Source organism: Albidovulum sediminicola (genome assembly GCF_025751575.1).
GTDB classification, from domain to species: domain Bacteria; phylum Pseudomonadota; class Alphaproteobacteria; order Rhodobacterales; family Rhodobacteraceae; genus Albidovulum; species Albidovulum sediminicola.
Genome location: NZ_JAOWLA010000016.1, coordinates 56588 through 98986, shown reverse-complemented (window position 1 = coordinate 98986; position 42399 = coordinate 56588). Strand labels below are relative to the sequence as shown.

Here is a 42399-nt window from a genome sequence, read left to right as displayed (position 1 = left end):
TGCCCATACGGCAGCAGATGCTCCGTCGGAATCCCAAGCTTGTCGCCAATCTCCTGGATCGGCCTCTTCTTCGCTTCACGCGCAATCTCAATGTCGGTCTTGAACGCCATAATCCTCGTCTCTCCCTGCGGTAAGCGGCCGGTTCCGCCTCTCTTAGCCCACTGAATGCCGTGGTATTCGGAGATTTCCGACACTTAAGTTGTCGGAATCGCCAGTCCTGCCGAACTTCGCGCTCCCTCATTTGTTTGCGTGTACCGGATCGGAAAGCCGGTTTCCGATCCGGAACGCGGATCGACGGCGCGCGGGGCTCAGCGCCGGAGCACGAAAAACACCCTGCGGAAGGGGAACAGGACCGATCCGTCGACCTCGACCGGATAGGCGGAGGCCAGTGCGGCCTCGTAGCGCGCGAGGAAAGCGGCGCATTCGGCGTCGGATAGTTTCTCCGCAAAGGGCCGCACCGCGGTCGATTCCATGAAGCGCCGCACAGGATGCCCTGCCTCCGCCGGGACCAGACGTTGCACGTAGTCGGTCTCCCAGACATCGACCTCGCCGAGCGGAGACAGCAGCCTGAGATATTCGACCGGCGTGGCCACCGGGGCCTTCCAGCCCGCGAAGTCAAATCGGTCCGGGAACATCTCGGCTGCGAATTCCCGAAGGAAACGATGGGATGGCGCACCATACTGGCGCGGCATCTGCACCGCCAGAACACCACCCGGCGCGACAAGTCCCGCCAGGCGGGGCATCAGCGCCTCATGGTCGCCAAGCCACTGCAACGCCGCGTTCGAAAAGACCAGCGCCGGGGCGCGGGCGGGTTTCCAGGCGGCGATGTCGCCGGCCACAAGTTTGCCGTAGGCGCCGGTGCGTTCGGCCTGCGCGAGCATGGCGGGCGAGGCATCGACACCCAGGATCTGCCGACCCGGGAAGCGGTGGCCGAGCGCGTGACCGACCGAACCGGAGCCGCAGCCCAGATCGACGATGTCGCCCGACGGCGGCAGGACACCCACCCGCTGCAGCAAGTCAAGCGCCGGGCGAAGCCTGAGGTCGGCAAAGCGCGCATAGGCTTCGGGGTTCCAGTCGGGCGATCCGGTCATGCTGCGCCTTCCTTCAAACGGGCCCCGCCCCGAGGGCGGCGCTGGCACAGTAGGGGCTTCGCAGGCGCCCTTTCAAGTCATCGCCAGGCCGGGCGCCCGGAAACGGCGCCAGAGCGCCTGCGCGAAGCAAAAAAGGACCCCCGGGCGGGGGTCCTTGAAACGGTGTTCCCGAGGGGCCTCAGGCCGAGGGTTCGGGCTCCATGCCGCCCTTGGGCGACTTCGGCTTGGTCTTGGGAATGGCGGTAACGCTCGGCGCGTTGCCTTCATCGGGCTTGTCGCCCTCATCGTCGCCCGCGACAGGCGGCTCGCCCCGCATGACGCGCTTGATTTCATCGCCCGTCAGGGTCTCGTATTCCAGAAGGCCCTGCGCCAGGCGCTCGAACTCCTCGGCATTCTCCTCGATGATCCGCGACGCGGTGGCATAGCCCTCGTCGATGAAGTTCTTGACCTCTTCCTCGATCAATTCCTTCGTATGGGCGGAAACCGAGAAGCCGCCCGTGTTGCCGCGATAGCCCTCATGCGCCTCGGAATAGTCGATGTTGCCGACCTTGTCGGACATGCCCCAGCGCATGACCATCGCCCGCGCCAGGCCCGAGGCCTGCTGGATGTCGCCCTGCGGACCCGAGGACACGCTGTCGGCACCGTACTTGAAGATCTCGGCCGCCTTGCCCGCCATGGTCATGGCGATCTTCTCGCGCGCCTCGTCCTTGAACATCTGGAGCTTGTCCATCTCCGGCAGGCTGACGACCATGCCCAGCGCGGCGCCGCGCGGGATGATCGTGGCCTTGTAGACCGGATCGGTCTTGGTCAGCTTCAGGCCGACGATGGCGTGACCGGCCTCGTGATAGGCGGTCTTTTCCTTCTGCTCCTGCGTCATGACCATCGACCGGCGCTCGGCCCCCATCATGACCTTGTCCTTGGCGCTCTCGAAATCCTCCATGGTCACGAAGCGGCGCCCGACACGCGCGGCCATAAGCGCCGCCTCGTTCACGAGGTTGGCGAGGTCGGCGCCCGAGAAACCGGGCGTGCCGCGCGCGATGATGCGCAGATCGACGTTCGGCCCCAGCGGCACCTTGCGGGCATGGACGCCCAGGATCTTCTCCCGCCCCTTGATGTCGGGGTTAGGCACGGTGATCTGGCGGTCGAAGCGGCCCGGACGCAGAAGCGCCGGGTCCAGAACGTCGCGGCGGTTGGTGGCAGCGACGATGATCACGCCCTCGTTGGCGTCGAAGCCATCCATTTCCACCAGCAGCTGGTTCAGCGTCTGCTCGCGCTCGTCGTTGCCGCCGCCGATGCCCACGCCGCGGGCCCGGCCCACCGCGTCAATCTCGTCGATGAAGACGATGCAGGGCGCATTCTTCTTGGCCTGTTCGAACATGTCGCGCACACGGCTGGCGCCGACGCCCACGAACATCTCGACGAAGTCCGAGCCCGAGATGGTGAAGAACGGCACCCCGGCCTCGCCCGCGATCGCGCGCGCAAGGAGCGTCTTACCCGTGCCCGGAGGACCGACGAGCAGCGCGCCCTTCGGGATCTTGCCCCCCAGGCGGGAGAACTTCTGCGGGTTACGCAGGAACTCGACGATCTCCTCAAGCTCTTCCTTGGCCTCGTCGATGCCCGCGACATCGTCGAAGGTCACCCGGCCCTGACGTTCGGTGAGCAGCTTGGCCCGGCTCTTGCCGAAGCCCATGGCACCGCCCTTTCCGCCGCCCTGCATCCGGTTCATGAAGAAGATCCAGACACCGATCAACACAAGGAAGGGCATCCAGAACCCGAAAAGCGACAGGAAGCCCGATTGTTCCTGCCGCTTGGCGGTGACGTTCACGTTCTTGTTGATGAGCTGTTCGGTGATCGCTTCGCCAAGCGGCCGGACGGTCGTCAGCTGCTTGCCGTCGACGGTGCGGATCTGCACCGTCTCCCCGTCGAGCGTGACGCTCTCGACCTCGCCCTTGTCGACCCGCTGAATGAACTCCGAATAGGAGATGGGACTGCCAGCCGAGCCTGTGGGATCGCCCTTGAACAAGGTGAACAGCGCCAGGACGAGCAAAAAGAGCACGACCCAGAAAGCCAGGTTTCTCGCGTTACCCAAGGGGGACCTCCAAAAATCCGTCGAACCGCACGAGGGCGGCCTGCACTTAAAATAGAGATATGCCGGGCAGGTTCAATGCGCGAAAATAGAAGAGATGAAGCTCTCTTCGTCAAAGAGCGGCTCTGCGCGCCAATCGCCGCCGCCCAAGGCGAGCGGTGCGGCGACAAGCCGCGCACCCCGCCAGACCGCGGGCGAGGCCAGAAGCGTCGCATGCGGCAGGCCGGAATCGCGCGGGTTGCCAAGTGCGCGAAGCCCTTCGGGGCCGAGGGCGCGGACCTCTGCCCCATCGCCGCCGGGGCCTGAAACCGACCAGCGCCCGTCCCAGACCATGCCAACGGGGGCCGACAGCCCGGCGACCGCCTTGTATTCCCGCGTGACGCGGATGGTTCGTTTCGCCGACGACAGGAACGCGCCGGCAAGGGTCCGCCGCCCGCCCCCCGCCAGCGCGGCTGCGGCCTCAGAGAGCGGCTCGAACCGGGGGCGATAGGGCGCCGAGGTCACGAAACGGATCGCGTGGGCCAGAAGTCTGAGCCGAATCTCCTCCGGTGCCGGATCGAAGCGGTCGCGCGAGATGATCACGTCCCCCGCCGCGATGCGGCAGGCCGCGCGCGCCAGATCGGCCACGCCCTCATCGAGCGCGGCGCGTGCACGGGCCATGTGGGTCGCAGTCTCCGCCAGCCGGGCCACGGTCAGGCCAAGGGGCGCCAGTGTGTCGAGCGCCTTGCGTGCCTTGACACGGTCGTAGCTGTCGTCCGCGTTGCTGGGGTCTTCCGCCCAAGGGACCCCACGCGCGACAAGATCGTCGCGCAGTGCCTGCCGCGTGACCCCCAGAAGCGGACGCACCCATTCGACCCCCAGGAAGCGGCGCCGCGGACTGATGCCCGACAGGCCATCGACGCCGGACCCGCGCGCGAGCCTCAGGAGCACGGTCTCCGCCTGGTCCTCAAGCGTGTGGGCGAGCGCGACCGTCGTAACGCCCTGCCGGCGCGCCCAGTCGGCGATCAGGGACTGGCGCGCGCGCCGCGCCCTGTCGGACAGGTTGCCCCGACCGTCCCAACCCTCCCATCGCAAGATCGCATGATCGACCCCAAGCCGCGCGCAAAGCGTGGCGACCGCCGCGGCCTCGTCGACGGCCTCGGGGCGCAGGCCGTGATCGACCGTCACTGCCGCGATCTCTGGCCCGCCCTCGGCGCGCCAGTCTGCCAGCAGACACAGCAGCGCGGTGGAATCGCCACCCCCCGAAACGGCAACGCCCAGACGGTCGGGCCGCCCGGGCGCAAGGAATTCCCGCAAGATGGCGCCGGGACTTGTCCCGCCTTTCACTGGCACCCGAGGCTTTGCATCGTGCTCGCCGCCTCGCCCGCTTCCGGCGCCGAGGGGAAGCGCCGCGGCACCTCGCCCAGTGTGACGCAGGCCTCCTGAACCTGGCCCAGCATGCCCAGCGCGGCGCCCAGACGCAGCAACGCCGCCGGCGCCTTCGGCCCGTCGGGCGCGCCCGAAAACGCGTCGAGATAGGCGCGTGCCGCACCCGAAGTGTCGCCGAGCCCCGCCAAAGCCTCGCCCCGCGCGAAATGCGCGTCCCCCATCAGCGGACTGCCGGGGTAGGTCTGGGCAAAGGCCGCGAAACGGTCCGCGGCAGCCTGGTATTCACCACCGTCGAGCGCCGCCTGCGCGCGCTCGAAATCGGCCTTTTCGCTGATCGCGAGCTCCGGGGTCCCGCCGTTCGCGGCGGGCTGAGGGGCTGGCGCGGGCGCGGGCAGAACGCCGCCCCCGCCGCCCGCAGCCCCGCCCAGAAGCCCCGTGATCGGCATGTTCGCGACATCGCAGCCAGCCTCAAGCTCGCAGATCCGGAATTCGAGGTCGCCAATGCGGTTGGTGGCATCCGAGACGACGCGGTCGATCCGGTTCTGCAACTCTTCCGTCCGCGCGGTCAGGCGGACGATCTCCGCCTCCATCGCGTTCATGCGGTCCAGCGCGCCGGTTCCGCCGGCCGACTGCATCGCCGACTGCCCGCCGGAGACGAGCTCAGACCTGAGCGACTGGAGCTCCTTCGCAAGGCTCGTCAACTCCGACCGCAGATCGGCCAGCGTTTCGGCACTCTGGGCGGCAGCCGGAAGGGCCGCCGCCGCGAGCAGGGTGGAAAGAACCAGCGCCCGGATCATGCGCAAGCCCGGATCAGACGCCGCCGCCCACGGTGATCACCGTCACCGCGCGCCGGTTCTGCGCATAGCAGGCTTCGTCCGAGCAGATCGCCAGCGGCCGTTCCTTGCCGTAGGAAACCGTGCGCAGGCGCGCGGGCGACACGCCTTGGGCGATCAGGAATTCCTGGACCGCGGCGGCGCGGCGCGCACCCAACGCGATGTTGTATTCGCGGGTGCCCTGTTCGTCGGCATGGCCTTCGACGACGGCATTGTATTGCGGATGCTGGTTCATCCACTGCGCCTGACCGGCCAGCACGTTTTGCGATTCCGGCGTCAGCACCGACTGATCGACCGCGAAGCGGACCGTATCGCCGATCGTCTGGTTGAAATAGGCAGGCGAGTTCGGGTCGTTGGGGTCGCCGAGCGCGGCGCTCATGATGCCGCCGCCGGCCCCACCGGCGCCGTCCGCGCCCCCCGCACCGAAACGGTCGGGATTGTTACAGGCCGACACGCCCAGCGCGCCCGCCAGAAGAAGGATCATCGAGAGTTTGTTCATTGCACTGCCGCCTCTAGTTTATGGCTCGATGGCCGTTACCTTATCATTCCGCCCGGCGCTTGGGAACGCCGCGCGGGGCTTTCCATGTCAGGGCAGAAGCGGCGACCACGCAGGGTCGGACGCCGCCCCCTCGGTCGGGACCGCACGCAGGTTCCGACCCGAGATATCGACAGAATAAAGCTGCGCCGACCCGCCCGCACCCGCGCTTTCGCGGGTGAACATGATCACGCGGCCATTGGGGGCCCAGGTCGGCCCCTCGTCCAGGAAGGAGGCGGTCAGCAGGCGCTCCTCGCTGCCATCGGCGCGCATGACGCCGATGTGGAAGCGACCCGCGTTCTGCTTGGTGAACGCGATCAGGTCGCCGCGCGGGCTCCAGACCGGGGTGCCGTAGCGGCCCTCGCCGAAGCTGATGCGGGTGGGTTCCCCCCCGCCCACGGGCATGACGTAAAGCTGCTGCGTGCCCGAGCGGTCGCTTTCGAAGACGACCCGGCTGCCATCGGGCGAAAACGACGGCGCGGTTTCGATCGAGGGCGCGTTGGTCAGCCGCACCGGCTGGTTCGAGCCCAGCGCCAGCGCGTAGAGGTCGGTGTTGCCGCCCTGCTCGACCGAGTAGATCACGGTGCCGCCATCGGGTGAGAACCGCGGCGCGAAGGTCATGTTGCCCGAGAGGTCCGCCAAGGGTTGCGAGGTGACGGAGGCGATGTCGAGCATCTTGATGCGCGGAAACCCGGTCTCATAGGACGTGAACAGCACCCGGTTTCCGTCGGGCGAAAAGCGCGGGGCCAGCACGATGGCGGAACTGTCCGTCAGGTACTGCACATTGGCGCCGTCGTAATCCATGATCGCCAGCCGCTTCAGCCGCTGGTCCTTCGGCCCGCTTTCCGAGACGAAGACCACCCGGCTGTCGAAATAGCCGCCCTCGCCCGTGATCCGCGAATAGACCTGGTCGGCGACCTTGTGGGCGATCCGCCGCCAGTTGCCCGAGCCGCCGCCGAATTGCAGCCCATCGCCCATGGGCTGACCGGAGAACACGTCGAAAAGGCGGAACTTGACGTTGAGCCGCCCGTCGGAACCCAGCGCGACCGACCCCGTCACCAGCGCCTGCGCGTTGATCGCCTTCCAGTCCGCATAGGACACTGGCGCATCGAAGTTCGAGATGCGGGCGATATGGGCGGATTGCGGGATCTCGCGGAAAAGCCCGGTGCCGGCAAGATCTGCCGCCACGACGCGCGTGATCTGGTCCGCGAACTCTGCCGCAGAAGGGTTTTCGGCCAGGAACCCGGGGGCGGCGAAGGGCAGAGGCTCGATCACGCCCTCTTCGATGACGATGCGCAGGGGGCCGTTCTGCGCCAGTGTCGGCATCGCGGAAAGACCAAGCGCGGCCAGGGCCAGGCAGAGTGTGCGGAGCATCGGGGTCATTCTTCCTCCGGCAGAGGGGTGGTTGAGGGGGCGCGATGTCCTTCCGGTCATCGCAATCGGGGCCGCATCGCGCAAGCCCGCTTTGGGCTGATGGGCGGGCGACCGCCGGAAAATCGCGGGCAGAAGGGTCATCTCAGCCTCATCTTCTCGGGGTTGAAGACGATCTCGATGTCCTTCCACTGCTCGTATTTGTCGCGCGGCAGCGGATAGCCGTCGCCCGCGCAGCGCAGGATCGCGCGGCGTCCGGCCTCGAAGGCCTGCATCGCGGCGGCCTCGGTGCCACCCTCGTAGCCGACCATCCGGATGGAGCCGCCATCGGGCTTGCCCTCGGGCGACATCGAGACCGAGACCGTCACGATCGTGCGCAACGCGTCGGTCGAAAGCGCGCCGACGTTCCAGCATTGCTTGACCGCGACGACCAGCGCATCCTTCTCCCCGCCCGTCATCGGCGGGCCGGAGGGCGCGGTGCCTGTCCCCGGTGCCGGTTCTTCCGACGCGGCCCCCGCCAGCGCTTCGGCCAGCGCATCGGCGACGGCGTCGGATTGGGTCGGCTCGTCCGCCTCGGCGGCCGGGGCGGCGGGTTTCGCGGCGGCCGGGGCTTCGGGCTTGGCCTCGGGCTTCTTCGGCTTTTCGGGCCGCGCCTTCGGGCGGGCCGAGGTCAAGGGCGCGGCGGAGGCCACCTGTTCCGGGTCCTTGTTTTCCTCGGTCTCCAGAACCTCGCCCGCCTCTTCCGGGGCGGCGGCTTCCTGGGTTTCCTCGGGCGGGGTTTCCTCGGCGGGCGCCTCGACCGCCTCTTGCGCGACCTCGGGCGCGGGGGCGGCGTCGGGCTCCGGCGCCTCGGTCGGGACCGGGGCGACGCGGGGCGCGGGGCGCGGGGTGGGCTTCTTCGCGATCTCGGTCACGATCGTGGCCGAGGGTTCCTCGACGGGCGGCATGATCGGGGTGGGCGGCGTGTCGGTCACCTCTGCCACGGGGGGCGTCAGTTCGGTCACGTCGGGCGACACGTCGGGCTCCGCCTCGGCGGCGGGCGGCTCGGGCGTCTGGGTTTCGGGCTGCGCCTCCGCCACCGGGGCGGGCGCGGGCTCCTCGGCCGCGGGGGGCGCGGGCAAGGAAGGCTGGGCCGGCGTTTCCTCCGGCGCCTTGGGCGCCGCGGCGATCATCGCGTCGTATTCGGCAGATGAGATCAGCGACACTTCCGTCGCGACCGAGGTTGGCGGCATGTCATGCGAAAAGAAGATCCCGCCCAGGAGCAGCCACAGGATCACGCCAAGGTGAAACCCTGCCGAGACCATGAAGCCAATGCGTTCGGCTCTTGCGCGGGGCATCTGCCCTAGTTCCCACCTTGGCCGCCGAAGCGGGGGCCGCCTGCGTCCGTCACCAGCACGATGTTGGCGAAGCCGGCCGAATTCAGCGCGCCCATGACCTGCACCACCCGCTCATACGGGATCGTGCCGTCCGCGCGCAGGAACAGCTTGTCGCTGCTGCGCTCGGCCGAAATCGCCTTGAGCTTGCCGATCAACTCGCCCTCGGCGATCGGCTCGTTCTGGATCGAGATCGCCCCATCGGCCTGCACGGAAATGGTCAGCGGCTCTTCCTGCTCTGTCGGCACCGCCTGCGCGGCGGTCTTGGGCAGGTCAAGCGGCACGCCCACCACCTGAAGCGGCGAGGCGACCATGAAGATCACCAGAAGCACCAGCATCACGTCAACGAAGGGCGTGACGTTGATCTCGCTCATCATCTGCTGCCGGCCGCGGCGGCCGCGGCGGCGGTGCCGTCCGCCCCCGCCGCCACCTTTCATGACACCCGCCCCCATCGCTCAGGCGTCCAGCTGGCGCGAAAGGATGGTGGAGAACTCGTCGGCGAAGGCCTCATAGCCCGCGACGATGCGGTCGCCGTCAGTCGAAAGCTTGTTGTAGAAGATAACCGCCGGGATCGCGGCAAGAAGGCCGAGCGCGGTGGCCAGCAGCGCCTCGGCGATGCTGGGGGCCACGACCGAGAACGAGGTGCTTTGCGAGATCGCGATCTGCTCGAAGGCGACCTTGATGCCCCAGACCGTGCCGAAAAGCCCGATGAAGGGCGCGGTCGATCCCACCGTCGCCAGGACTGGAAGCCCGCGCATGACATCCTCGGTCGCCTTCTGGATCGCGACATCCATAGAGCGGTCGATGCGCGCCTGCGCGCCCGCGATCAGTTCCCCGTCCTGACGGTGCGAGCGGCGCCATTCGACCATGCCGCTTGCAAAGATCCGTTCCGACGCGCCGTCGGGCTGCGACCCGATCCGCTCGAAGAGCTCGTCCAGCGGCTCGCCCGACCAGAAGGCCCGGTCGAACACCGAGGCCTCGTGCCGGGCGGTCCGGTAGGCGATGAACTTCTGCACGATGATCGCCCAGGACCAGACCGAGGCCACGGTCAGAAGGATCATCACAAGCTGCACGGTTACGGAGGCGCGCATGAAGAGCGCAAGCAAGGAGAAGTCGATCTCCTGCGCCATCGCAAGGGTTTCGGTTTCCATCAGGATCTGCTCGCCGGTTAGGCCGCGTTTCAGGCGGCTCTGATTTGACGCGATTGTATCGTGCTTTCTTGGCCGATGCCAACAGATTGCCGTGATGGCATGTTACAGGACCGGCCCGCCAAGCGGCTTCAATGAAGCGAAGGCTCCATCTTTCGGCGAAGTTCCGCCGGAAGGCGCGCGGGCTGGCCGGTGTCGGTCAGGCAGACCAGCGTCACGACGGAGGCAAAGAGCCGCTCCGCCCCGCGCATCACGTCCTGTTCCAGCACGATGCGCGCGCCGCTGGTCGCCTGCGGGCGGGTCACGACGGTCAGTTCGTCGTCGAATTTCGCCGACCGCAGGTAATCCGCCTCGACCCGGCGCACGGCGAAGACGATGCCTGCCTCGGCCTTCAGCTGCCCTTGGTCGATGCCGAGCGCACGCACCCATTCGCTGCGCGCGCGCTCGATGAACTTCAGGTAGTTGGCGTAATAGACGATGCCGGCAAGGTCGGTGTCCTCGTAATAGACGCGCAGGCCGAATTCGTGGGTCATCGCCGATCGCGAGGTCAGAGACCGCGCCCCTCCTCGATGCCCAGCATGATGTTCAGGTTCTGCACCGCCGCGCCGGAGGCGCCCTTGCCCAGGTTGTCGAGGACCGCGACCAATGTGGCCGCGCCGGTTTCCGGGTTGCCGTGGACCGACAGCTCCAGCCGGTTGGTGCCGTTCAGCCGCTGCGGCATGACGCGGGGCTGGTCCGCCGCGGCGGGAACGACCGCCACGAAGGCCTCGCCCGCATAGGCCTCGGCCAGCGCTGCCTCGGCCGCCGCGATCCCGTCGCGGCCCAGTTCAAGCTCGGCCGCCACGGCCATGCCCTGGGCATAGTGCCCGACGGAGGGAACGAACACCGGCACGCGATCCAGAAGCCCGTGCGTCCGGATCTCCGGCAGGTGCTTGTGGGCCTGTCCGGTGCCGTAAAGGAACGATCCCGCGACCTTGCCGCTTTCGAATTCCTCGATCATCGCCTTGCCGCCGCCGGTATAGCCCGACACGCCCGAGATCGCCGGCGGATGGGCCGGGTCGATGATCCCGGCCGCCACCAGCGGCCGGATCAAGGCGATGGCGCAGGTCGACCAGCAGCCGGGGTTGGACACCCGCTGCGCGCCCGCGATCGCCGCGCGCTGGCCCTTGGCCATCTCGGGGAAGCCGAAGACCCAGTCCGGATCCACCCTATGCGCGGTCGAGGCGTCGATGACACGCGCGCCCATCGCCTTGAGGTCCGGCGCGACCTCATGCACCGCCGGGTCGGGCAGGCAGAGGATCGAGACATCGGCCTCGGCAAAGGCGTCGAGCCGGGCGGCACGGTCCTTGCGCACCGCTTCCGGCAGGGAGATCAGGCGAATGTCATCGCGGCCCTGAAGACGCTCGCGGATCTGAAGACCCGTGGTGCCGACCTCGCCATCGATGAATACTGCCTTCGTCATCTTCAAACTCCCATTCGCGCGGCAAGCCGCAAGGCGTGGGAGGCGTCGCGCGCCGCCGCCGGAAGGACCGGATCATAGGCCGCGCGGATCACCCCCGCAACGTCGGGGCGCAATATCACATTATGCCCCGCCTGCGCGAGGGGGGAACGATCCCGAAACGCACGATCCGACCACAGCAGGATGATCTGCGCCGCAAGGCCTAGCGCCAGGACCTCCGCCGAAAGCTCGGCCAGCTCCGCGTCCATCCGCACGAAGGCCACGCAGGCTCGGATCGCGCCCGTCTGCTCGAACCGGAAATAGCGGTACTGGTTCGCGCCCTCGGTCTCAAGCTGCGCGACCAGCGGCCCGAGGCCGGACACCAGCCGGTCGAGATCCGGCACCTCCAGCAGCTCCGGCCACTCCCTGAAAAAGAAGATCATGAGGTTCGCGCCCTGTTCGGGGTCGGTTTCCGCCATGCTGTGCCCGGCGAGCGCCACGACCGCCTCGATCGCGCCCTTGACGGTCTTGAGCGTCGCGTCATCGACACCGAAGACCACGGGCGCGATGGGGCGCGACCAGCGGGCAAAGACGTAGCCGTCCGCGCTGCGGGTAAACAGGGCCTCGATCGCGTCTGGGGTCATGGCGGGGGTCATGGCGGGGGTCACAGCAGGCGTCATGGCGGCTCCTTTCGCTTGGCGCCTGCTTGCGACAAAGCGGGAACCGATGCAACCCGGCGGGCCGCCGGGCGCCGCCCGTCACTTTCCGAACAGGTCGCCCTGCCCCGGCACCTTCGGCTGCGGCAGGCCCAGATGCGCCCAGGCCTTCTGCGCCAACATCCGCCCGCGCGGGGTGCGCTGGATCAGCCCCTGTTGCAGCAGATAGGGTTCGATCACTTCTTCGATCGCATCGCGGCTTTCCGAGAGCGCGGCAGAGATCGTCTCCACCCCCACCGGCCCGCCGGCGTAGTTCTCCGCGATCAGGGTCAGATACCGCCGGTCCGCGCCGTCAAGGCCCAGGTGATCCACCCCGAGCCGCGTCAGTGCGCTGTCCGCGATCTCGCGCGAGAGCGTGCCGTCGCCTTCGACGAGGGCGAAATCGACCACCCGGCGCAAAAGCCGCCCGGCGATGCGCGGTGTGCCGCGCGCGCGCTTCGCGATCTCTCGCGTGCCCTCGGGATCGGAGGGCACCCCCATCAACCGCGCGCCGCGGGTGACGATCAGGTCCAGTTCGTCAATCGTGTAGAACTGAAGCCGGGTCGGGATGCCGAAACGGTCGCGCAGCGGCGTCGTGAGCAAACCGAGCCGCGTGGTCGCGCCGACAAGCGTGAAGGGCTGCAACTCGATCCGGACCGTGCGCGCCGCCGGCCCCTCGCCGATCACGAGGTCCAGTTCGAAATCCTCCATCGCGGGATAGAGGACCTCTTCCACGGCCGGGTTCAGGCGGTGGATCTCATCAATGAAAAGGACGTCGCGCGCTTCAAGGTTCGTAAGAATCGCCGCAAGGTCCCCCGCGCGCGCCAGGACCGGGCCGGAGGTCATACGGAAGTTGACACCCAGTTCCTTCGACATGATCTGCGCCAGCGTCGTCTTGCCAAGTCCGGGGGGGCCGTGAAACAGCGTGTGATCCATCGCCTCGCCCCGCAGGCGCGCGCTTTCGATGAAGACCCGCAGGTTGGCGCGCGCCTCCTCCTGGCCCACGAACTCCGACAGAGCCTGCGGCCGCATCGGGCGGTCGGCATCCTCGGGCTGGGGCGCGGCTCGGAGCGTGGGGTTGGGGTCCATCGCTTACCCCTTCGGCGCCAGAAGCTTCAACGCCGCGCGGATCAGGGCGGGAGTTGCGGCACCCTCGTTTTCGCCGGACGCCTGCGCGACGGCCGCCGCCGCCTCGCCTTGCCCATAGCCGAGGTTCACCAGCGCCGAGAGCGCGTCGGCCGTCGCGGCCGCCGCCGGGGCGGGCTGCGGCGCGGGTCGTGCCTTGCGGGGAGCGGGCGCCTCGACCACCTCATCGGAGGGCGCGACATCGACGCTGAGCGCGCCGCCAAGCGCCATCACGGTGGGCGCCTTGTCCTTCAGTTCCATCACCACGCGCTGCGCCAGCTTCGGCCCCACGCCCGGCGCGGCCTTGACGGAGGACGCATCGCCAAGCGCGATCGCCCGCGCCAGCCCCTCGGCCCCCAGCGTGCCCAGGATCGCCATCGAGGCCTTGGCGCCAACGCCCTGAACGGTTGTCAGCAACCGGTGCCATTCCTTTTCCAGGAGCGTCGGAAAGCCGAAAAGCTGCAGCAGGTCCTCGCGCACCAGAAGATCGGTATAGAGCGCCACCGCCTCGCCCACCGGCGGCAGGGCCGCCGCCGTGCGCTGGGAGACGTGGACGACATAGCCCACGCCCCGCACGTCGATCAGGACATGGTCCATCGCGCGGTGCAGGATGACCCCCGCGATCCGGCCGATCATGCGACCCCCTTCAGCGCGGCGGCCATGCGGCCTGCGCTTTGCAAATGGTGGGCGTGACAGATGGCGACAGCCAGCGCATCCGCCGCGTCGGGCCCGGCAAGCTCGACGCCCGGCAACTGGAAGCGCACCATGTGTTCGACCTGCCCCTTGCCCGCGTGACCCACGCCGACCACGGCCTTTTTCACGGCGTTGGGCGCGTACTCCCCGACTGCAAGCCCCGCCTGCGCCGGCACCAGCAGTGCGATCCCCCGGGCCTGGCCCAGCTTCAGCGTCGCCACCGCGTCCTTGTTCACGAAGGTCTGCTCCACCGCTGCCGCATCGGGGATGTAGCGCAGGATGACCTCGGTCAGCGCCGCGTGCAGGGATTTCAACCGCCCAGCGAGATCAGCGCCCTCGGAATGGATGATCCCGTTCGCAATATGGCTGAGTCGCGAGCCCTTGGCCTCGATCACCCCCCATCCGAGGTTTCGAAGCCCCGGATCGATCCCGAGAACGCGCATCTTTCATCCTGCTCGTGTTGCTTTTCGGACACGACTAGCACGAAACGCGAACATCGCAAAGGGAGAATGGCGGGGCCCGCCCCGAGGGCAAGCGGCCTGCCGCAGCACGTTTTCGCCTTGGCGCGAGACGAAAACGACAATTTCGCACTTGCAGAAACCCTTTTATTGCAAGAATGTAACCGGAGTTTGACCCATGCAAATGCTGCATGGCAGCACTGCATGGCTGCGCCTTGTGGTTCGTTTTCGCCGGATCTAAATCCGTCTCAGCAGCAGGGACACAGTCCTGCAACACAGCTTTCTGAGGAACACGAAAATGGCGTCCTACACCAACACCCGCACCGCTACCGGCCTGCACATCGGCTTCTTCTCCAGCCTCGTTTCCATCGTTGCCGCGTGGAACGATGCCCGCGTGACGCGCAATGCGCTGTCGCGTCTGACCGATCGCGAACTGGAAGACATCGGCCTGTGCCGTGGCGATATCGAAGAGATCTCGCACCGCTGAGACCCGCGCGACGGGACAGAGAAAAAGGCCGTGTCCGGGATGCCGGACACGGCCTTTTCTGCTCGAAGGGTGCGGCGGATCAGGGAATTGCGCCGCGGATGACTTCGGAGACCCAGACGGTTGCCTCGCCCGCCTCAAGGACGTAGGCGCCCGCCTGATCGATCGTACTACCTTGCTTCAACATGGCGATGCGGTCGTCGTAGAAGTCGCGCCCGATCGTCGCCAGAACGGCGGCCTTGATCAGCAGGACGGTCAGGCAGACCAGAAGAACCGGCATGATCCAGGTCGCGCGCCGCCGCTTCCTGCGCAAGGAATTGTAGTGGAACATGCCGAGGGTGCCCTGGGCTTCGAAACCACCACCGGCGGCATGAACCCGCTGGATCCGGTCGAGACGACCGTAGAAGTCCTTCATGTTGGGATCGACCACTGCCAATCTCCTGCACTTTCCGGCGCACCCCCGCCAAAGGTGATGCTGCGTTGAAAATGCGGCGAAAATTGGGCGCGTGTAACCCCGACTGAGGGATTCACCCCTTCCGAAGAACCAATGTCGTCCACTCGCCGTGTTCGTTTCGCGCTTCCGCAAACAATCCTGTCAATTTGTAGGCCTCGACCACCGCATCCGCCTGCGTATTGAGGATGCCGGACAGAATCGCCCTTCCGCCGGGGGCCAGTGCGGCGGCCATGTCCGGCGCAAGCTCGATCAGCGGGCCCTTGAGGATATTGGCGAAGATCAGGTCGTAGGGGGCGCCCGCGCGAAGGTCCGGGTGGCCGAAGCCTGCGGCTTCGACGCAGCGGACGCGGCCGGTCAGCCCGTTGGCCGCGACATTGGCCTCTGCCACCTCGACCGCCACCGGGTCGATGTCCGAGGCGATGACCGGTTCGGGCCAGATCGCCGCGGCCGCCATGGCGAGTACCGCCGTCCCGCAGCCGATATCGGCGACATTTCGGGCGCGGACGCCCTCGCGTTCCAGCCGGTCAAGCGCGAGCAGGCAGCCCTTGGTCGTGGCGTGGTGGCCGGTACCAAAGGCCATCGCGGCCTCGATGAGCAAGGGCACTGAGCCGTCGGGAACCTTGTCCGCGTCGTGGCTGCCATAGACGAAGAAGCGCCCCGCCTCGACCGGCTGCAATTCGCGCTTCACATGGGCCACCCAGTCGGTTTCGGGAACCTCGGACACCGCGAAGGGCCGCGCCCCGTGGGCCATGGCAATCAGCGCGAGCGCGATATCGTTCGGCGCATCCTCGAAATAGGCGCCAACCTCGTACTGGCCTGAGCCGTCCTCAATCTCGAACACGCCGACTCCCGCCGGTTCCGGGTCCAGATTCTCGAGCGCCTCGGCCAGGGCTTCGGCCGGTTCGCGGGCATCCAGTGTGGTGAGGGCGGAATAGACGGGCATTGGGGCCTCCGGCGCCGGTTGCATCCTTCGGCCTTAGGCCGCGCCCTGCGGGAGGTCAAGCCGGACCCCGGGCAAGACCATCCCCCGCCTGTCGATCACGGAGTCGTGAATTGATTTCTTACAGTGTAAGTTTTAACAATTTCATACCGCCTTACGCCGTAAGGCAATCACCGAATCCAGAAAGGAAGGCCGAAGATGACCCGCTTCACCACCGCCGCTTTCGTTTTCTCCACGCTGCTTGCCGTACAGCCCGCGATCGCGGACGACGCCGAGGTCAAGGCGACCCTCGACGACGTTCAGGCCACGTTCGGGGGCGTGCCGACCTTCATGGCCTCGGTCTCCCAGGCAGCACTTCCGGGCCTGTGGAAGCAATACAAGGAACTGGAACTCTCGCCAGATACGGCCCTTGATCCGAAGACAAAGGCCCTGATCTCACTCGCCGTCGCGGCGCAGATTCCTTGCGACTACTGCATCTGGGCCGACACCGAGTCCGCCCATGCGGCCGGCGCGACGGACCAGGAAATTGCCGAGGCCGTCGCCATGGCCGGCATGACCCGCAACTGGAGCACGATCTTCCACGGGATGCAGGTTGACTTCGAAACCTTCCGCAAGGAGCTTGGCGGCAGCTGAGCGCTGGCCCGACACATGCCCCCGGCGCGCCCGCCCGCGCCGGGATTTCAGCGTCAGAGCGAGACAGGGGACCGATGCCGGAGACCAGCCAAAACCCGGGAAGGAAGAGGCGCGAACCGCTCAACGCCGAGCGGATCGCGCAAGAGGCCATGGCCCTTGTGGACGAGGCCGGGCTGGATGGATTCAGCTTCCGCAATCTCGCCGCCCGTCTGAACTGCCAGGCGATGAGCCTTTATCACTACTACCCCTCCAAGGCGCATCTCTTCGAGGCGCTGGTCGGGATCTGCATCAGCGAGACCCCGATCCCGCCCGAAGGCGCCCCCTGGCGGGCGCGTATTTTCGATTTTTGCGCAAGCTACCGGCAGACGGCGCTTCGACACCCCGGCTTCATTCTCTACTTCGCGACGTTCCGGCTGAACAACGCGGCCGGCATGGCCTTCCTTGAGGACATCGTAGGGATGATGGCGGCCTCGGGCCTTGGCGGACAGGCGCTGGCGCTACATTTCCGCGCGATCAGCTACTATGTCACCGGCGCGGCGATCGACGAAGCGATGGGCTATGCCAAGGGACCTTCCGCCGTGGACCCGGTGGCGGGCGAAAGGGCACGGGCCGACTTCCCCGCGATCACCGCGATCGGCGCCTATTTCGGCAAGGATCACCATCGCGCCATGTTCGAACATGGCCTGAACATCCTGCTTGACCGGATGGAGGCGGACGCGGCCAGCACGCGATCCAGCACCAGCCGATAGATCTTATGCCCGCGCCTCAGGCAGGCCGATCGGGCAGGAAACGCCCGTGCCGCCGATGCCGCAATAGCCATCAGGGTTCTTAGCGAGGTACTGCTGGTGGTAGTCCTCGGCGAAATAGAAGGTCGGAGCAGGCAGGATCTCGGTCGTGATCGGTCCGTATCCAGCCGCCGCCAGCTTTTCGCCGTAAAGCGCGCGGCTGGCCTTGGCCGCCTCGGCCTGGGCGGGGGTGAAGGTATAGATGCCCGACCGGTACTGGGTCCCCACATCATTGCCCTGCCGGTTGCCCTGCGTCGGGTCGTGCCCTTCCCAGAAGACCTTGAGCAGCGCCTCGTAGCTCACCACCTCGGGGTCGTAGATGACGCGCACGACCTCGTTATGGCCGGTCAACCCGGTGCAGGTTTCCTTGTAGGTCGGGTTCGGCGTGATCCCGGCGGCATAGCCGACCATGGTCAGCCAAACGCCTTCGGTCCGCCAGAACTTCCGCTCCACGCCCCAGAAGCACCCCATGCCGAAGATCGCCTCCTCCATCCCCGGCGGCACGGGGGCATCGAGCGGCAGGCCAGATATGAAATGAAACTCGGCCGTCGGAATCGGGTCCTTTCGGCCAGGCAGCGCCTCCTCGCTGGTGGGCATCCTGCTGGGCCGCGCGAACATATCCCTGAGCATCTGGGCTCCTCCTGCGCGTCAATCGCGGCGATTATAGGGTGCCCGCGCGCCGCGATCTATCCGCGCGCGTTCACATTAACGGCAGATGATGTGTCAGCTCACGCGGCGGGGACTGGCAAAGGGCGCGTCAGAAGGGTTTCCCGCCCGGGCTCGGGATGGCGCGGGATCAGGAACGCCAGCCCCAGCGACGCGGCCGCAATGCCCGCGGCGATCAGGAACACGGCGGCGGGCTGCGCGACCCAGACAAGGCCAAGGATCACCGGCAGCACAACGGCCGAGATATGGTTGATCGTGAAGGCCACGGCCGCCGTGGGCGCGATATCCTCGGGCGCGGCGATCTTCTGGAAATAGGTCTTGAGCGCGATGGCCAGCGCAAAGAAGAAATGGTCGATCACGTAAAGTGCCGCAGCCAGCACCACGCCCCAGCCGAACAGGTAGATCCCGCCATAGGCCAGGAACACCCCGACGAGCCCCGCATATTCGAAGATCAGCGCCCGCCGCTCACCCCAGGCTGCCACGACCCGGCCCATCAGCGGGGCGAAGATCATGTTGGCGACGAGGTTGATCAGGAACAGCCCCGTCACCTCATCCACCCGGAAGCCGAAGCGTTCGACCATCATGAAGCCCGCGAAGACCACGAAGATCTGCCGCCGGGCGCCCGCGAAGAACTGCAAGAGGTAGTAAAGCCAGTAGCGCCGCCGCAGGATCAGGCGCTTGATCTGGGGGTGCGGGGCCTCGAACCGGGGGTAGAGCACCAGGCAAGCGAGGCCGATCGCGGCCGTGAACCCGCCCGAGGCGAGATAGACGAAGTTGTAGGACAGCTCGAACCGGCGCCAGGTCAGCACGATCAGCACATAGGCGACCAAGGTGGCCGCCGATCCGGCCGCCGCGATCCAGCCCAGCGTCTGCGGCGCCCGCTTGCGGTCGATCCACTGGAGTTGCAGCGACTGGTTGACGGTCTCGTAGTAGTGAAACCCGATCGAGGACAGCAGCGTGATGGCCAGGATCCCGCCAAGCGAGGGGAACCAGGCCGTCACCGCCGTCGCCGCCCCCAGAAGCGTCAGGGACGCCAGGGCCAGGACCTGCTCGCGCATGAAAAGCAGGACCGCGATCACCCCGATGGCAAGGAAGCCGGGGATCTCCCGCACGGTGTGCAGCAGTCCGATATCGGCCCCGTCGAATCCCGCGACCGTGATGACGAAATTGTTCAGAAGCGCCGACCAGGTGGAAAAGGCCACCGGCATCGCCGCCGCCATCACGAAGAGAAGCGCCTGCGGCCGGCGCCAGAGCGGCAGGCCGGCGGTTTCGCGAAGGGGGAGGACGGGATGGGCCATGCGCCGGGCATATCCCGCCGGGGGCGCCTTGGCGAGGGCGAATTGCGGATCGCTACCAGAAGCTCTGCGGGTCGATGTCGATGGCCAGCCGCAGGTTGTTCGGCGGCCTCAGCTGCCCCACCCATTCGGCAAGGGCGGCCTGCAACGGCGCGCCCTTCGCGGCCTTGACCAGAAGCCGAACGCGGTGCCGCCCCCGAACCCGCGCGATAGGCGCGGGCGCGGGGCCGAAGACCTGCGCCCCGATCCGTCTGAGCGGCGCATCCCGACGCGCCAGTTCATTGCCGAAGTCGAAGACCGCCTGGACATCGGGCGAGGACAACACGATCCCGGCCAGCCGTCCGAAGGGCGGCATGCCCGCCGCCTGCCGCTCTGCCGCCTCGGCGCGCCAGAACGCCTCCTCCTCGCCCGAGAGGATGGCGCGGATCACGGGGTGTTCGGGCTGGTAGGTCTGCAAGAGCGCCAGCCCCGGCCGTTCACCCCGCCCCGCGCGGCCCGAGACCTGGCGCATCAATTGGAACGTGCGTTCGGCCGCGCGCAGGTCCGATCCCTGAAGCCCGAGGTCCGCGTCGATCACCCCCACGAGCGTGAGCAGCGGAAAGTTGTGCCCCTTGGCGACAAGCTGGGTGCCGATGATGATATCGGCCCCGCCGCCCGCGATCTCGCCAATCTTGTCCTTGAGCGCACGGGCCGAGGCGAAAAGATCCGAGGACAGGACGGCGACCCGCGCCTCGGGGAAGCGTTCGGCGACCTCTTCGGCCAGCCGCTCCACCCCCGGGCCGACCGGCGCCAGCCGCCCCGCCACCCCGCAAGAGGGGCAGGTTTCCGGCATCGGGGTCGTCTCTCCGCACTGATGACAGACAAGGCGCTTGAGGAAGCGATGCTCAACCATCCGGGCGTCGCAATGCGCGCAGCCGATCTGATGACCGCAGGCCCGGCAGATCGTGACCGGCGCATAGCCCCGGCGGTTGAGGAACAGAAGCGCCTGTTCCCCAGCCTTGATGCGCGCGCGGACCCCGGCCGCAAGCGTCGGACCGATCCAGCGGCTGGGTTCCAGCGTCTCGGCGCGCATGTCGATGGCGCGCATCTCGGGCAGTTCCGCCACCCCGAAGCGCGAGGTCAGATCGATGCGGGCGTATTTCCCCGCCTCGGCATTCACCCAGGTTTCCAGGCAAGGCGTGGCGGAGGCCAGAACCACCTGCGCATCACACAAGGACGCGCGCAGCACCGCCATGTCGCGGGCGTTGTAAAGCGCGCCGTCCTCCTGTTTGTAGGAACTGTCGTGCTCCTCGTCGACGACGATCAGGCCAAGATCCCGGAACGGCAGGAAAAGGGCCGAGCGCGCGCCCACGACCAGACCCACGCCGCCCTCGCCCGCCATGCGCCAGAGCCGCCGGCGCTCTGTCTGGGTCACGCCCGAATGCCATTCGCCGGGGCGCGCCCCGAATCGATCCTCCACCCGGTTCAGGAATTCGGCCGTCAGCGCGATTTCCGGCAAGAGGACCAGGGCCTGACGCCCCTGGCGCAGGCATTCCGCCACGGCCTCAAGATAGACCTCGGTCTTTCCGGACCCGGTGACACCCTTCAAGAGCGTCGTGCCATAACGCCCACCCGCCACCGCGGCGCGGAGCGTCCCGGCGGCCCCCGCCTGATCGTCGGCCAGCGCCTTGCCCGGCTGGTCCGGATCAAGGCGCGGATAGGGGACATCGCGGGGCGCGTCCTCCTCCGCCACTGCCCCCTGTTTCACGAGGCCCTTGACCACGCCGGAGGATACCCCCGCCAGCCCCGCAAGCTCACCAAGGGTAAAGGCCGCGCCGCCGTAATCCTCCAGCACCTCCAAGACGCGCGTGCGCGCGTCCGTCAGGCGATCGGGCGCCGACCAGCCCTTGCGATAGACCTTGCGCGGCCCCGGCGGATCGGCAAGCCCCGGCGCGCGGGTGGCCAGGCGCAGCATGGCGGGCATGGGCGTCAGCGTGTAGTCCGCGGCGCGTTCCAGGAAAGCGCGCATGGCGGCCCCCATCGGCGCCGCGTCCAGGACCCGCGTCACGGGCCGGATACGCGCCGGGTCGAAGCCCCCCTCGCCCGCGCCCCAGACCACGCCCATCACCCGGCGCGGGCCCAGCGGCACCTCGACGAAGGCGCCCGCGAAGCAGCCCCCCGCCGGCGCGCGGTAGTCAAGCGCCCGGCCCAGCGGCTCGGTCGTCAGCACCGCGACCAGTTCGCCGTCGTGGAAAAAGTCCCGATCCGTCAACACCCCCCTCCAAAGAAGGGTTCCGGCAGAGGCGGGCTTGCGCTAGAAGGGCCGCAAACAGCAGCTGCCATCCGGGGAACCGCCATGAAATTCTTCGTCGATACCGCCGACACCGCCGCCATCAAGGAACTCAACGACCTGGGCATGGTCGATGGCGTGACCACCAACCCCTCGCTGATCCTGAAGTCGGGCCGCGACATCATCGAGGTGACGAAAGAGATCTGCGACATGGTCTCGGGCCCTGTTTCCGCCGAAGTCGTGGCCCTCGAGGCCAAGGCGATGATCGCCGAAGGGCTGAAGCTTTCCAAGATCGCACCGAACATCGCGATCAAGGTGCCGCTGACCTGGGACGGGCTCACCGCCTGCAAGGCTTTCGCATCCGAGGGGCTGAAGGTCAACGTCACGCTCTGCTTCTCCGCCGCGCAGGCGATCCTCGCGGCCAAGGCCGGGGCCGCCTTCATCTCGCCCTTCATCGGCCGGATCGACGACATCCACTACGACGGGACCGACCTGATCGAGGATATCCGGATCATCTACGACAACTACGCCTTCGAGACCGAGATCCTCGCGGCCTCGGTCCGTTCGGTCAACCACGTCATCGACTGCGCCAAGATCGGCGCGGATGTCGTGACCGCGCCGCCCTCGGTGATCAAGTCGATGGCGAGCCACGTCCTGACCGACAAGGGCCTCGACCAGTTTATGAAGGACTGGGCAAAAACGGGGCAGAAAATCATCTGAGAAGGTGTATAGTAGGCGAAAAGTCAGTCTGATCAGGCAGATAAAGGGGCGGACATGACGGAAAGCGCGGCGATCGCAGCAGAACTGCGTGCCAAGATCATGGCCAGGCCGGAAGCGATCCTTGAGGATCGCGACGTGATGCGCGCCCTTATCGCCGCCAATGAGCGCGCGATGGGGGCGAATGTCGTGGATCTGCGCGGGGTCGCGATGGAGCGGCTCGAGGCGCGCCTGGACCGGCTCGAAGACACCCATCGCAGCGTGATCGCGGCGGCCTACGAAAACCTTGCCGGGACGAACCAGATCCACCGCGCCGTCCTGGCGCTTCTGGAACCGCCGAGCTTCGAGGCCTTTCTGTCCTGTCTCGCAACCGAACTCACCCAGATCCTGCGCGTCGAATCCATTCGCCTTGTGCTGGAAAGCGCCCAGGCGGACGAAGGGGCCGCCCTTGAACGCTTCCGCGACGTCCTCGTGGTGGCGGAGCCCGGTTTCGTGGAGGATTACATGCGCGGCGGCCGCCCGGCGGGCGGGCGTTCAGTCGTCCTCAGGCCAGTCCAGCCGAACCTCGCGGCGCTTTACGGCGACAAGGCCGAGTGGATCGGGTCCGAGGCGCTGATGCGGCTCGACCTTGGTGCGGGGCGGATGGCCGGGATGCTGGCGCTGGGCTCCGAGGACGGCGAGCAGTTCCGCCCGAGCCATGGCACCGACCTTCTGACCTTCTTCGCGGGTGTCTTCGAACGCGCCATGCGCCGCTGGCTGGGCTGAGCGCGGGGGCGCGCGCATGAGCCTCGCGATCTCTCCGGCGCTGCGCGAGGCTCTGGCGGGATGGCTGTCGCATCTCAAGGCGCTGGACGGGGCGGCGGCCAACACCCTTCGGGCCTATGAGGCGGATGTTTCGGGCTTCCTCGCCTTCCTCGCGGTGCATCACGGTGAGGCCCTGGGCCTCGGTCGCCTGAAGGACACATCGCAATCCGACATGCGGGCGTTTCTCGCCCAGATCCGCGGGGCGGGAAGCTCCGCCCGCTCCGCCGCGCGGACGCTCTCGGCGGTCAAGGGCTTCTACCGCTGGCTGTCCGAGCGCGAGGGCTTCGACGCGACGGCGGTCCTGGCCGCGCGCAGCCCGCGCTACCAGCGCAAGCTGCCGCGCCCGCTGGCCGAGGACGCCGCCCGCGCCGTGATTGGCACCGTGGCCGAAATGGCGCGCGAAGACTGGGTCGCGGCGCGCGACGCGGCGGTCGTGACGCTGCTTTACGGCTGTGGGCTGCGCATATCCGAGGCGATGTCGCTGACGGGGGCGGAGGCAAGGCTTCCGGCGGTCCTGCGTATCCGGGGCAAGGGCGGCAAGGAACGCATCGTGCCGGTCCTGCCGGCGGCGCAGGCGGCGGTGGCTGACTATGTCCGGCTTTGCCCCTTCCCGGTGGTGGACGAACCCGCCGCTGCGCTCTTTCGCGGGGCCCGGGGCGGGGCGCTCAACCCCCGCCTGATCGCGCGGGCGATGGAGCTTGCCCGCGGCGCGCTGGGCCTGCCCGCCAGCGCCACGCCCCATGCCCTGCGCCACAGTTTCGCGACCCATCTGCTGGCGGCCGGCGGCGATCTGCGCGCGATCCAGGAACTTCTGGGCCACGCCTCGCTCTCGACGACCCAGGCCTATACGGCCGTGGATGCAGCGAGGCTGATGGAAGTCTACGAAAAGGCCCATCCCCGTGCCTGAGCGGTTGCGCCACGCCGGCTTTTGCGCCAAGAGGGTCCCATGACGCCTCCTATCAAAGCCCTTCTCGTTCACCTTTTTACGGCGACCGGCGCGGTCCTTTCGATGCTCGCGATGCTGGCGGCGGCAGAGGGCAAATGGAGCATGATGTTCCTCTGGCTCGTGGTCGCGCTGGTGGTCGACGGGATCGACGGCCCGATGGCCCGGCGCTATCACGTCAAGACCCAGTGGCCCACCTATGACGGGGTGCTGCTGGACCTGATCATCGACTACCTGACCTATGTCTTCATCCCGGCCTTCGCGCTTTTTCAGTCGGGGCTGCTTCCGGGCTGGACGGGATGGCTCGCCATCATCGTCATCACCTATGCAAGCGCCATCTACTTCGTCGATACCCGCATGAAGACCAAGGATAATTCCTTCGCGGGCTTCCCGGCCTGCTGGAACATGGTGGTGCTGGTGCTGTTCGCGCTGGAGCCCAATTTCTACCTGATCACGGCCATCATCGTGGTGCTGGCCGCGACGATGTTCACCAACCTGAAGTTCATCCACCCCGTCCGGACCGAGCGCTGGCGGAGTGTCTCGCTGCCCATGGCGCTTGCCTGGACGGGCTTTGCCGGCTGGTCGGCCTGGCTTGACTTCGCATCGGGCAGCCTGGCGCACTGGGGCCTTGCCGTGACCTCGATTTACCTGCTGGTCGCGGGCGTCGCGCAGCAGGTCCTGCCCGAACGGGAATAGGCCGCCGCCCCCTCAGATCAGCAGCGACGCCGCGCCTTCGTGCTTCAGAAGCGCGACCTTTGTTTCCACGCCGCCGGGTGCCGAGAACCCGCCAAGGCCGCTGGCCCCCAGGATGCGGTGGCAGGGCACGATGACCGGAACCGGATTTGCGCCGCAGGCCTGGCCGATGGCCTGCGCCGGCGCGCCAAGCTCCTTCGCCAGATCGCCATAGGTGCGGGTTTCGCCGAAGGGGATGGCACACATCGCCCGCATCACGGCGCCGACCAGCCCCGAGGGGAAGAGAATGGGAAGGTCGAAAGCCTGCCGCGTCCCGGCGAAGTAATCGCCAAGCTGTCGGCAGGCTTCCTCAAGCAGGGACGAGCCGCCCTCAGGGACGGCCACCGCCCATTCCAGCCGGGTGATGGCCCCGTCCGCTTCGGTCAGGACCAGCCGGCCAAGCGGCCCGTCGAAGGCCGCCTGGTGCATCACCCCAGGACGTCGTTGCAGCGGTGGCAGGTGCCCGCATGGGCATGGCTGCCGACATCGGGCAGGATTTTCCAGCACCGCTGGCACTTCTCCCCGTCCGCCTTCTCGAAGACGACGCCGACGCCCGGGACCTCGGGCAGGCGGAAGGATTCCTCCGGCGCCGGGTCGGCGGTCAGCTGGATGTCCGAGGTGATGCAGATATCGGCGAAATCGACCGACTTCAGCGCCGCCAGAACCTCCGCGTCCTCGACATGCACGACCGGCGCGGCCTCAAGTGAGGCGCCGATGACCTTGGCGGTCCGCTGGATCTCCAGCGCGGCGGTGACGACGCGGCGCACGCGGCGCAGCGCGTCCCACTTGCGGGCCAGCGGTTCGTCCAGCCAGTCGGCGGGCGTTTCCGGCATGTCGATCAGGTGGACCGAGGACGCCTCGCCAGGGAAGCGGCAAAGCCAGACCTCCTCCATCGTGAAGACGAGGATAGGGGCGAGCCAGGTCGTCAGCCGGTGGAAGAGGATATCGAGCACGGTGCGGGCCGCGCGGCGGCGCAGCGCGGTCGGCGCGTCGCAGTAAAGCGCGTCCTTGCGGATGTCGAAATAGACCGCCGACAGGTCCACCGTGCAGAAGGTGAAGAGCGTCTGGAACACGCCCTGGAAGTCGTATTTCGCGTAGCCCTTGCGCACGACGTGGTCGAGTTCCGCCAGCCGGTGCAGGACCCAGCGTTCCAGTTCCGGCATGTCGGCGGGCGCGACCCGCTCCTCCTCGGCGAACCCGGCGAGGTTGCCCAGCAGGAAGCGCATGGTGTTGCGCAGGCGGCGGTAGCTGTCGGCGGTGCCCTTCAGGATCTCTTTCCCGATCCGAAGGTCCACCGTGTAGTCCGACTGCGCCACCCAAAGACGCAGGATGTCCGCGCCGTATTCGCCGATCACCTCTTGCGGGGCCACCGTGTTGCCCAGCGACTTCGACATCTTCATGCCCTTTTCGTCGAGCGTGAAGCCATGGGTCAGCACGCCCCGGTAGGGCGCGCGGCCCTTGGTGCCGCAGGACTGAAGCATCGAGGAATGGAACCAGCCGCGGTGCTGGTCGGTGCCTTCCAGATAAAGGTCGGCCAGCCCGTCCTCGGTCCCGTCGGGCCGGTCGCGCAGCACGAAGGCGTGGGTGGAGCCGCTATCGAACCACACGTCGAGGATGTCGAAGACCTGTTCATATTCGGACGGATCGACAATGCCGGAAAGCGCCTTCTCCTTGAATCCTTGCACATACCAGACATCCGCGCCCTCGGCCTCGAAGGCGGCCTTGATGCGGGCGTTGACCTCCGGATTGCGGAGCAGGAAGTCCGCGTCGGTCGGCTGCGCGCCCTTTTTGACGAAGCAGGTCAGCGGCACGCCCCAGGCACGCTGGCGCGACAGCACCCAGTCGGGCCGCGCCTCGATCATCGAATGCAAGCGGTTGCGGCCCGTGGCCGGGGTCCACTCGACCAGTTGATTGATGGAGTTCAGCGCCCGCTTACGGATCGTGTCCCCATAGGTGCCCATGCCGTCGTCCAGGCTCTTGTCGATCGCGACGAACCACTGCGGCGTGTTGCGGTAGATCAGCGGCGCCTTGGACCGCCAGGAATGCGGGTAGGAATGCTTGACCTTCCCCTTGGCAAAGAGCGCGCCCGCGTAGGCCAGCTGCTTGATGACCGAGACGTTGGCCGGGCCTTCCTTGCCGTCGGGCTGGATGATCGCCTGCCCGCCGAACAGCGGCAGGCTGATACGGTAGGTCCCGTCCGGCTCGACGTTATAGGTCATCTGGAGGTCCGGATAGTTCGGCCCCTGGAACCTGAGGAAAAGCTGATAGTCGTCGTCCCCGTGCGAAGGCGCGGTGTGGACAAAGCCCGTACCCGCGTCATCGGTGACATGATCGCCCGGCAGCATGGGCACGTCGTAGTCCCACTCACCGTTCGCGCCATCGACGCCCCGGAAGGGGTGCGACAGCGTCAGGGCGCGGAGTTCTTCGGCGCTCACATCGCGCAGGCGCGTGTGGCTTTCGACCTTGGCCGCGGTGAAGATGCTTTCGGCCAGCTTGTCGGCCACGATCAGCTTTTCGCCGGTCTTGGCCGAGGCGTTCTCGGCCACCGCGCCGACCTCGTAGAGACCGTAGGCGATCTCGGGGTTGAAGGCGACGGCGCGGTTCTGCGGGATCGTCCAGGGGGTCGTGGTCCAGATTAGAACGGAAAGGACGTTAGGGTCGCCCATCCTCGCCATCACATCTTCCCCTTCTGGCGCGAGGTTCTCGGGCGCCACCACCGGGAACCGCACCCAGATCGTGTGGCTGGTGTGATCGTGGTATTCGACCTCGGCCTCGGCCAGCGCGGTCTTTTCGACCGGCGACCACATGACGGGCTTGGAGCCCTGGTAGAGCGAGCCGTTCATCACGAACTTCATGAACTCTTCGGCGATCACGGCCTCGGCGTGGTAGGCCATGGTCAGGTAAGGGTCGGCCCAGTTGCCGGTGACGCCCAGGCGCTTGAACTCCTCGCGCTGGATGTCGATCCAGCCCTCGGCGAACTTGCGGCATTCCTGGCGGAAGGCGACGGTCTCGACCTCGTCCTTGTTCAGGCCCTTGGCGCGGTACTGCTCCTCGATCTTCCACTCGATCGGCAGGCCGTGGCAGTCCCAGCCGGGGACGTAGCGCGCGTCCTTGCCCATCATCTGCTGGGACCGCACGACCATATCCTTCAGCACCTTGTTGAGCGCGTGGCCAATGTGCAGGTGACCGTTTGCGTAAGGAGGGCCGTCGTGGAGCGTGAAGGGCGCGCGCCCTTCCTTTTCGCGCAGGCGGTCGTAGACGCCGATCCGTTCCCAGCGGGCGAGCCAATCGGGCTCGCGCTGGGGAAGGCCCGCGCGCATGGGAAAGTCGGTTTCGGGCAGGAAGACAGTATCGCGGTAATCGGGTGCGGTCTTTTCAGGCGTGTCGGCGCACATCTTTTGCGTCCTTGGCAAGGGGATCGGATCAGGGGCGGCGCGAGGGCTCATACGCCTTGTCCCGGCGACTGAAGGCTCAGTGCGCCGGGCAGGTAATTCGAATGATGATCGCGGATATGCGCCTCATGGCCGGGGCTTATACGAAGGCCGCCCGCGTTGGTAAAGGGGCGCGGCAAAGCGTCCCTTGCCCCTGCGGCGCTTTCGGCGCAGGAATGGGGCCGAAAGGACCCGTCATGCCGCCGCCCCGCCCCCTGCCTCCGCGCTTCGAAATCACGCCGGAAGAGATCGAGACCGTCGTGACCGAGTTCTACGCGGCCATCCGTGAACATCCCGGCCTGGGTCCCGTCTTCGCCGCCCATGTGACGGACTGGCCCGCGCATGAAGCCAAGATCGCCGCCTTCTGGCGCAACGCGATCCTGTTCGAGAAGAGCTATGACGGCAATCCGCTGATGGTGCACAAGGCGGCCGGGAACGTCCGGCCGGGCATGTTCGACCCCTGGCTGGGGCTGTTCGACAGCGTGCTCAGGCGCAACTTGAGGCCCGAAACCGCCGCCGCCTGGTCGGCGCTCGCGCACCGCATCGGACAGGGCCTGCGCTACGGCGTGGTGGAAACGACACGCTTCGACGACGGCGTCCCGAAGCTGCGCTAGCCGTCGCGCGCCCCCCCCTGCCGTGCCGCGACCCAGCGGTTCAGAAGCCCCAGGCCGATCAGTGCCAGACCAAGCGCCAGCAGCGAAAAGACCCGCGTCAGCCCGGTCAACCCCGAGATGTCGATCAGGAAGACCTTGGCGATGGTCAGCGCGATCACCGTCATCGCCCCGCGCCGATAGCCAACCGAGCCGCGCAGCAAGGAATAGTAAAGCAGCCCCGCGCCCACGACCATCAGCGCGACGGTGTAGCTGTAAAGCTCCCCCTGCAGGACGCCATCGACGCTCAGGTCGCGGCCCTGCCAGATGCGGCGGATCTCAAGCCCGGTGTAAAGCGACACAAGTGCGACGCCGCCCATGGCCAGCAGCACGCGCAGCGCCTTGTGCAAATGGCGAAGCCGGGTCAGCGCCAGCAGGATCAGCAGCCCCGGCGCGGCATAGGCCACAAACAGCGTATCGAGGATCGGAGGACCGAGGACATCGTCGCTGCGCCCGCCGATCAGGCCCCAAAGCGGGTTTGCGAGGATCGCGGCCAGTGCCAGCCCCCCAGCGGCAAGCAACCCGGCGACCACGGCGATCGCCCAGCGCAGCCAGCGCATCGCGCCGCCCAGTTGCACGCGGTGAAGCTGGGCCAGCATGGTGATGAGCCAGGGCAGAGCGTTCAGCGTGAACCCCCAATGCGACACAAAAGCGTCGCCGCCACGATCCAGAAGCCAGCGCAAGAGCATCACATTGGCAAAAAGCGCCGCGTATCCCCAAAGCGCGCTTTCCAGAAACACCCGCGCCACCTTCCGGTCGAGATCGCGCAAGAGGTAGAGCGCGCCACCTGCCGCCGCGACCGCGCCCGCGTAAGAGGCCATGACCTCCCACAGGGGGCCGCGATCGACGGCCCAGTCGAGGCCCGGGTCGATCACCAGCCGCCAGGTCAGCACCGCGGCGGCGGCCTGGATGAACCAGCCCATTTCGGGCAGGCGGAAGCGCCGGTCGAGCGCCGCCGCGACCACGATCAGAACCCCGAGCGCGAGGCTCAGCGCCCCTTTCGTCAGGATCAGGAACAGCGCCAGCGCCACAAGCGACAGGGTCGAGAGCACCGCGTAGGCCGCACGGCGGCGGTCCTCTCCGTCGGCGGCGGCGAACCGCAACGCCAGACCGGCCATCAGGGCGGCCAGCGCGATGACATGCAGCGCCCAGGTATACGCCCCGAGAACGGCCGAGGGGTTCCAGAACAGCTCCAGCACCAGCGCGGCAAGCGGCGCCGCAAGGGTCGCACCCGCCGCCCAGCCGGCCCGCCACTGCGACGCGCGTGCGCTTTGCCGCGCGGCGGCCAGTGTGATCGCAAGGGCCAACGCCAGAAGCAGGGCCGCCGTCATCGGGGGCGCGGTCTCGGGGGCGCGGAGGGCGATGGCCCGGGCCGCGTATTCGGCGGCCAGCGGCCCGTGGTCCAGCCCCTCGAACCCCAGGCGCAACAGGAAACCTGCGGCGGGGATGGCTGCCAGATCGCTCAGCGCAGGCGCCCCCTCGGCCCAGATGATGAGGGCCAGCGCCAAGGCCGCGAGGCAGAGCAGGATCAGCAGGCTTTCGGCACCGGTCCCGGTCGCCATGTCCACCAGCCAGACCACCGACAGCGCGATGGCGCCTGCGGCAAGTTGGGTAGGGAACAACGGCTTGGCGGCGCGGCGCAGTACCGCCTCGGCCAGCGTCGGGCCCTGGTGGTCGGGCATGAACCCGCGCGCGGGGATGCAGACCGCGACCCCGGCCAGTGCGACAAGCGCCAGCCCCGCCCAGCCTGCGCCCCCGGCGCCTGCAAGCACGAGCCAGGTTCCCCCATAGCCCAGCACCAGAGCAAGCACCGAGACCCAGGCCCAGCGGCGGATCGTGTCGACAGTCAGCCCGATCGCGGCCAGCAGGGTGAAGTAGCCGTAAAGCCAATAGGGCGCCTCACTTTCGCCCCCAACGACAAAGGGGGCGGCGGCCGCGCCGATCAAACCGACAGCCGCCAGGAACGGCCCGTGGAACCAGCCCAGGACCACCGCCAGCGCGGCCGTCAGGAGAAGCCCCGCGAAGGCCGTCTCCGACCCGATCAGACCATACAGCTGGCGTGCGGCAAGGATGCCCGCGAAGATCGACACCAGCCCGGCGCCGGAGAGCGTCGAGGGGACATAGGCCGTCACCGCGCCGCTGTCGTCGCCCCAGCGACGGCGCACCCATTCCCCGCCGGCGATCAGGATCAGGCCGAAAAGAATCGCGCCAAGAACCCGCACGGGCGGCGGCAGCAGGCCTTTCTCGACCCCGTATTGGACAAAGAAGACCCCCGCGAGCGCCAGCGACAGGGCCGAGACGACATAGACCCAGTTCGCGACGATCCAGGTGCCGAGAGCCGACACGCGCTCGGGCGAAGGCTGCGGCCTGGCGAACGGCGGCCTCTCTTCCTCGGGGGGAAGGCTTGACCAGGGGCCGGAAACGGGGGCGGTTTCCGGTGCTTCCGGCTCAGCGGGCGCGGGTGCCGCAGCCTCGGGCACCGGTTCGGGTTCTAGGGCGAAGGGCGCTGGCTCGGGGGCGGGTTCGACCGGGGTTGCGGCTTCCGGAGTGCGCACCGCATCGGCCAGCCGCGCGAGTTCCCCGATCCGCGCCTCAAGGGTCGCCACCCGGCCCTTCAGCCGCGAAAGGGCGACGAAAAGCACGATGACGGCTACGGGAATCGCCATGTACAGCGCGAGGAAGAAGAGGTCATCGAAGATGTTGAAGATCATGCCCTGCCCCCTTTGTGCCGGCGATATCCCGCCTTTTCCCAAGTGATAGCCGATTTCCGCCTCAGGTCGCTCAGGATTTTTCCTGCCCCCCGCCGGAGAACAACCCCGCGAGCCCGCGGCTGATCAGGTTGGTCACGCGCGGCCTGGGCAGGGCGCGGAAGGGCATGGGCCGGCAAAGCTCCATCGCCGCGATGCCGACCCGTGCGGTCAGGGCGCCGTTGATCACCCCCTCTCCGAAGCGGCGCGACAGCTTGGCCAAGAGCCCCCCGCCCGCAACGGAATGGATCAGGTCGTCCCCCACCGCGACGGCGCCGGTCGCCACCAGATGCGCCATGACCCGGCGCAGGAGCCGCCAGCCCCCGAAGGCGCCGGTACGCCCGCCGTAGATCTCCGCGATGCGGCGGATCATGCGCAGGTTGGCAAAAAGCGCCGCCGCGACATCGGCCAGAGCCAAGGGGACGATCGCCGTCACCGCCGCGACCTGCCGGGCTGAGCCCTCGATCTCCGCCCGCGCGGCCTTGTCGAGCGGCCCCATCAACTCGCCCTCTGCCAAGGCGATCAGGGCGTCGGCATCAAGGACGTCGCGCCCCTGGTCCTTCAGCCGCGCGAGGCCCCAGGCCGCGTCCTCGCGCCCGGCATAAAGCGCTTCGAGTTGTCCGACCACCCGCCGCGCCGCCTGAAGATCGCCCGCCGCGATGGCGGCATCGACCGCGTGCGACAGCCGGTCGATCCGTGCGAGCCGCAGGTAGGCCGACACCTCACGCAGCGCCAGAAGGACCAGCGCGAGCACGAAGGCCAGGACCAGGACCGCCGCCACCCACCCGAGGATCGGGCTCGACGCCAGCAGGCCCTCGACGAAGCGCCACGCCATGACAGAAGCGATGAAGGTCACGAGCGCCGAGAGCGTGGCCAGCGCAAACCGCCCCAGCGCGCTTCCCCGACGCCCCGCGACCGCGACCGCCCGCTGCATGGCGCGACCCTCGGCCGGCAGGTCCGGGACCGGGGGCGCTGCGGCCGGATCGACCGAGGCCGGTGCGTCATGTTCGATCAGGACCGGTCGCTTCATCTGCCCGCACCCCCTGCCCCCCGTTCAACGCACCATTCCCGCATCAGAGCAGATCCCCGAACAGAAACTCTGCTGCACGGTCCAGCCGGATATGAGGCGGCCCCTCCCCCGCCCGAAGCGAAAGCCGCGCGGGCGCGAAGGCCATTACGGCATAATCGGCATCGAGCCAGCTTTCCGCCCCGCCATGGGCCTCGGCCAGCATGGCGGCGGGGCTTTCCGGCAATTCGCCCGGAAACAAGGCGGCCTCCCGCCCCCCATCGAGAAGGCGGCCGCGCACGCAATCCACCACCTCGCCGCCGCGCGCATGGCTTTCCTCGACCGTGGCGCGGAGCGCGGCGATGGCCATGGCCGCGGTCTCGGCCCCCGCGAAATCCGCCCGGTCGCGCGCCGAGCGGAGCAGCCCCGCGAGGAACCGCGTCATCCGGGCATGCTGCGCGTGGTGTAGATGGTCGGCCTTGGTCGCGGCGAAAAGGATGCGTTCCACCCGTCGCCCGCCCAGCAGCGCCGAGAGCCAGCCCGGTCGCCCGGGGCGGAAGGCGCTCAGCACCGCCTCCATCGCGCCGCGCAGGTCCTCGACCGCACGCGGGCCCACGTGGATCGCGCCCAGCACATCGACCAGCACCACCTGCCGGTCGATCCGGGCGAAATGATCCCGGAAGAAGGGGCGCACGACCTTGGCCTTGTAGGCCTCGAACCGCCGCGCCATCTCGTGCCAGGTCGAGCCGCGCACCACCCGGTCGGGCCGGGGCAGTGGGGCGAAGGTCAGGACCGGGGAGCCTTCAAGCTCCCCCGGCAGCAGGAAGCGCCCGGGGCCGCAGTCCGAATAGCCCGCCGCCTTCGCCGCCCTCAGGTAGCTTGCGTAATGCCCGGCCAGCGCCTTGGCCTGCGTCTCCTCGAACGGGGCGGCGGGGTCGATGGTGCGGAGGGCGTCCAGATAGCCCGCCGCCTCCGCCCGCGCCGCGATGCGGGTCAGCACCTCGCCCGACCATTGCGCGAAATCCTTCTCCATCAGCCCGAGATCCAGAAGCCACTCCCCCGGATAGTCCACGATGTCGAGGTTGACGCGCCGCTCGCCGCCCAGCCCCGCCAGAAGCCCCGAGGGCGCGATGCGCAGCGACAGCCGTAATTCGCTGACCGCGCGGGTTCCCTCCGGCCAATGCGGGTCGGGGCCGGTCAGGGCGGCCAGATGGCTTTCGAAGTCGAAACGCGGCACGGTGTCGTCGGGCTGCGGCTGAAGGAAGGCCGCAAGGATACGCCCTTCGGCGGCGGCCCGCAGGCCGGGCATGCGCCCCCGCTCCAGCAGGTTGGCGACAAGCTGCGTGATGAAGACGGTCTTGCCCGCCCGCGACAGGCCCGTGACGCCCAGCCGGATCGTCCGCGTTCCGAAGCCGCCGGTCAGCCCCTGGCCCAGCGCCTCGGCCCGTGCGGCCAGGTCGTCCACGAAATCGCCGATACCCAAGACCCGTACCCTCGCCCCTTGGCCTGCCGCTTTTCCCCAACATAGGGCCCCGCCGCCCCCGGCGGTAGGGGCGTTGCCAAGACGGTGCCGCCGGGGTAGGTCGGGCCATGCCCCGCTACGCGCTCAAGATCGAATACCATGGCGGCCCCTTCGCGGGCTGGCAGCGCCAGACCGGCCAACCCTCGGTCCAGGCCGCGGTCGAGGCGGCGCTGGCCAAGCTCGAACCGGGGCTGTCCTCCATCGCGGCGGCCGGGCGCACCGACGCGGGCGTCCACGCCACCGGCCAGGTCGCCCATGCGGACCTGAGCCGCGACTGGGACCCGTTCCGCCTGTCCGAGGCGTTGAACCACCATCTGCGCCCCGCCCCGGTGGCCATCCTCGCCGCCGCCCGTGTAAGCGATGACTTCCACGCCCGTTTCACCGCGATAGAGAGGCGCTACCTTTTCCGCATGATCGTGCGCCGGGCGCCGGTCACGCATGACGCGGGGCTTGTCTGGCAGGTGCGCGGCCCCCTGGATACCCAGGCCATGCGGGCAGGCGCTGCCCACCTGGTCGGATGCCACGACTTCACGACCTTCCGCGCCGCGCTCTGCCAGGCGAAAAGCCCCGTGAAGACGCTGGACGAAATCACGATCGAGACCCGGGACATTCCCCACGGGCGCGAAGTCCGCTTCCATCTGCGCGCGCGAAGCTTCCTGCACAACCAGGTCCGCTCGATCGTCGGCACGCTGGAACGGGTCGGGGCCGGCGGCTGGCATCCCGACCAGGTCCGGGACGCGCTGGAGGCGCGCGACCGCGCCCGCTGCGGCCCGGTCAGCCCGCCCCAGGGGCTCTACCTGACCGGCGTCGGCTACCCCGAAGATCCCTTCGCCTGATTACACACCCCGGGGCCCCAGCCCCCCTCTCTTCTTCATTGCCAAAAATACCCCGGGGGAGTCGCCGGAAGGCGACGGGGGCAGAGTCCCCCCTCTCAGGCGTTCAGGTCCTTGAGCAGCCGCCCGTGCTTCTTCACCTCGGCCAGGACATCGCCGAAGGTGCGGATGCCCTGCGCCTCCAGCATCGGCAGGAGCTTGAGGAAAGCGTCAGCGGTGGCGAGCGTGTCACCGATGGCGGTATGGCGCGCCTCTTCCGGGATGGTGATGCCCAGGCGGTGGGTCAGCGCATCAAGGCTGTGCGTCTCCCCCTGACCGAAGACGACGGCCGACAGGAGGACGGTGTCGAGGATCGGGTTGTCGAAGCGCGCGCCGATCTCCGCCTCGTGGCGGCGGAGGAACTCCATGTCGAAGGGCGCGTTATGCGCGATCAGTACCGCGCCCTCGGCGAAGTCGTGGAAGCGCCGGCCGACCTCGGCGATGCCGGGCGCATCGGCCACCATCGCCTCGGTGATGCCATGCACCTCGGTCGCGCGGGGCGGGATGGAACGGCCCGGGTTGACGAGCAGGTCCATCGCCTCGCGCTCCACGCGGCGGCCGTTGACGATACGGACGGCGGCAAGCTGCACGATCTCGTCGCCCTGGCTGGGCAAAAGGCCCGTCGTTTCGGTGTCGAAGACGACATAGGTCAGATCGCCGAGCGCCGCCTCCATCACCGCCGCGCTGCGGCCCTTCGACAAGAGGTCGAAATCATAGACGACCGCCCGCGAGATGGGCGCCGGGCGCCGGGCCGCCCGGCGGGCGTCGCGCAGCGGCAGGCGGATCACCGCCCGCCCGCCGGGCCGCCGTTCGGGCCAGCATTCCGTCGCGTGCGTGTCCAGCACCGCGCGTCCCGTGACATCGGGCGCCGCGGCATCGACCGGGGCGGCAAGCCAGCCGTCGAGGCGGCCGATGGCGATCGGATCGCCTTCCCACTCAAGGTCAATGACCGCGCCGGCCCCGTCCTCGGCAAGGCTCAGGGCGAAGCTCTGCTGTCCGGTCGCCTCCGCGACCGCCTCGGCAAGATGCGCGACCAGCGCCACGATCTCGAACCCGTCGCAGCGCAGGATGAGGTCGGCGGCCCCGGTCGTCATCGACAGGCCCGCGGCCTCGGCGCGCGCGCGCAACGAATCCGTCAGGTCCGCCGCGCGCACCATCGGAAGGGGCCACCAGCCCGCCCGCTCCGCGTCGTAGCGCGCGGCCAGATCGTTGACCGCGTGCACGAGCGTCGTCGCCTCATGCACCATGGCGCCCGCGACCTCGGGGGACCGGTTCCCCTCGGCCATCACGCCGATCGCGGTCTGCAGGTTCGCCGCCGGTCGCCGGATGCGGTCGAAGATTTCCGCCAGAAGGCGTTCGCGCGCCGCATGGGCGGCCAGATCGCCGGTCACATCGCGCAGCGTCAGCACATAGCCGCCGTCCGACAAAAGACGCATCCGCGCCGCCAGCACCCGCGCCCCTGAAACCGTTGCGCACAAAAGGTCCGAGGCCGCCTCGCCATCGCCGATGGCGATGAGCCTGTCATGCGCCTGCCGCACCGGGCCTTCGCGCAGATAGGCGAAGATCGAGCGATCAAGGCCAGGGGCCGCGCCGGCGCCCAGAAGGTCCACCGCCTGACCGTTGTAGAAGACGAGTTGATGATCGGCGGAGCACAAAAGCACCCCCACCGGCACATCGGCCAGCAGCGTTTCAAGCCGCGCCTTTTCCGCGGCCAGCCGCACGGTTTCCCGCTGCACGGCTTCAGCGAGGGCGTTGCGGGTTTCGCTAAGCGTTTCCGTGACCGCCGCCGCCGCCGGTGCCAGATCGCCCAGGTAGCGCGCGGCGTTTTCGTTAAGCGCCGCGCCGCCCGCATGGGCCTCGGCCCGCATCCCGCCGGCGATACGGCCGATGGCGCGGGCGACGTTCTCGTCGAACAGGAACCAGACCCAGGCGGTCAGGCCCAGGACCGCGAACCCGCCGACAGCCCCGGCCATGACGAAGGCCGACACGATCCCCGCGCTTTCAACCCGGTGATAGCCGACCCAGAGGCCGAGGACGATGGCCGCGATGCCCGCCGTGGCCAGGAAGGCGAAGAACAGGAAGACCCTGAGCCGGAGGCCCAGTCTCTCAAGCATCGCTGTTGCCCCCTTCGGCGTCGATCAGCCGCCGCAGTTCCTCGCGCAGTTCCTTCAGTTCAAAGGGCTTGGCGATGAAACCGTCTGCGCCCAGGGCCAACCCCTTGCGCCGTTCCATCGCGGAGCCGCGCGCGGTCATCATCAGGATCTTCACCCCGCGCAGGTCGGGGTCCATGCGGATGTCCTGGCAGATCTCGTAGCCCGAGACCTCGGGCAGCATCACGTCCAGAAGCACGACATCGGGGCGATCGGAGCGGATGCGCGGCATGGCCTCGGCGCCATTGGCGACCCGGTCGTGATCATAGCCTTCGCGCGTCAGCAGGTAGTCGAGCGCGATGGCGATGTTGTCTTCATCCTCGACAACCAGAACCCGCGGTTTCGTCGCGCTGTCCGCCATGTCACCCTCCCGCGCAGGCCGCAGCCAGGAGGTCGTCCTCCGGCCCCGGCGTCAGCCATTCCGTGTCTTCGATCCTGCCGCCGGGGAACACGTCGGACCGGCGGCCGCCCTCGCAGTCGAAGGCGAAGGGAAGCTGTCTGATCGGCGCCCAACGCTCGACGAACATCACCGGGGCAACGAATTGCCGCGGCGCGGTTTCGGAGTGGATCGCGGCGCCCAGATCGATCGCCACGAAGCGCCGGACGATCGGGAAGGCATAGGTCCAGGGCTGGTAGGCGGCCGAGCTGCCGGGGGCCGAAACGATGCGGACACTTTCGGGCAGCTCATCGCGGACGCGCGGATACCAATCGTATTCATTCCAGACGGCGAAGGCGAACATCGCCAGGCCAACCGTCGCCGGGACCGCCCATTTCGGCAGCTTCCAGCGGAAGATCCGGGCGACCAGCAAGAGGGCGCCCGCCGCTCCGACGCCCGCGATCACCATTGCAACCAGTTCCCAGATCATGTCCTGCCCTATCCCAGCATGCCTTTGCCCTGCCCCACCGCCGACTGCATCGTGCGCACGACCACGAAGGCATCGCGCAGATGGCTGCGCTCGAAATCCGACAGGTCGGAGGGGGCAAGATAATTGTCGGGCTTGCGCCCGGCCTTGATCTGGCGGGCCTGGTTGGCCAGCCGCGTTTCCGCGATCAGGTCATAGGCCTCGGTCAGGTCGCGCGCGCCAGAGGCGGAGATCACCTCGGCCCCGGCCGCCGCGAGAAGCCGCGCGCGCGTGTTCGCAGGCGTCAGCCGCCCTTGCAGTGCGTAGACGCGCGCCAGGTCCGCGACGGGAACCACGCCGTTGTGCTTCAGATCAATGTGGTTGCGGTGTTCGCCCGACCGGATCGTCGCGAACCCGCGCAGGAGCCCGAGCGGCGGGGTGTGTTTCAGAGAGTTCGAGATCATGTGCGCGACGAAGATCGAGTTCTTCGCCGCCGCCTCCAGCGTCTCGGACTGAAGGTTGCCGAAGAGGCTGACCGCGCCGCCGATCGGGCGCAGGTCGAACATGACCGAGGCGAGCATCTGCGCCTCCGGGTTGGGCGCCGCGATCCAGCCGCGGAAGTAGTCGCGCCAGACGCGAACCGGTTGGCACCAGCGCGGGTTCGTCGCCATCATGTCGCCGGGGCAGTAGACATAGCCGCAGGCATCCAGACCGTCCGAGACGAGCTTGGCCAGATCGCGGAAATAGGCCATGTCGTCGTTGGTCGCGCTGTCGTCGATCATCAGGCAGTTGTCCTGGTCGGACACGCCCGTCTGTTCCTGCCTTCCCTGCGATCCGCAGGCGAGCCAGAGGTAGGGCACGGGCGGGGCGCCAAGCGTGACCTCCGCCATCGACAAGAGCCGCCGTGTCACCGCATCGGCGATGTCGGTGATCAGCCGGGTGACGACCTCATGCGCGTTGTGGCCGCCGACCAGTTGCACCAGAAGCGAGGGGATGCGCGCCGTGACCGCCGCCATGTCCGCAACTGTCGCGGCATCGGCGAGATCGCGGATCAGGACGGCCGAGGACAGGGCCTGGAAGCGGGTCAAATCGGTCTGGGTGACCATGCCCGCCAGCCTGCCCTCGCGCACCACCGGCAGATGGCCGATCTTGCGCTCAAGCATCAGGTGCAGGATGTCGGTCCCCAGCGCCTCGGGCGTCAGCGTGACCGGATCGGGGGTCATCACCGCACTGACCGGCGTGGTCCCGTCCAAACCCTCCGCCAGAACGCGGTTCGACAGGTCGCGTGTCGTGACGATGCCCAGAAGCCGCCCGCCCTCGTCCGTCACGCCGAGGCTGGAGACATGGGTATCGCGCATCTGGCGCGCGGCTTCCGCCACGGGGGTTTCCGGGCCGCAGGACACCGGATCGCGCGCCATCAGGTCGGCAACCTTGCGCGCGCTCAGATCGTTGGCGCGCGCCTCTCCACCCCGGCCACGGTTGAAGAACCGCTCGAAGGCCGGGAACCCGGCGATCAGGCGGCGCAATTCGCCAACGGGCAGCAGCAGGAGCCGGCTATCCTCGATCGTCCGCGCGCAGGTCACGGCCAGACCGTCGCGCAGAAGCCCACGTTCGCCGAAGGAATTGCGCGGCCCCAGCAGCGAGACGAGCCCGCCGTTGCGATCCAGGATCTCGACCCCGCCGGCCTCGACCAGGAAAAGTCCCGAAAGCGGGTCGCCGAAGGCATAGACCTCGGTCTTGCCGGGAAGTTCTCTGCGGCTGAAGGAACCGGCGACACGCGCCAGTTCGTCCCGCGGCAGACTGTCGTAGGGATGCACGGTTGCGAGAAACGCTGCAATGCTCTCAACGCTGTCGCTCAACCGAACCTCCTCAAACTGGGTTGGCGCGCCCCCGAAGGGACGCGCCGATAGTCAGATCGATCAGTGGTGCGTGGCCGCGCCAGCGCCCTTCGGGACGCGGATCGATTCCACGAGGTCCTGGATCTCGACCGGCGGCTCCTTCGTGGCGCCCGAGACGACGTAGGCCACCGCGAAGTTGATGAGCGCGCCAACCGAGCCGAACGAGGTCGACTTGATCGACAGCAGCAGCGGGTTCGCGTCGGTGAAGCTGTTGGTCTCGGGGATGAAGAACCAGCCCTTGTGAAGGAAGATGTAGACAACCGTCACAAGGAGGCCCGCCAGCATCCCGGCCACCGCGCCGGCGTTGTTGATGCGCTTCGAGAAAATGCCCATCATCAGCGCCGGGAAGATCGAGGCGGCAGCCAGACCGAAGGCCAGCGCAACCGTCTGGGCGGCGAAGCCCGGCGGGTTGAGGCCAAGGTAGGTCGCGACCGCGATCGCCACACCCATCGAGATACGCGCCGCAAGCAGCTCGCTCTTTTCCGAGATGTTCGGGTTGATCTGACCCTTGATCAGGTCGTGCGACACCGCGGACGAGATCGCCATCAAGAGACCGGCCGCCGTCGAGAGCGCGGCGGCAAGACCACCGGCGGCGACGAGCGCGATTACCCAGCCCGGCAGATGCGCGATTTCCGGGTTGGCCAGAACCATGATGTCGTTGTTCACGGTCAGTTCGTTGGCTTCCTTGTCGCCGACGTACTGGATCATGCCATCGCCGTTCTTGTCCTCGAACTTCAGAAGACCGGTCTTGGCCCAGTTGTTCACCCAGGTGATGTCCTTGCCCTGGGCGTCAGCGCCAGCCTCGATCTCGGCGAGCGACAGCGTCGCTTCGCCCACACCGTTCGGGTAGAAGGTGTTGATCAGGTTCAGGCGCGCCATCGCGGCGACGGCCGGGGCGGTCAGGTAAAGAAGCGCGATGAACACCAGTGCCCAGCCCGCCGAGGAACGCGCGTCGGCAACCTTCGGCACCGTGAAGAAGCGCACGATGACGTGGGGCAGACCCGCGGTCCCGATCATCAGCGACACCGTGAAGAGGAACATGTTCAACGTGGTGTCGGACTGCGTCAGGTAGGACTTGAAGCCAAGCTCGGTCACGAGCCCTTCGAGCGTCGACAGGAGCGGCTGGCCCGTGGCGGCGTCGTTGGAGAACAGACCCAGACCCGGGATCGGGTTACCGGTCAGCTGGAGCGAGATGAACACGGCCGGGATCGTGTAGGCGATGATCAGCACGACGTACTGGGCAACCTGCGTGTAGGTGATGCCCTTCATCCCGCCAAGAACCGCGTACATGAACACGATGGCCGCGCCGATGTAGAGGCCGGTGGCGTTCGACACTTCGAGGAAGCGCGAGAACGCAACGCCGACGCCGGTCATCTGGCCGATAACATAGGTCAGCGACGCGGTGATGAGGCAGATCACGGCCACGAGGCGCGCGGTCGGCGAATAGAAGCGGTCGCCGATGAACTCCGGCACGGTGAACTTGCCGAACTTGCGCAGGTATGGCGCAAGAAGCAGGGCAAGCAGCACATAGCCGCCGGTCCAGCCCATCAGGTAGGCGGAAGTGTCGTAGCCGCCGAAGGCGATGAGGCCGGCCATCGAGATGAAGGAAGCCGCCGACATCCAGTCCGCGCCGGTCGCCATGCCGTTCATCACCGGGTGAACGCCGCGTCCGGCGGCGTAGAATTCGCTCGTCGAGCCCGCGCGGGCCCAGATGGCGATGCCGATGTAGAGCGCGAAGGTCGCGCCGACCACCAGCAAGTTAAGGGTATACTGATCCATTATCCCCGCTCTCCCTTATTCTTCCACGCCGTGTTCACGGTCGAGCTTGTTCATGCGCGCGGCATAAACGAAGATCAGCACCAGAAACACGAGGATGGAGCCCTGCTGGGCAAACCAGAACCCGAGATCGGTCCCACCGACTGCGATACCCGACAGCATCGGGCGCAGCAGGATCCCGAAGCCGAACGACACCAAGGCCCAGACGACCAGGAGGATCCTGATCAGCCGGATATTGGCGGCCCAATAGGCGTTGGATGAAGATTTATCCGCCATGTTGTTACTCCCTGAACTCCCTCGTTCATTTCCGGCCCCCCCTCGCGGGGAGCCGGCCTCCCCTAGGCCGAAACGCGCCCGACGATGGTCCCTAGCCCCTCGGCGATCGCCTCGATGGAACCCATCGCGTCGATCGTCTCAAGGACACCCATCGCCCCGTAATGCGCGATCAGCGGCGCCGTCTGGGCGTGGTAGGCTTCAAGCCGCGCACGCACCGTCTCGGCATTGTCGTCGGCGCGGCGCTTGAACGCCGTGCCGCCGCATTTGTCACAAGCGCCGGCATTGGCGGGCTG

42 protein-coding genes (1 of these 42 running past the window's edge) are annotated in these 42399 nt (G+C 67.9%); 9 read left to right on the top strand and 33 right to left on the bottom strand.

Annotated features, from left to right (window positions below; all coding sequences use genetic code 11):
* The 16 genes from OE647_RS15985 to ruvC form a co-directional block, all read right to left on the bottom strand.
* Positions 1–110: formate--tetrahydrofolate ligase (locus OE647_RS15985; protein WP_263722762.1), on the bottom strand; the 110-nt coding region annotated here is incomplete at its 3' end.
* A 198-nt stretch (positions 111–308) separates the two neighbouring features.
* A complete protein-coding gene (locus tag OE647_RS15980) occupies positions 309–1091 on the bottom strand; it encodes a methyltransferase domain-containing protein (protein ID WP_263722758.1) in 783 nt (260 codons plus the stop codon).
* 178 nt (positions 1092–1269) lie between these two features.
* Positions 1270–3180, bottom strand: coding sequence for an ATP-dependent zinc metalloprotease FtsH (gene ftsH / locus OE647_RS15975; RefSeq protein ID WP_263722757.1), 1911 nt, complete (start codon positions 3178–3180; stop codon positions 1270–1272).
* A 72-nt stretch (positions 3181–3252) separates the two neighbouring features.
* The gene (gene tilS, locus OE647_RS15970; RefSeq protein ID WP_263722756.1) at positions 3253–4473 is read right to left on the bottom strand and encodes a tRNA lysidine(34) synthetase TilS; all 1221 of its coding nucleotides are present in this window, start codon (positions 4471–4473) and stop codon (positions 3253–3255) included.
* 26 nt (positions 4474–4499) lie between these two features.
* The gene (gene ybgF / locus OE647_RS15965; protein ID WP_263722755.1) at positions 4500–5342 is read right to left on the bottom strand and encodes a tol-pal system protein YbgF; all 843 of its coding nucleotides are present in this window, start codon (positions 5340–5342) and stop codon (positions 4500–4502) included.
* 13 nt (positions 5343–5355) lie between these two features.
* Positions 5356–5877, bottom strand: a complete 522-nt coding sequence (gene pal / locus OE647_RS15960) for a peptidoglycan-associated lipoprotein Pal (RefSeq protein WP_263722754.1) — start codon at positions 5875–5877, stop codon at positions 5356–5358.
* 87 nt (positions 5878–5964) lie between these two features.
* Positions 5965–7287 (bottom strand): Tol-Pal system beta propeller repeat protein TolB, encoded by a 1323-nt coding sequence (gene tolB / locus OE647_RS15955; protein WP_412174967.1) that lies wholly within the window; start codon positions 7285–7287, stop codon positions 5965–5967.
* Positions 7288–7424: 137 nt separating this feature from the next.
* Entirely contained in the window at positions 7425–8621 is a 1197-nt protein-coding gene (locus OE647_RS15950) for a hypothetical protein (protein ID WP_263722752.1), read from the bottom strand.
* Positions 8622–8626: 5 nt separating this feature from the next.
* Positions 8627–9109, bottom strand: coding sequence for an ExbD/TolR family protein (locus tag OE647_RS15945; RefSeq protein WP_263722751.1), 483 nt, complete (start codon positions 9107–9109; stop codon positions 8627–8629).
* Positions 9110–9112: 3 nt separating this feature from the next.
* Entirely contained in the window at positions 9113–9808 is a 696-nt protein-coding gene (tolQ, locus tag OE647_RS15940; RefSeq protein WP_263722750.1) for a protein TolQ, read from the bottom strand.
* A 128-nt stretch (positions 9809–9936) separates the two neighbouring features.
* Positions 9937–10338: a tol-pal system-associated acyl-CoA thioesterase gene (ybgC, locus tag OE647_RS15935; RefSeq protein WP_263722749.1), complete on the bottom strand. Its 402-nt coding sequence runs from the start codon at positions 10336–10338 to the stop codon at positions 9937–9939.
* A 14-nt stretch (positions 10339–10352) separates the two neighbouring features.
* Positions 10353–11267, bottom strand: a complete 915-nt coding sequence (gene argC, locus OE647_RS15930) for an N-acetyl-gamma-glutamyl-phosphate reductase (RefSeq protein WP_263722748.1) — start codon at positions 11265–11267, stop codon at positions 10353–10355.
* 2 nt (positions 11268–11269) lie between these two features.
* Positions 11270–11887: a DUF2927 domain-containing protein gene (locus OE647_RS15925; RefSeq protein ID WP_263722761.1), complete on the bottom strand. Its 618-nt coding sequence runs from the start codon at positions 11885–11887 to the stop codon at positions 11270–11272.
* A gap of 114 nt (positions 11888–12001) precedes the next feature.
* Complete coding sequence (ruvB, locus tag OE647_RS15920) at positions 12002–13027, bottom strand: Holliday junction branch migration DNA helicase RuvB (RefSeq protein ID WP_263722747.1); 1026 nt, start codon at positions 13025–13027, stop codon at positions 12002–12004.
* Positions 13028–13030: 3 nt separating this feature from the next.
* The gene (ruvA, locus tag OE647_RS15915; RefSeq protein ID WP_263722746.1) at positions 13031–13699 is read right to left on the bottom strand and encodes a Holliday junction branch migration protein RuvA; all 669 of its coding nucleotides are present in this window, start codon (positions 13697–13699) and stop codon (positions 13031–13033) included.
* A complete protein-coding gene (gene ruvC, locus OE647_RS15910) occupies positions 13696–14199 on the bottom strand; it encodes a crossover junction endodeoxyribonuclease RuvC (RefSeq protein WP_263722745.1) in 504 nt (167 codons plus the stop codon). Before ruvC ends, ruvA begins: the two co-directional genes overlap by 4 nt.
* Before the next feature lie 313 nt (positions 14200–14512).
* Here ruvC and OE647_RS15905 point away from each other — a divergent pair, with 313 nt between their 5' ends.
* Entirely contained in the window at positions 14513–14701 is a 189-nt protein-coding gene (locus OE647_RS15905; protein WP_263722744.1) for a DUF1127 domain-containing protein, read from the top strand.
* 79 nt (positions 14702–14780) lie between these two features.
* On the opposite strand, the gene OE647_RS15900 is transcribed toward OE647_RS15905, so the two are convergent.
* Together OE647_RS15900 and OE647_RS15895 are read right to left on the bottom strand one after the other, a co-directional pair.
* Entirely contained in the window at positions 14781–15128 is a 348-nt protein-coding gene (locus OE647_RS15900) for a hypothetical protein (protein ID WP_263722743.1), read from the bottom strand.
* Positions 15129–15225: 97 nt separating this feature from the next.
* Complete coding sequence (locus tag OE647_RS15895) at positions 15226–16095, bottom strand: 50S ribosomal protein L11 methyltransferase (RefSeq protein ID WP_263722742.1); 870 nt, start codon at positions 16093–16095, stop codon at positions 15226–15228.
* A gap of 195 nt (positions 16096–16290) precedes the next feature.
* Here OE647_RS15895 and OE647_RS15890 point away from each other — a divergent pair, with 195 nt between their 5' ends.
* On the top strand, positions 16291–16725 hold the full coding sequence (locus OE647_RS15890) for a carboxymuconolactone decarboxylase family protein (protein WP_263722741.1): 435 nt from the start codon (positions 16291–16293) through the stop codon (positions 16723–16725).
* A gap of 74 nt (positions 16726–16799) precedes the next feature.
* Positions 16800–17474, top strand: a complete 675-nt coding sequence (locus OE647_RS15885; RefSeq protein WP_263722740.1) for a TetR/AcrR family transcriptional regulator — start codon at positions 16800–16802, stop codon at positions 17472–17474.
* A gap of 3 nt (positions 17475–17477) precedes the next feature.
* On the opposite strand, the gene msrA is transcribed toward OE647_RS15885, so the two are convergent.
* The 3 genes from msrA to OE647_RS15870 all read right to left on the bottom strand — a co-directional run bounded on the left by msrA (position 17478) and on the right by OE647_RS15870 (position 21722).
* Positions 17478–18140, bottom strand: a complete 663-nt coding sequence (msrA, locus tag OE647_RS15880; protein ID WP_412174966.1) for a peptide-methionine (S)-S-oxide reductase MsrA — start codon at positions 18138–18140, stop codon at positions 17478–17480.
* A 98-nt stretch (positions 18141–18238) separates the two neighbouring features.
* Entirely contained in the window at positions 18239–19474 is a 1236-nt protein-coding gene (locus tag OE647_RS15875) for an MFS transporter (protein WP_263722739.1), read from the bottom strand.
* 52 nt (positions 19475–19526) lie between these two features.
* Positions 19527–21722 (bottom strand): primosomal protein N', encoded by a 2196-nt coding sequence (locus OE647_RS15870; RefSeq protein WP_263722738.1) that lies wholly within the window; start codon positions 21720–21722, stop codon positions 19527–19529.
* An 84-nt stretch (positions 21723–21806) separates the two neighbouring features.
* Here OE647_RS15870 and fsa point away from each other — a divergent pair, with 84 nt between their 5' ends.
* The 4 genes from fsa to OE647_RS15850 are packed head-to-tail and all read left to right on the top strand — an operon-like array spanning position 21807 to position 24900.
* On the top strand, positions 21807–22460 hold the full coding sequence (gene fsa / locus OE647_RS15865; RefSeq protein WP_263722737.1) for a fructose-6-phosphate aldolase: 654 nt from the start codon (positions 21807–21809) through the stop codon (positions 22458–22460).
* Positions 22461–22514: 54 nt separating this feature from the next.
* Positions 22515–23222, top strand: a complete 708-nt coding sequence (locus OE647_RS15860; protein WP_263722736.1) for a DUF484 family protein — start codon at positions 22515–22517, stop codon at positions 23220–23222.
* 16 nt (positions 23223–23238) lie between these two features.
* Positions 23239–24168 carry a tyrosine recombinase XerC gene (locus OE647_RS15855; protein WP_263722735.1) on the top strand — a complete coding sequence of 310 codons (930 nt, stop codon included), beginning with the start codon at positions 23239–23241 and terminating at the stop codon, positions 24166–24168.
* A gap of 39 nt (positions 24169–24207) precedes the next feature.
* Positions 24208–24900, top strand: a complete 693-nt coding sequence (locus OE647_RS15850; RefSeq protein ID WP_263722734.1) for a CDP-alcohol phosphatidyltransferase family protein — start codon at positions 24208–24210, stop codon at positions 24898–24900.
* Positions 24901–24912: 12 nt separating this feature from the next.
* On the opposite strand, the gene OE647_RS15845 is transcribed toward OE647_RS15850, so the two are convergent.
* Both OE647_RS15845 and ileS read right to left on the bottom strand, forming a co-directional pair.
* On the bottom strand, positions 24913–25365 hold the full coding sequence (locus OE647_RS15845; protein WP_263722733.1) for a methylated-DNA--[protein]-cysteine S-methyltransferase: 453 nt from the start codon (positions 25363–25365) through the stop codon (positions 24913–24915).
* Positions 25365–28331 (bottom strand): isoleucine--tRNA ligase, encoded by a 2967-nt coding sequence (gene ileS / locus OE647_RS15840; RefSeq protein WP_263722732.1) that lies wholly within the window; start codon positions 28329–28331, stop codon positions 25365–25367. Before ileS ends, OE647_RS15845 begins: the two co-directional genes overlap by 1 nt.
* A 233-nt stretch (positions 28332–28564) precedes the next feature.
* Between ileS and OE647_RS15835 the strand changes: the two genes are divergently transcribed.
* A complete protein-coding gene (locus OE647_RS15835) occupies positions 28565–28981 on the top strand; it encodes a group III truncated hemoglobin (protein WP_263722731.1) in 417 nt (138 codons plus the stop codon).
* Here the strand turns inward: OE647_RS15835 and OE647_RS15830 are convergent.
* The 3 genes from OE647_RS15830 to OE647_RS15820 all read right to left on the bottom strand — a co-directional run bounded on the left by OE647_RS15830 (position 28978) and on the right by OE647_RS15820 (position 34253).
* On the bottom strand, positions 28978–31728 hold the full coding sequence (locus OE647_RS15830; RefSeq protein ID WP_263722730.1) for a DUF2339 domain-containing protein: 2751 nt from the start codon (positions 31726–31728) through the stop codon (positions 28978–28980). The two genes, OE647_RS15835 and OE647_RS15830, sit on opposite strands and share 4 nt — an antisense overlap.
* 70 nt (positions 31729–31798) lie before the next feature.
* Positions 31799–32794, bottom strand: coding sequence for a YcjF family protein (locus tag OE647_RS15825; protein WP_263722729.1), 996 nt, complete (start codon positions 32792–32794; stop codon positions 31799–31801).
* 43 nt (positions 32795–32837) lie between these two features.
* Positions 32838–34253, bottom strand: a complete 1416-nt coding sequence (locus OE647_RS15820) for a YcjX family GTP-binding protein (protein WP_412174965.1) — start codon at positions 34251–34253, stop codon at positions 32838–32840.
* A gap of 107 nt (positions 34254–34360) precedes the next feature.
* On the opposite strand from OE647_RS15820, the gene truA reads away from it, so the two are divergent.
* Entirely contained in the window at positions 34361–35128 is a 768-nt protein-coding gene (gene truA, locus OE647_RS15815) for a tRNA pseudouridine(38-40) synthase TruA (RefSeq protein ID WP_263722728.1), read from the top strand.
* Between the two features lie 95 nt (positions 35129–35223).
* Here truA and OE647_RS15810 read toward each other — a convergent pair whose 3' ends face one another.
* The 7 genes from OE647_RS15810 to OE647_RS15780 all read right to left on the bottom strand — a co-directional run.
* Positions 35224–37278: a 3'-5' exonuclease gene (locus OE647_RS15810; RefSeq protein WP_263722727.1), complete on the bottom strand. Its 2055-nt coding sequence runs from the start codon at positions 37276–37278 to the stop codon at positions 35224–35226.
* Positions 37271–37675 (bottom strand): response regulator transcription factor, encoded by a 405-nt coding sequence (locus tag OE647_RS15805; RefSeq protein ID WP_263722726.1) that lies wholly within the window; start codon positions 37673–37675, stop codon positions 37271–37273. Before OE647_RS15805 ends, OE647_RS15810 begins: the two co-directional genes overlap by 8 nt.
* Position 37676: 1 nt before the next feature.
* Positions 37677–38180: a hypothetical protein gene (locus OE647_RS15800; protein WP_263722725.1), complete on the bottom strand. Its 504-nt coding sequence runs from the start codon at positions 38178–38180 to the stop codon at positions 37677–37679.
* 8 nt (positions 38181–38188) lie between these two features.
* Complete coding sequence (locus tag OE647_RS15795; protein WP_263722724.1) at positions 38189–40015, bottom strand: putative nucleotidyltransferase substrate binding domain-containing protein; 1827 nt, start codon at positions 40013–40015, stop codon at positions 38189–38191.
* Positions 40016–40075: 60 nt separating this feature from the next.
* Complete coding sequence (locus tag OE647_RS15790) at positions 40076–41833, bottom strand: sodium:solute symporter family protein (protein WP_263722723.1); 1758 nt, start codon at positions 41831–41833, stop codon at positions 40076–40078.
* A gap of 15 nt (positions 41834–41848) precedes the next feature.
* Positions 41849–42106, bottom strand: coding sequence for a DUF4212 domain-containing protein (locus OE647_RS15785; protein WP_263722722.1), 258 nt, complete (start codon positions 42104–42106; stop codon positions 41849–41851).
* 62 nt (positions 42107–42168) lie between these two features.
* Positions 42169–42399, bottom strand: partial view of an adenylate kinase gene (locus OE647_RS15780; RefSeq protein WP_263722721.1) — the 3' end only. The gene runs 447 nt beyond the window's last position; only the last 231 of its 678 coding nucleotides appear in the window; its start codon lies off the right edge, out of view — the gene reads right to left on this strand; its stop codon occupies positions 42169–42171.

Bases quoted from the DNA above. Each gene is read 5' to 3' on its own strand.
- OE647_RS15980 (WP_263722758.1), bottom strand. From the start codon at position 1,091: ATGACCGGATCGCCCGACTGGAACCCCGAAGCCTATGCGCGCTTTGCC.
- ybgF (WP_263722755.1), bottom strand. From the start codon at position 5,342: ATGATCCGGGCGCTGGTTCTTTCCACCCTGCTCGCGGCGGCGGCCCTT.
- pal (WP_263722754.1), bottom strand. From the start codon at position 5,877: ATGAACAAACTCTCGATGATCCTTCTTCTGGCGGGCGCGCTGGGCGTG.
- tolB (WP_412174967.1), bottom strand. From the start codon at position 7,287: ATGCTCCGCACACTCTGCCTGGCCCTGGCCGCGCTTGGTCTTTCCGCG.
- OE647_RS15950 (WP_263722752.1), bottom strand. From the start codon at position 8,621: ATGCCCCGCGCAAGAGCCGAACGCATTGGCTTCATGGTCTCGGCAGGG.
- OE647_RS15945 (WP_263722751.1), bottom strand. From the start codon at position 9,109: ATGGGGGCGGGTGTCATGAAAGGTGGCGGCGGGGGCGGACGGCACCGC.
- tolQ (WP_263722750.1), bottom strand. From the start codon at position 9,808: ATGGAAACCGAAACCCTTGCGATGGCGCAGGAGATCGACTTCTCCTTG.
- ybgC (WP_263722749.1), bottom strand. From the start codon at position 10,338: ATGACCCACGAATTCGGCCTGCGCGTCTATTACGAGGACACCGACCTT.
- argC (WP_263722748.1), bottom strand. From the start codon at position 11,267: ATGACGAAGGCAGTATTCATCGATGGCGAGGTCGGCACCACGGGTCTT.
- OE647_RS15925 (WP_263722761.1), bottom strand. From the start codon at position 11,887: ATGACCCCAGACGCGATCGAGGCCCTGTTTACCCGCAGCGCGGACGGC.
- ruvB (WP_263722747.1), bottom strand. From the start codon at position 13,027: ATGGACCCCAACCCCACGCTCCGAGCCGCGCCCCAGCCCGAGGATGCC.
- ruvA (WP_263722746.1), bottom strand. From the start codon at position 13,699: ATGATCGGCCGGATCGCGGGGGTCATCCTGCACCGCGCGATGGACCAT.
- ruvC (WP_263722745.1), bottom strand. From the start codon at position 14,199: ATGCGCGTTCTCGGGATCGATCCGGGGCTTCGAAACCTCGGATGGGGG.
- OE647_RS15905 (WP_263722744.1), top strand. From the start codon at position 14,513: ATGGCGTCCTACACCAACACCCGCACCGCTACCGGCCTGCACATCGGC.
- OE647_RS15895 (WP_263722742.1), bottom strand. From the start codon at position 16,095: ATGCCCGTCTATTCCGCCCTCACCACACTGGATGCCCGCGAACCGGCC.
- OE647_RS15890 (WP_263722741.1), top strand. From the start codon at position 16,291: ATGACCCGCTTCACCACCGCCGCTTTCGTTTTCTCCACGCTGCTTGCC.
- OE647_RS15885 (WP_263722740.1), top strand. From the start codon at position 16,800: ATGCCGGAGACCAGCCAAAACCCGGGAAGGAAGAGGCGCGAACCGCTC.
- msrA (WP_412174966.1), bottom strand. From the start codon at position 18,140: ATGCTCAGGGATATGTTCGCGCGGCCCAGCAGGATGCCCACCAGCGAG.
- OE647_RS15875 (WP_263722739.1), bottom strand. From the start codon at position 19,474: ATGGCCCATCCCGTCCTCCCCCTTCGCGAAACCGCCGGCCTGCCGCTC.
- fsa (WP_263722737.1), top strand. From the start codon at position 21,807: ATGAAATTCTTCGTCGATACCGCCGACACCGCCGCCATCAAGGAACTC.
- OE647_RS15860 (WP_263722736.1), top strand. From the start codon at position 22,515: ATGACGGAAAGCGCGGCGATCGCAGCAGAACTGCGTGCCAAGATCATG.
- OE647_RS15855 (WP_263722735.1), top strand. From the start codon at position 23,239: ATGAGCCTCGCGATCTCTCCGGCGCTGCGCGAGGCTCTGGCGGGATGG.
- OE647_RS15850 (WP_263722734.1), top strand. From the start codon at position 24,208: ATGACGCCTCCTATCAAAGCCCTTCTCGTTCACCTTTTTACGGCGACC.
- OE647_RS15845 (WP_263722733.1), bottom strand. From the start codon at position 25,365: ATGCACCAGGCGGCCTTCGACGGGCCGCTTGGCCGGCTGGTCCTGACC.
- ileS (WP_263722732.1), bottom strand. From the start codon at position 28,331: ATGTGCGCCGACACGCCTGAAAAGACCGCACCCGATTACCGCGATACT.
- OE647_RS15835 (WP_263722731.1), top strand. From the start codon at position 28,565: ATGCCGCCGCCCCGCCCCCTGCCTCCGCGCTTCGAAATCACGCCGGAA.
- OE647_RS15830 (WP_263722730.1), bottom strand. From the start codon at position 31,728: ATGATCTTCAACATCTTCGATGACCTCTTCTTCCTCGCGCTGTACATG.
- OE647_RS15825 (WP_263722729.1), bottom strand. From the start codon at position 32,794: ATGAAGCGACCGGTCCTGATCGAACATGACGCACCGGCCTCGGTCGAT.
- truA (WP_263722728.1), top strand. From the start codon at position 34,361: ATGCCCCGCTACGCGCTCAAGATCGAATACCATGGCGGCCCCTTCGCG.
- OE647_RS15810 (WP_263722727.1), bottom strand. From the start codon at position 37,278: ATGCTTGAGAGACTGGGCCTCCGGCTCAGGGTCTTCCTGTTCTTCGCC.
- OE647_RS15805 (WP_263722726.1), bottom strand. From the start codon at position 37,675: ATGGCGGACAGCGCGACGAAACCGCGGGTTCTGGTTGTCGAGGATGAA.
- OE647_RS15800 (WP_263722725.1), bottom strand. From the start codon at position 38,180: ATGATCTGGGAACTGGTTGCAATGGTGATCGCGGGCGTCGGAGCGGCG.
- OE647_RS15790 (WP_263722723.1), bottom strand. From the start codon at position 41,833: ATGGATCAGTATACCCTTAACTTGCTGGTGGTCGGCGCGACCTTCGCG.
- OE647_RS15785 (WP_263722722.1), bottom strand. From the start codon at position 42,106: ATGGCGGATAAATCTTCATCCAACGCCTATTGGGCCGCCAATATCCGG.